General features: G+C 36.0%; 46 protein-coding genes (2 of these 46 running past the window's edge). 25 read left to right on the top strand and 21 right to left on the bottom strand.

Going from position 1 to position 57671, the window contains the following annotated elements; translation table 11 throughout:
* Both H3R28_RS04420 and H3R28_RS04415 read right to left on the bottom strand, forming a co-directional pair.
* On the bottom strand, positions 1–112 hold the 5' end (the start) of the coding sequence (locus tag H3R28_RS04420; protein ID WP_198209786.1) for an aldo/keto reductase. The gene continues 878 nt to the left of window position 1, outside the view; only the first 112 of its 990 coding nucleotides appear in the window; it begins with the start codon at positions 110–112; the stop codon falls past the left edge of the window.
* A gap of 77 nt (positions 113–189) precedes the next feature.
* On the bottom strand, positions 190–1215 hold the full coding sequence (locus tag H3R28_RS04415; protein ID WP_198209784.1) for an aldo/keto reductase: 1026 nt from the start codon (positions 1213–1215) through the stop codon (positions 190–192).
* 187 nt (positions 1216–1402) lie between these two features.
* On the opposite strand from H3R28_RS04415, the gene H3R28_RS04410 reads away from it, so the two are divergent.
* The 5 genes from H3R28_RS04410 (at position 1403) to dld (ending at position 6787) form a co-directional block, all read left to right on the top strand.
* Positions 1403–2314, top strand: coding sequence for an AraC family transcriptional regulator (locus tag H3R28_RS04410; protein ID WP_198209782.1), 912 nt, complete (start codon positions 1403–1405; stop codon positions 2312–2314).
* A 112-nt stretch (positions 2315–2426) separates the two neighbouring features.
* Positions 2427–3146 (top strand): GNAT family N-acetyltransferase, encoded by a 720-nt coding sequence (locus H3R28_RS04405; RefSeq protein WP_198193342.1) that lies wholly within the window; start codon positions 2427–2429, stop codon positions 3144–3146.
* A 134-nt stretch (positions 3147–3280) separates the two neighbouring features.
* Positions 3281–4162, top strand: coding sequence for a bestrophin family protein (locus tag H3R28_RS04400; RefSeq protein WP_198209781.1), 882 nt, complete (start codon positions 3281–3283; stop codon positions 4160–4162).
* 97 nt (positions 4163–4259) lie between these two features.
* Positions 4260–4847, top strand: a complete 588-nt coding sequence (locus H3R28_RS04395; RefSeq protein WP_122123352.1) for a CarD family transcriptional regulator — start codon at positions 4260–4262, stop codon at positions 4845–4847.
* Between the two features lie 209 nt (positions 4848–5056).
* Positions 5057–6787 (top strand): D-lactate dehydrogenase, encoded by a 1731-nt coding sequence (gene dld / locus H3R28_RS04390; RefSeq protein ID WP_198209779.1) that lies wholly within the window; start codon positions 5057–5059, stop codon positions 6785–6787.
* 145 nt (positions 6788–6932) lie between these two features.
* Here dld and H3R28_RS04385 read toward each other — a convergent pair whose 3' ends face one another.
* Together H3R28_RS04385 and H3R28_RS04380 are read right to left on the bottom strand one after the other, a co-directional pair.
* Positions 6933–11213: a translocation/assembly module TamB domain-containing protein gene (locus H3R28_RS04385; RefSeq protein WP_198209777.1), complete on the bottom strand. Its 4281-nt coding sequence runs from the start codon at positions 11211–11213 to the stop codon at positions 6933–6935.
* Complete coding sequence (locus H3R28_RS04380; protein WP_232351219.1) at positions 11213–13144, bottom strand: autotransporter assembly complex family protein; 1932 nt, start codon at positions 13142–13144, stop codon at positions 11213–11215. The genes H3R28_RS04385 and H3R28_RS04380 overlap by 1 nt, the downstream gene beginning before the upstream one ends.
* A gap of 566 nt (positions 13145–13710) precedes the next feature.
* Here H3R28_RS04380 and H3R28_RS04375 point away from each other — a divergent pair.
* The 5 genes from H3R28_RS04375 (at position 13711) to H3R28_RS04355 (ending at position 18744) form a co-directional block, all read left to right on the top strand.
* Positions 13711–14490 (top strand): 1-acyl-sn-glycerol-3-phosphate acyltransferase, encoded by a 780-nt coding sequence (locus H3R28_RS04375; protein WP_198209770.1) that lies wholly within the window; start codon positions 13711–13713, stop codon positions 14488–14490.
* A 275-nt stretch (positions 14491–14765) separates the two neighbouring features.
* Entirely contained in the window at positions 14766–16148 is a 1383-nt protein-coding gene (miaB, locus tag H3R28_RS04370; protein WP_198209768.1) for a tRNA (N6-isopentenyl adenosine(37)-C2)-methylthiotransferase MiaB, read from the top strand.
* Positions 16149–16160: 12 nt separating this feature from the next.
* Positions 16161–17246, top strand: coding sequence for a PhoH family protein (locus H3R28_RS04365; RefSeq protein ID WP_370552822.1), 1086 nt, complete (start codon positions 16161–16163; stop codon positions 17244–17246).
* A 14-nt stretch (positions 17247–17260) separates the two neighbouring features.
* Complete coding sequence (gene ybeY, locus H3R28_RS04360; protein WP_198209766.1) at positions 17261–17758, top strand: rRNA maturation RNase YbeY; 498 nt, start codon at positions 17261–17263, stop codon at positions 17756–17758.
* Between the two features lie 2 nt (positions 17759–17760).
* The gene (locus tag H3R28_RS04355; RefSeq protein ID WP_122123346.1) at positions 17761–18744 is read left to right on the top strand and encodes a hemolysin family protein; all 984 of its coding nucleotides are present in this window, start codon (positions 17761–17763) and stop codon (positions 18742–18744) included.
* A gap of 30 nt (positions 18745–18774) precedes the next feature.
* On the opposite strand, the gene H3R28_RS04350 is transcribed toward H3R28_RS04355, so the two are convergent.
* Positions 18775–19734 (bottom strand): carbohydrate kinase, encoded by a 960-nt coding sequence (locus H3R28_RS04350; protein WP_198209758.1) that lies wholly within the window; start codon positions 19732–19734, stop codon positions 18775–18777.
* Positions 19735–19994: 260 nt separating this feature from the next.
* Between H3R28_RS04350 and H3R28_RS04345 the strand changes: the two genes are divergently transcribed.
* The 3 genes from H3R28_RS04345 (at position 19995) to H3R28_RS04335 (ending at position 25721) form a co-directional block, all read left to right on the top strand.
* Entirely contained in the window at positions 19995–20339 is a 345-nt protein-coding gene (locus tag H3R28_RS04345; protein WP_155565218.1) for a DMT family protein, read from the top strand.
* Positions 20340–20492: 153 nt separating this feature from the next.
* Positions 20493–21125: a thioredoxin domain-containing protein gene (locus tag H3R28_RS04340; RefSeq protein ID WP_155569054.1), complete on the top strand. Its 633-nt coding sequence runs from the start codon at positions 20493–20495 to the stop codon at positions 21123–21125.
* Between the two features lie 21 nt (positions 21126–21146).
* Positions 21147–25721, top strand: a complete 4575-nt coding sequence (locus H3R28_RS04335) for an AAA family ATPase (RefSeq protein ID WP_198209756.1) — start codon at positions 21147–21149, stop codon at positions 25719–25721.
* 4 nt (positions 25722–25725) lie between these two features.
* Here H3R28_RS04335 and H3R28_RS04330 read toward each other — a convergent pair whose 3' ends face one another.
* The 3 genes from H3R28_RS04330 to H3R28_RS04320 form a co-directional block, all read right to left on the bottom strand.
* Positions 25726–27228 carry an OprO/OprP family phosphate-selective porin gene (locus H3R28_RS04330; RefSeq protein ID WP_198209754.1) on the bottom strand — a complete coding sequence of 501 codons (1503 nt, stop codon included), beginning with the start codon at positions 27226–27228 and terminating at the stop codon, positions 25726–25728.
* 180 nt (positions 27229–27408) lie between these two features.
* On the bottom strand, positions 27409–28803 hold the full coding sequence (locus tag H3R28_RS04325) for an OprO/OprP family phosphate-selective porin (RefSeq protein ID WP_198209752.1): 1395 nt from the start codon (positions 28801–28803) through the stop codon (positions 27409–27411).
* 209 nt (positions 28804–29012) lie between these two features.
* Positions 29013–30554, bottom strand: a complete 1542-nt coding sequence (locus H3R28_RS04320; RefSeq protein ID WP_198209750.1) for an OprO/OprP family phosphate-selective porin — start codon at positions 30552–30554, stop codon at positions 29013–29015.
* A 182-nt stretch (positions 30555–30736) separates the two neighbouring features.
* Between H3R28_RS04320 and H3R28_RS04315 the strand changes: the two genes are divergently transcribed.
* Genes H3R28_RS04315 through H3R28_RS04305 form a run of 3 tightly spaced genes read left to right on the top strand, consistent with a single transcriptional unit; the run spans position 30737 to position 34240 of the window.
* Positions 30737–32746, top strand: a complete 2010-nt coding sequence (locus tag H3R28_RS04315) for a glycosyltransferase (protein WP_198209748.1) — start codon at positions 30737–30739, stop codon at positions 32744–32746.
* Positions 32739–33479 (top strand): ABC transporter ATP-binding protein, encoded by a 741-nt coding sequence (locus H3R28_RS04310; protein ID WP_198209746.1) that lies wholly within the window; start codon positions 32739–32741, stop codon positions 33477–33479. Before H3R28_RS04315 ends, H3R28_RS04310 begins: the two co-directional genes overlap by 8 nt.
* Entirely contained in the window at positions 33476–34240 is a 765-nt protein-coding gene (locus H3R28_RS04305) for an ABC transporter permease (protein WP_198197062.1), read from the top strand. Before H3R28_RS04310 ends, H3R28_RS04305 begins: the two co-directional genes overlap by 4 nt.
* A gap of 6 nt (positions 34241–34246) precedes the next feature.
* On the opposite strand, the gene H3R28_RS04300 is transcribed toward H3R28_RS04305, so the two are convergent.
* Complete coding sequence (locus H3R28_RS04300; RefSeq protein WP_122123336.1) at positions 34247–34540, bottom strand: YciI family protein; 294 nt, start codon at positions 34538–34540, stop codon at positions 34247–34249.
* A gap of 127 nt (positions 34541–34667) precedes the next feature.
* On the opposite strand from H3R28_RS04300, the gene H3R28_RS04295 reads away from it, so the two are divergent.
* Genes H3R28_RS04295 through ccmI form a run of 7 tightly spaced genes read left to right on the top strand, consistent with a single transcriptional unit; the run spans position 34668 to position 39835 of the window.
* On the top strand, positions 34668–35447 hold the full coding sequence (locus H3R28_RS04295) for a heme ABC transporter permease (RefSeq protein ID WP_198209744.1): 780 nt from the start codon (positions 34668–34670) through the stop codon (positions 35445–35447).
* A 2-nt stretch (positions 35448–35449) separates the two neighbouring features.
* Entirely contained in the window at positions 35450–35590 is a 141-nt protein-coding gene (gene ccmD, locus H3R28_RS04290) for a heme exporter protein CcmD (protein ID WP_198209742.1), read from the top strand.
* Positions 35580–36074, top strand: coding sequence for a cytochrome c maturation protein CcmE (gene ccmE, locus H3R28_RS04285; RefSeq protein WP_155565208.1), 495 nt, complete (start codon positions 35580–35582; stop codon positions 36072–36074). Before ccmD ends, ccmE begins: the two co-directional genes overlap by 11 nt.
* A gap of 15 nt (positions 36075–36089) precedes the next feature.
* Entirely contained in the window at positions 36090–38084 is a 1995-nt protein-coding gene (locus H3R28_RS04280) for a heme lyase CcmF/NrfE family subunit (RefSeq protein ID WP_198209740.1), read from the top strand.
* On the top strand, positions 38081–38629 hold the full coding sequence (locus tag H3R28_RS04275; protein ID WP_198209738.1) for a redoxin family protein: 549 nt from the start codon (positions 38081–38083) through the stop codon (positions 38627–38629). The genes H3R28_RS04280 and H3R28_RS04275 overlap by 4 nt, the downstream gene beginning before the upstream one ends.
* 3 nt (positions 38630–38632) lie before the next feature.
* Positions 38633–39091: a cytochrome c-type biogenesis protein gene (locus H3R28_RS04270; protein ID WP_122123330.1), complete on the top strand. Its 459-nt coding sequence runs from the start codon at positions 38633–38635 to the stop codon at positions 39089–39091.
* 15 nt (positions 39092–39106) lie between these two features.
* Positions 39107–39835, top strand: coding sequence for a c-type cytochrome biogenesis protein CcmI (ccmI, locus tag H3R28_RS04265; RefSeq protein WP_198209736.1), 729 nt, complete (start codon positions 39107–39109; stop codon positions 39833–39835).
* Here the strand turns inward: ccmI and H3R28_RS04260 are convergent.
* The 3 genes from H3R28_RS04260 to H3R28_RS04250 all read right to left on the bottom strand — a co-directional run bounded on the left by H3R28_RS04260 (position 39832) and on the right by H3R28_RS04250 (position 41671).
* Entirely contained in the window at positions 39832–40773 is a 942-nt protein-coding gene (locus H3R28_RS04260) for an STM4504/CBY_0614 family protein (protein WP_198209734.1), read from the bottom strand. The two genes, ccmI and H3R28_RS04260, sit on opposite strands and share 4 nt — an antisense overlap.
* A 36-nt stretch (positions 40774–40809) precedes the next feature.
* A complete protein-coding gene (locus H3R28_RS04255) occupies positions 40810–41334 on the bottom strand; it encodes a hypothetical protein (protein WP_198209732.1) in 525 nt (174 codons plus the stop codon).
* Between the two features lie 157 nt (positions 41335–41491).
* Positions 41492–41671: a bacterioferritin-associated ferredoxin gene (locus H3R28_RS04250; protein ID WP_155565201.1), complete on the bottom strand. Its 180-nt coding sequence runs from the start codon at positions 41669–41671 to the stop codon at positions 41492–41494.
* Between the two features lie 219 nt (positions 41672–41890).
* Between H3R28_RS04250 and bfr the strand changes: the two genes are divergently transcribed.
* Both bfr and H3R28_RS04240 read left to right on the top strand, forming a co-directional pair.
* Positions 41891–42379 carry a bacterioferritin gene (bfr, locus tag H3R28_RS04245; RefSeq protein ID WP_110438757.1) on the top strand — a complete coding sequence of 163 codons (489 nt, stop codon included), beginning with the start codon at positions 41891–41893 and terminating at the stop codon, positions 42377–42379.
* A 229-nt stretch (positions 42380–42608) separates the two neighbouring features.
* Positions 42609–45323 carry a pitrilysin family protein gene (locus H3R28_RS04240; RefSeq protein WP_198209730.1) on the top strand — a complete coding sequence of 905 codons (2715 nt, stop codon included), beginning with the start codon at positions 42609–42611 and terminating at the stop codon, positions 45321–45323.
* A gap of 58 nt (positions 45324–45381) precedes the next feature.
* Here H3R28_RS04240 and H3R28_RS04235 read toward each other — a convergent pair whose 3' ends face one another.
* From H3R28_RS04235 to H3R28_RS04195, 9 genes are all read right to left on the bottom strand, one after another.
* Complete coding sequence (locus H3R28_RS04235) at positions 45382–46011, bottom strand: hypothetical protein (protein ID WP_198209728.1); 630 nt, start codon at positions 46009–46011, stop codon at positions 45382–45384.
* Positions 46012–46021: 10 nt separating this feature from the next.
* Positions 46022–46630 (bottom strand): hypothetical protein, encoded by a 609-nt coding sequence (locus tag H3R28_RS04230; protein WP_198209726.1) that lies wholly within the window; start codon positions 46628–46630, stop codon positions 46022–46024.
* Positions 46631–46921: 291 nt separating this feature from the next.
* The gene (locus H3R28_RS04225; RefSeq protein ID WP_198209724.1) at positions 46922–47170 is read right to left on the bottom strand and encodes a P-loop NTPase fold protein; all 249 of its coding nucleotides are present in this window, start codon (positions 47168–47170) and stop codon (positions 46922–46924) included.
* Complete coding sequence (locus tag H3R28_RS04220; protein ID WP_198209722.1) at positions 47167–47739, bottom strand: P-loop NTPase fold protein; 573 nt, start codon at positions 47737–47739, stop codon at positions 47167–47169. Before H3R28_RS04220 ends, H3R28_RS04225 begins: the two co-directional genes overlap by 4 nt.
* 95 nt (positions 47740–47834) lie before the next feature.
* Positions 47835–48293 (bottom strand): DUF805 domain-containing protein, encoded by a 459-nt coding sequence (locus H3R28_RS04215; protein ID WP_198209720.1) that lies wholly within the window; start codon positions 48291–48293, stop codon positions 47835–47837.
* Positions 48294–48617: 324 nt separating this feature from the next.
* Positions 48618–49304, bottom strand: coding sequence for a DUF805 domain-containing protein (locus tag H3R28_RS04210; RefSeq protein WP_198209718.1), 687 nt, complete (start codon positions 49302–49304; stop codon positions 48618–48620).
* Positions 49305–49362: 58 nt separating this feature from the next.
* The gene (locus H3R28_RS04205) at positions 49363–50367 is read right to left on the bottom strand and encodes a glycosyltransferase (protein ID WP_198209716.1); all 1005 of its coding nucleotides are present in this window, start codon (positions 50365–50367) and stop codon (positions 49363–49365) included.
* Between the two features lie 9 nt (positions 50368–50376).
* Positions 50377–55449 (bottom strand): glycosyltransferase, encoded by a 5073-nt coding sequence (locus H3R28_RS09050; RefSeq protein WP_198209714.1) that lies wholly within the window; start codon positions 55447–55449, stop codon positions 50377–50379.
* Between the two features lie 95 nt (positions 55450–55544).
* Positions 55545–57671: the 3' portion of a glycosyltransferase gene (locus tag H3R28_RS04195; protein WP_198209712.1), read on the bottom strand. 1227 nt of this gene lie beyond the right edge of the window; the window shows 2127 of its 3354 coding nt (coding positions 1228–3354); its start codon lies beyond the right edge, outside the window; the stop codon is at positions 55545–55547.

Below are 57671 nucleotides of genomic sequence, written 5' to 3'. Positions count from 1 at the left end.
TATCCATAATCATGCAGCTTTCTTTTTCATCCGTGACATCACCAAAATTCATGGTTCCAAGACATAAATCACTTATCTTCAGACCTGTTCTTCCCAAAAATCTATATCTCATGATACCTCAATCTTTTTGTTTGCAATTTTAAATATTTTTGATTTTGCAGATAATGCAATTCAAATGAATTGGAATATCTACACCCTGGGCGGTGTAACCGTCATAGGTTCATTTGACAATGGAGGAATAATTCCATTTACAGAATGCGGTACATACGGTGCTTCAAGACTGTTTATTTCATTTTCTGTTAAAGAAAAATCAAGCGCCTTTACAGCCGTTGTCAAATGTTCAGCCTTTGTGACCCCAATAATAGGCGCCGTTACGTATTTTTTTGATAATAACCAGCCCAATGCAACATATGCACGAGGGACATGATGCAAGTTGGCAATCTTTGCGACAACCTCCACGACTTTTCGATCCTCCTGTTCTGCATCCTGATACATTTTCAAAGCAAAAGCATCATTTTGAGTACGTCGTGTAACTTCATCAAAATCACGAGTCAATCGTCCCCTTGCCATTGGACTCCAAGGAATGACACCAATACCTTGATCCTCACAAAAAGGCAACATTTCCCGTTCCTCTTCCCGATAAAGCAAATTATATTGAGGCTGCATGGAAACAAAACGTGTCCATCCATTTTGCCTTGCAATATGTTGCATTTTGGCAAAACGCCATGTTTCCATAGAGGATGCTCCAATATAGCGAACCTTTCCTGATTTCACGATGTCATGCAAGGCCTCCATGGTTTCCTCGATCGGGGTTCCATGGTCAAAACGGTGAATTTGGTAAAGATCTACATAATCCATTTTTAATCGTGACAAACTGTCATCAATTGATTGAAAAAGAGCTTTACGCGATAGAAAACCTGTATTAGGCGAATTCCGCCAAGGGAAAAAAGCCTTGGTCGCCACCACAATTTCTTCTCGCCGTGCCATATCATTCAATGCTCGCCCCGTTATTTCCTCTGAACTGCCTCCAGAATAAATATTTGCCGTATCAAAAAAATTAATTCCCGCCTCAATGGCCTGTCTAAAAAAAGGGCGTGCAGCAGTTTCATCAATTGACCAGGCTTGTGGCAACCGGTTGGGTTCACCGAAACTCATGCATCCCAAACATAATCTCGATACTTTAAGACCTGTACGACCTAGATTTATATACTTCATTTTTTTATCTCAAATATGATATGAAAATTATCGAAAATCTTTTTTATTGTTTGATTTTCAAATAAATCATACGATAAAAAAAGCGTTGTATAATATCTTGATATTCCGTAATAATTACCTGATCCTGCAAATAATTTATATTTAGTTATAAAATCTGAATAATCATCAATTTGTCTAATCCATTATAATGACACTCAATCAGTCTTCAGACAGTCAAACCGAATTATTTTATCAAAAAATAATCAATATTCTTGAACGACATGTTAAAACACCGGGTGCACATACCACCCTGATTAAAGATCTCAAACTTTTTAGACAAGAGACACCTCGCCAAGCATGTGCCTGTTTTTATCAACCGAGTATCAGTTTGTTATGCCAGGGTACTAAACAGATAATCGTTGATAAAAATATCTTTCCATACGACAAACATCATTTGCTCATTACTTCTCTGGACATCCCTACGAACAGCCAAATAATGGAAGCATCCCCTATTAAACCCTGTTTTGGAATTTCCTTAAATTTGGAACGCAATATTATTGCAGAGTTAAGTACACAAATTGATTTTAGGAATTCAAACAAAACGAAATGTAGCAGTGTATCTATTTGCGGTGTTAATGTATCCTTTTTGGAACCCATGTACAGGCTTCTATCCTTAATGGATGAGCCCGAAACCATTCCAGTTCTTGCCCCGTTAGTCATCAGGGAAATTTACTATCGACTGCTAACCAGCGATGCCGCACCAATTCTTTTACAGATTATAACAACTGGTAATACAGGATCTAATATCAGAAAAGCAATCGAATGGCTTAAACAAAATTATTCTCAACCCTTGAAAATAAGCCATCTTGCCAGTGCTGTTAACATGAGTCCCTCAAGCTTGCATCATCATTTCCGCCAACTAACCGGAAAAAGCCCGTTACAATATCAAAAATGGTTACGCGTTAATGAAGCAAAACGTCTGATGATCAATAATAATCTTAACGCTGCCACTGCTTCCTATCAGGTTGGTTATGAAAGTCCCTCACATTTTAGTCATGATTACAAAGCCATATTTGGCAAGTCTCCCCAAAAAGATATAAAAAATTTTAATCAAATATAGTTTTTCATTCCAGAATGTCATTCTTTCGTATAGCTCCACTAAAAAATGCTTATTCAATTTCTAACAGTAATTTTGCCTGAATGGAATTATTCTCCTCATAGAAAGGTCCACGATGTCGATCCGTTTTAATGCTTATCAACAACCGATTGGTCAAGCTCTTCCTTCATGGAAAAAAGCAAAGCTTCCCAAAAAAGAAACAATCACGGGACAATATTGCCGGCTTGAACGCATAAATGTCAGACAACATGCTTTGCAACTTTATGATGCCTTTTTTAACGGTACTGATAAAGGGCTATGGACCTATCTTTTATCCGGTCCGTTTAATGATTTTAATGAATATCGGGAATGGCTACTTAAATTAGAAAATATCAAAGATCCATTTCATTATGCCATTCTTGACAAGAATTCCAATCAAGCAATCGGTTCAATTGCTCTCATGCGAATAGATCCAACAAATGGTGTGATAGAAATTGGTAGCGTTATTTTTTCTGGACGATTAAAAAAAACAACAATGGCCACGGAGGCAATCTATCTTTTAATGAAATATGCATTCGAGGAACTTGGTTATCGTCGTCTTGAATGGAAATGTGATACCTTAAATGCACCCTCTCGTGCTGCGGCATTACGCTATGGTTTCACATTCGAGGGAATATTCCGTCAAGCTTTGGTTATTCATGGCCGTAACAGGGATACTGCATGGTATTCAATTCTTGATCTTGAATTTCCAAAACTTTCCAAGGCATTTAATGACTGGCTTGATCCTGACAATTTTGATTCTGAAGGAATTCAGAAGAAATCCTTGCAAAAATTGATGAATTATTATGTTAAATAAAAACATGTAATTATATTTCAATAAATAATCAATTTTTTAAAGAAAAAATACAATCAACAAAAATAAACCATAGTTTTCCATTAATTTGTTTAGTAAAATCAATAACTATCCATTATAATGATGAAAATTAAACTATGATTGTAAACCCAAAACGTGGACTTCTTTTTCTTATACAGACAAGTTTTAAACCTTTACTCATTTTATTTATTTGGGACATGCTAGTCGTCATTGGATATAAAATTTTTAATCTGCACTGGTTTGATCAATCCGCATTACCAACCGCCCTGATTGGATCTGTGCTCGTCCTTTTTATGAATTTTAGAAACAATACGGCATATAATCGATGGTGGGAGGCACGTATACATTGGGGGTCAGTCACAAATAACTGTCGATCTTTTGCCAGACAATGCATGAGTATTCTTAATAGCAAACCCGAGCTTATTTATGCCATGGCCGGATATGCATACAGTCTATCTTATCATTTAAGAGGTAAAAATTCCCTGACCAGCTATAATGTTAAAAAAATATTGCCCCATTCCATTCAAACCTATATTAAAAATCAGCGCAACCAGCCTAATGGCATTCTCGTTCAGATCGGTTATATGGTAACCCAGGAAAGCCGCCAAAAAAACATTGACGGCGCCCTTCACTCTCAAATCGACAGAATTTTATCTGACTTGGCCAATGCACAAGGTGCCTTGGAAAGAATTAAAAATACACCCTTATCAATCCAGTTTTCCACCCTGCCCCGTTTACTAAGTGAAGTTATCTGCATTATTCTTCCTTTTTCAATGGTGGATACACTTGGGTGGATCACACCATTAGGATCCGCACTTGTGGGTTTCTTATTTTTGGCTCTGGACCGAATTGGAAATGATTTGCAAGATCCCTTTGATGAAAGTCCGCATTCCTTGCCCATGTTAACAATGTCACGCAGCATCGAGATCGATTTGCTTGAACAAATCAATCAGTCTTCTCAACGCCCTATTCCTTCCATTAACGGAATTCAATGGTAAATTAAAATAAAATACCTATATATACACATTATATAAAATTTTGCCTTTTCTAAAATATCAAATGACAATTTATCCTGAATATGGTATAGTATATTAAATGAGTGTATTGAAAAATTCTTCCAAAGGTGGTGTAACCGACGAAATGGCTCAAGCAGCCGTCGCAGAAACCGCCGCACAACAATCCAATAGTAAAACCTCTTTTCCTTTTCAAGAAGGCGATGCCATTGTCTATGCTGCACATGGTGTAGGCCGAATTGATCGTATTGGCGTGGAAGAGATTGCAGGCACGAAACTGGAAATGATCCAGATCTCTTTTCCAGATAATCAGATGACCCTGCGTATCCCTTTAGATAAAGCAAAAAAAGCTGGATTACGCAAAATTGCTTCCCGTGAAATTGTCGGAAAAGCCATGTCAATTATTAAAAGCAAGCCGCAAACCAGCAAAGGTATGTGGGCAAGACGGGCTTTGGTTTATCAGGAAAAAATCAATTCTGGTGATCTGATGCAGATTGCTGAAGTTTTAAGGGATCTACGCAGAAACGCTGACAGTCTTGATGGCAGTTTTAGCGAAAGAAAACTGTTTGAAGCGGCTCAAGACCGTTTTGTAACCGAGGTGGCCGTTTTGGAATCAAAAAAACCAGAAGACGTTCTCAACGAATTAACAAACGTGATGAAAACAGCTTAGAATTTATCAATTGATCATTACAGTTACAATGAAAGGAGAGTTACTCTCCTTTTTTTTCATGTCTTTATTTTTTATAATAAATGAATATATAATGACATTTTGTTATCCTTTACAAATGATATTAAACGAGTATGATAAAAGGCTTATTAACTATTTATAAAGATTATTAGAACCTGAATAATTTTTAGATTGTCAAAAGCGTATACAAAATGTTTTTTCAAAAAAAATCGATTTCTGCCTCTCATAATACGTCCAATCAAAATTTGATCGCTCAATTAACAAAAATATCTGGAAGCAGAAACGTTATAACTGACCCATCCAAAATGGGATTATATTGTAATGGTTTTCGATATGGATCTGGGAAAGCAATAGCAATTGTAACGCCAGAGCATATTCTGGATCAGTGGAATGTTGTCAAGGCCTGTATAGAATCAAATGTAATAATTATCATGCAGGCCGCCAATACTGGATTGACCGGTGGATCTACCCCCGATGGCAATGATTATGATCGTGACATTGTCATTATTAACACCATGAAAATGAAAAAAATTTATGTGATTAATAATGGTGAGCAGGTAATATGTCTTCCCGGGGCGACTTTAAATGAACTTGAACAAAAATTAAGGCCCTATCATCGTGATCCTCATTCTGTAATCGGATCATCTTGCATCGGTGCTTCAGTTCTTGGAGGAATAAGCAATAATTCTGGTGGGGCATTGGTTCAGCGAGGCCCCGCCTATACCGAGATGGCCCTTTATGCCCAATGTAACAAAGAGGGTAAATTAGAACTTGTTAATCATCTTGGCGTTGAGTTGGGAAACACACCTGAGGAAATCCTGGGACGACTTGATCACGGCAATTTCGATCATGAATTGATAAAACAATCTGATAAATGCTGTTCAGACCATCATTATAGGGATCATGTCTGCGAAGTTGATGCCCCTACACCCGCCCGTTATAATGCCGATCCCAATCATTTATATGAAGCCTCTGGATGTGCCGGTAAACTCTCAATTTTTGCTGTACGCCTTGATACATTTCCACAGGAAAAGGAAACAAGAGTTTTTTATATCGGTACAAACGATCCAAATGATCTTACCAATATTCGATATAATATGCTCAGCAAGAAAATAGTTCCCATATCCGGTGAGTATATCCATCAAGATGCTTACAATATTGCCGCTATTTACGGAAAAGATACATTCATTTTTATAAATTGTCTGGGTACTGCACATATTCCACAATTATTCTCCCTGAAAAACAAATTTGATTTTATTACAAATAAAATCCCGTTTTTCCCAAAACATTTCAGTGATAAGGCAATGCAGTTTTTTAGTAAATTATTTCCCCAGCATTTGCCGGAACGAATGAACGAATATGCAAAAAAATATGAACATCATTTGCTATTGAAAGTGGGCAAAGAAGAAATTGGACCTGTTCGTTCCCATTTAAAATCTTATTTTAAGGAAAAAACATCGGGAAGCTTTTTTGAATGCAATGCCGAAGAAGGTCGCAAAGCATTCCTGCATCGCTTTGCTGTGGCAGGCGCTGCTGTTCGTTACAGGAATGTCCATACGGATACGGTTGAAAATATTCTGGCCATTGATGTTGCCCTACGCCGTAATGATAAAGAATGGGTGGAACATTTGCCTGAAGAAATAGAAGAACCGATTCTCCATAAATTATATTACGGTCATTTCTTTTGTCACGTTTTTCATCAGGATTATATTATTCAAAAAGGATATGATGTATTTGCACTTGAAGAAAAAATGTTGAGAATTCTTGATAAAAGAGGAGCGGAATATCCCGCTGAACATAATGTCGGTCATCTTTACCCAGCCAAAGATCCTTTGAAGAATTTTTACAAAGATCTTGATCCTTGCAATGCTTTCAATCCTGGCATTGGAAAAACTAGCAAATTAAAAAACTGGAAAGAATAACAGCTTTAAGAAAAAAAGACGCTTGAATAATCATACTGTTTCAAAACATATTCAAATCGTCTTTTTTTAATGTTAAATAAGCGAATTACTGATTGGTTGTATAAATTATTGATATCAAATTAAAATTTATATTTTCTGATTCACCTTAATAATCAAACTCATAAAGCAATCCCACGTTACTACCTGGATCATTATCTGGAGTAACAAATCTTGAATTGTCTTTTCCCGTTCCAACCGCTGCAGTAGCTTTCAAGTGTTTGGTGATATCAATCTGCATCTCGGCCTGTGTACCTGCATTGCCTGTAGATTGTTTGGCACCAATATAAACACCTTTTGCCACATACTTCCCTGCAGCAACACTTGCCCCATTATTGGAGCCTCCATTTTCATTGCCACGACTCCCCCCTCCTAAAGAAAGTCGATCCAATCCAAGGCTTTTTCTCACGGTACCCAAGGGATCAATCCCTGCACTTTGTCCACCCAACGTTGCCAATGCCAATCCTATTTCTGCCATTTGGGTTGCCGAAAGACTTTGTGAATCAACACCAAATAATAGAATGGCTAGAACCCTGTCTTGTGACAATGGAGGGGAAGAGGTTAACGTGATTTTGGGTGAACTTGCAAAACCTGTAATCAATAATCTGGCCGTGTTTCCTTCAACCGTTTTTTTTACCTCAAAATCCAGAGAGGGATCAATCTTGCGATCTACATTACTTCCCTGAAACCCGATCAAACCCCTTGTGAAATCCAACGATATTCCTGAAAGATCAATATGACCGTTTTGCATCTTCATTCCTCCCGCAACTGAAGGCGCATCAGCTGTTCCCGTGATATGCAATGCGCCTGCCATATCTGTAAACAGCCCGAAACCTTGAACCAAGATTTGACCGGCAGATTTAATGGTTAAATCCAAACCGATAATGGGCCCTGAAAGATTTGGCCTGTTTTCTGTTTCAATCTTGTCACTTGGACGAATTACTTTTAATGGTACAACAGAACTTGAAATAGAATGCGGTATATTAATCTCGGCATGTTTGATCCGAATTATTCCCTTCATATCAATTTTTGATTTTACCATTCCACTAACATCGATATCGCCATCAAGAATGGCTGTTAACAAATCACTAACCAATGGACGGGCATTTTTCATATTCATATGCAAGCTTACCGGAATACCCGGTTGAAAAACTCCAATTTGTCCATTGGCATATATATCCCCATGTCCCGCCTTGGCAGTAAGTGATTCAAGGGTTATATGATCTTTTTTCCCAACAAGCTTTGCCTGTATATCCTGAATACTTGTCCCTTGTGCGTAATCTCTAAAACTTCCTTTGAAAAGCTGTACAGTTCCATTAACAATTGGTTCCATAAAACTACCCGCAATTTGCATGGCAAGATTGATATTGCCCTTGACTTGCTGACCATAGGCACCCGCAATCGCATTTCCCAATCCCAAATCAATTTTCCCTTCGAGATTCAAATCCATTTTACCATTTGAATTTAAAGGTATTAAACCATTCATACTCAAATCAAATTTCTTTCCCATCTGTAAATGCGTATACGTTTGGGCATTTTTACCCATCAAATTTGTCTGAGAAATCATTTGTGCAACAGGTAGAGAGGCGGCTTCTCCTGTAAGCATTTTAATATTCGCTGCTTTAATTTGAATTGAACCTGTGGGTTTTTCCAACGTCCCTTTTAACCTGGCCTGGGCATTCAAGGTTCCATTAGCCTGTAACTGAGGTAAAAAAGGTTTTAAAATGGCAGGAGTCACATTTTGAATACTAGCATTCAAATTTAATGTTGGCATAATTACTCCAGCCAAATCAATAATGGCCAAGGGCGCATTTGGAGGTGCCAAGGTTAAACGAAAATGATCTATGGCTATTTTCTCCCCAAAATCCACCTTGGCCGGAGCAGTCAGGTGTATATTTTCACCTTTTGCCAATGCATTTAGTTTTTGCAAGAAAACATTTTTTTTCTTCAAATCCAACACTAGTGCTGTATCAAATGCACCTTTACTTTGCATTAACGAAAGAAAATCAGCATTTGCCATTACTTTCAAGTTATCGATAAAACCATTGGCACTTAACCGGATATTACCTTTTGCCTGTGGAAGCTGAAAATCCGAAATTTGCGCCTTTAAATTGATTAAGGGTTTGTCTAATGGATGATCAATATAACCCGTTAAAAGCAAATTATTGAACCTGTAATTAGGCATATTCACTTTGCTGCTTGCATTAACGAATAATTTTTGGTTTGTATGCGGTGAGGAATGGATTTGTAAGGCAAGATTGCCTTCAATATTCTGTCGAACCAATTTTTTAAAATCGGCCAGTCGAGTTATTTTTATATCAAGATTACCATTAGGAATTATATTTTTACCGGAAATACTAAAATCAGCGAGACCATTCAAGGATCGCCAATTCAATTTTCTTAAATTAAAATAATAATTATCAGTATTTTTCTTTTGACTTGCCAACAGTTCCATTTCTATCGGTGAACGGTCAAGATTTCCATTCAAGGATACCAAAAGCGTTGGTAGCGCAAATAAATGATTCAGCTCAGCCTTCATTTTTAAATCGCTTGGCGCTATTGCATAATCTCTTTTTGATGATGTTTGAAATTTAGTGGCCATTTCAAATTTCAAACCCAGATCTTCCAGAGATCCATCTGCTTTTAAAACCGCCTTTCCCTGACCCGTCAATAACGGGGAAAGTGCCATAAGATTATCTATATTAAGATTAACAACCGCCCTGACCTGTTGATCCAATAAATGTCCATTACCTTGAATTGATAAATTTTGACCTGATATTGTCAAATTATCCAAATAGATATCAGGTTTTTCTTTATGGAAAATACGTGCATGAATACCAAGATGTCCCTTGGATCCAACCATATTTACTATTTCAGGTAATCCTTGATTAACCTGTATGGGACCATCCAAATCAAATAAAATTGGATTATCTGCATGCTCTGGCATTGTAAAAGCAAGATTGAATACTGATTGACCTCCCAACCTAACACCTGTCAATTCGGCTATATCACCTAAATGTGGTAGAGCCAGATCAATTGATCCTTTTAAGACAGGGTGAAAAAAGATATGTCCCACAGCTTTCACAAGGTCATGTTGAACTCGAAAATCAATTGATTGTTCAGGTTCATTTATTCCATATACAGCATCAGCTATAATTGGGACTTTGGCAAACATCATTGGATGTTTTCCGGGAACACGCAACCCCTCTGCAATTAAATGTATATGAGCTCTATCGATTTGCCTTGAATTTATGGCTTGCAAATCATCATTTTGCTCTCCCGAAAAAGAAACAATAAGATTATTCAAAAACGTTTTACCAGCTGCTAGATTAACCAGTTTGAACTTTCCCTGACCGATTGGTTTTGTCAATAATCCAGTCAATCTGGCATCTAGATCCCATCCATCCCAATGAATTTGTGGATTCAAGGTCACTGCTGGAGAATGACCGGATAAATCAACATTCATTTTTGAATGATTAAGGTCAATATATCCATTTTCCCTTAAATACGTCTGATTTGATTTCAGTTCCATTTTTGTATTCAATGAATCAAACGGTCCATCAAGCGACAAATTAAATGATAAGGGAGTTAATTGATCGGATTTTAATAAACGTTCAAGAATTCCATCTGGATTGGATTTTGCCAAAAAAGTTAACTGTCCTTTTGAAACCTGATGATTTTTAACTGTTAACTTCAAGGAAAGATTTGTTGATTTATTAAGTTCTTCACCATCAAGCTCCAGATTTGTGTCAGGCAATGCATTCAGTTTAAATTCATCTAGAAAGAATAATAGATTAGAAGTCGACAGTTTTCCGTTAACTTTTAAATCAAACGTTTTTGAAAAAACTGTCTGAGCAAGATGCAATTTATTAATTTGTAAATGGTTAATCGAGGCAGATAACCATAAAAATGACAAATCGGATGATGTGGAATATGATGCGTCTGGTGATTGTGTGGATTTTGGTAAATCCTCAATATCTATTTCTTCAGCCAAAAGACTTTGAATAAATAATTTTTTATACAGTAATTCAAAAAAAGACCAATCAAGTTTGACTTTTTTTAATATTAACCACGGTTTATCCGTTGATGGCAATTTTTTCAACGTGATTTCTTCTACAATCAGATGATTAGGAAAATTCCCGTGAATTCCCTTAACATTTATGGAATGATCGGTCCAAACATCAATTTTATCTGAAAGAAATTCTTTTCCACTCTGCGTATTAAGATAAATGAATAATGCAAAAACCATAGCTACAAGCAATATGAGTATGCTTGCCAGAAACCATAATATACACTTGATTATAGAATATTTGACTTTTCTAACCTTTATATTCCTTGGCACTTTGTCAATGGATTGCTTCTTTTCAGGTTCCTTACTAGATTGAGACATTAAAAGGTTTCCCCCAAACCTATATAAACTTCGAACCGATCTCCTCGATATGGTCGCTTAACGGGTACTGCGATATCTAAACGTATAGGCCCCATGGGCGTATAATATCGAAATCCACCACCAACACCTACCTGAACCTTCCCCTCAAAAGGCATACTGTCACTGCTGACCTGACCGGCATCAATAAAGGCTTGGGCACCAAATTGTCCAAGTATTCTTTGCCGGAATTCAGCCGTTCCCGTATCCATTGCCTTTCCCCCTTTTGCATATTTACTCCCCTTAAATTGAGGACCGACACCCTGGAAACGAAATCCTCTTACAGTTGAAGTACCTCCTGCGTATAAACGTTGGTCAGGGGGAAGATTCATTCGTGAGGCTCCTTGAATACTGCCAATGTTTCCACGAAATGCAAAAATTGAACGACCAGGTTTCGTTAATCCCAGATGCGTTAAATCAAAATAGGTAGAGGCTGTTCCTTGCATGATTGCAAAAAATATAGTCTTGTCTCCAAAAGATTCTGTTGGCGTTATAGAGACAGACGCTTTCATTCCGTGATCTGGAGACATCATTGGATTGGCCAAGTCCGTTCCATCATATGCCGCACCCAGTGGAAGGTTGATCATGGTATAATTGTTTCTTTCACCTCGCTGAATAATATGTTCTTGTATTCCACCCAAATAAGCTGACATGCTCCAGCGTTTACCAAATTTTCTTGTCATTCCAACCTTTGCAAGAAACGCTGTTTGATTATACGAGTACAGCTTCTGTTTTACAGCTTCAATACGTGCATTAAAATCCTGGTTACGATGTCCAAAATCAGGTTTGGTAAAATCCGCATACACATCATATCCCAGTCCCCGTTGGGCTGTTCCTGCTATACCCGTCGCTATGGCTGCCAATTTTAACTGTTCGGCATTACCAAATATGTTATGATGTGTCCATTTTGCACCTAACCTTCCCCCAAGATCCGTCGAATATCCCGCTTCAACACTTACGGTTCTTCGTTTAGCCTCTTTAAAGGTTATGGTTAATGGTATTCGACCCGATTGATCAACATGATCTGCAACGTGCATATCAATACTCGAAAAAACACCAGTTGAAGAAAGATTCATGCGTGCGTTTTCAATAGTTGAGGGTTGATATAACTGTCCAGCATGCAATAACAATCGGCGACGAATATATTTCGCGTTGACCTTTTTCAAACCCTTGAAATTGATATCACCTATGTCCACTACAGGACCCATATTCATATCAAAAACAACATTCAAGGTTTTATTGTCTGGATGCAGATAGGCAACGGGCTCTCCCATTTTAGCCAAGGCATGTCCTTCTTCCTGCAACTCCTTGATCAGTTTGTCCCGAGCGGCAACGATATCAGCGGAAACGGCAGGATCACCAATTTTCAATCCGAATTCCCTTTGCTGCCTAGCTGATAACTGGATGATTTCATTTTTTTGTAAGTTCTTGAACTCTAACTGACCTATGCGATATTGGGATCCCTTTTGGATATGAACAATAATGATAACATCCTGCTGAACAGGCACTTTATCAATAAAATTTGGTAAATCCGTACTTGCACCATCAATTATTCCATTGGCAATGATATCTTTTTCATGTTTGAATATATCATCGGATTGCTCTCTTTTATTCAATTTTACATTTTTTTGATTATGTAACGCAGCCGCAGTTCCAACCTTGATACTGATTTTCGCATCATAATATCCGAAACTGTCCATAGCATTTTTAAAACGGGCATAATCACTTTTAATTCGACCAGCCAACGCAAACGCATTTACAGCATTTGTTTTTTGTAAAGTAACCAAATTGGATGTGTTTGACAAAACTTTATCAATTGTCTCATTTCCTATTGAATATATTTTCACTCTATAATATTGAGGATCTGCAGCTACTCCCTGCTTAAAACAGCTCAAAATAAATAACACCATGAATATGAAATAATCACGAATGCCTAATTTTCTATTATCACCTTTATATTGTATGGATTTTTCGTTTTCAAACCAAAACCACAAAGATGACAAAACGCATATTCCCTATAGTATACTGAATAAAAATTGGATTTTATAAAAAGTATTTTCTTTTATAAAAATTAAAGGAACTCTTCAAAAGAAAAATACATTAAAATAAAAAAACGCCAAAAATTTGGTAAATTATTTTAAATTTTTCTTTATGAATAAATCTTGTCGTTACACATATTTTCAGATAACAATTATAAAGCCCGTGATTATTACTTTTATATTACAATACTGAGAAAACTGTATTTTATTTTTTGTTAAAATTATGAATTTTGTTATTTATGTTATCCAAAATTAAGAATATTATTTTTCAGTCAAATAATAAAAAAATTAAAGATAGGTCACGTATAGATTTCAATTCATTATTTGACAATAATGAAAATGCAGTTAATACCTATAATCCTAAATTTTTGAAAAAAATTAGGGCAATACTCAGAATCTTCACCATTTTGGGATGGACTGGAATGGCTATTCCAGTACAATCAATCTTTATCAAACTCCCTGGAAAATTAAAAACCAATTTTGCAAGGTATTATTGGTATATTGTGGGAAAATTACTGGGGCTACGCCTTCATACCTTCGGCAAGATTATTGCCCTGGACTCAAAAAAAGGACAGGATCGTCCAATCTTATACATTGCCAATCATTGTTCATGGCTGGATATCGTCACTATAGGCGGATTATTGCCTGGATGTTTTGTTGCAAAAAAGGAGGTCGGAACCTGGCCTCTTATCAGTATTTTATGTAAACTTGGCCGCGTTTCCTTTGTCAGCAGACAACGACACTCAACAGCTAAAGAACAAATTGAACTACAATCAAGATTAAGAAACAATGATAGCCTAATCTTATTTCCAGAAGGCACCTCTTCTGATGGATCGCATTTATACCCTTTTATGTCCTCTTTTTTTGCATTGGCAAAACCCCATGGTAAGAACACCATAACTTATAAAATACCCATTATTCAACCAATTTCAATTACATATGATCGTTTGGACATGTTACCTGTCAACAGGTTCACCCGACCCATTTACTGCTGGTATGGTGATATGGAATTGGCACCACATTTATGGAATCTCAGTCAATATTCCGATATGCATGCATCCGTTATTTTTCATGATCCTTTATATCCAGAAAATTTCAAGACCCGTAAACATCTTGCGCAGGAAACCTGGGATATTATTGCCAAGGGTACTGTTGCATTAAGATCAAACCATTCTAAAGATGAAATAAAGAAAATAATTTAATATTTTCTATCCGATAAAATATGAATTACGATTTATCATACCTATATTAAATTATATAAATGTTAATGAACTAATTCAATTTTTTCTTGCAACATTTCTGGATATACAAAATATTAATTCATATTTAAATAATAAAAACCTTTTACTTATCTTCAATTTGAATATTAATTTTCATATATTAATGGATAAATAGCTTGTATCTATTCCTGTCTTTTTATAAAAAGTGTATTTTATTGTAATTCAAAAATATCCTAATACCAAGGCCAAATCCTGATATGGTTCAACGAGACTTTACTTTGACAAATGCAAATTTAGATAATGAAACATCACGGCGATATCTGCATATAATCACATGGGGATGTCAAATGAATGTTTATGACAGCAACCGAATGGTCGATTTGCTGCGTCCATTAGGATACAAAGTAACGGATAAAGCTGAACAGGCGGATGTTCTCATTCTTAACACTTGCCATATACGCGATAAAGCCACTGAAAAGGTTTTTTCAGAACTAGGACGTTTGAAACAGATAAAGGAATATCGCAATCAGCTGGGGAACCCCACCCTTATAGCAGTGGCTGGATGTGTAGCGCAGGCTGAGGGAAAAATCATTCTTCAGAGGGCTCCCTATGTTGATATCGTGTTAGGTCCTCAAACTTATCACCGTCTTCCAAAAATGATTTTGGAAGTGGCCCGGCAATCGGGGAATATAATCGAAACCGATTTTCCTGTTGAAAGTAAATTTGATTTTTTGCCCACACCTCAGGAAAATACAGGTTACAGTGCTTTCTTAACAATTCAAGAGGGATGTGACAAATTTTGTTCATTCTGTGTTGTTCCCTATACACGTGGTTCCGAAGTCAGTCGTCCAGTTCAGGCAATTCTTGATGAAGCTACTCATCTTTGCAGTATTGGCGTAAAGGAAATCACTTTACTGGGTCAAAACGTCAATGCCTATCATGGAGAGGGTCCTGACGGAAACATTTGGAATCTGGCTCGTCTCGCAGAAAAACTTTCAACATTACCAGAATTAAGCCGTATTCGTTACACCACTTCCCATCCAAGGGATATGGATGACAGCCTTATCAACGCACATCGTGATTTACCTGCATTAATGCCATTTCTGCATTTGCCGGTTCAGTCCGGATCAGACCGTATTCTCAAGGCCATGAACCGTGGGCATACAGCTGATGAATACCGTAAGATTATTGATAAATTACGCAAGGCACGTCCTGATATTGCTTTATCTTCAGACTTTATTGTCGGTCATCCTGGTGAAAACCCGAAAGATTTTGAAGATACCATGCAGCTTGTCCGTGACGTTCAGTTTTCACAAACTTTTTCCTTTAAATATTCTCCCCGACCCGGAACGGCTGCCGCTATTTCCATGCATCAGGTTAGGGAAGAAGAAAAAGATGCTCGTCTTCAGGCCTTACAGGCTTTGTTAAGAGAACAGCAAGATCAATTTAACCAGAATACGGTCGGACGTACCATTCCCATCCTTTTTGTTGGTAAAGGTCGAAAACAAGGTCAGATAACGGGAAAATCCCCCTATTTGCAAGCGGTTCACATTCAGGGTGACACATCGCTAATCGGTCGGGAATGTCAAGTTAGAATTGATAAATCTTTGACAAATTCGCTTTCAGGAACATTAGTTTAAAAAGGAACCATTTTGAATAATAAAGTTTCCCTACAGATTTATCCCATTCTTTTATCAGAAGAAGTAAAAAACGAATCTTTTTTAAAAACAACCCTGCAATTTCCTGACAATTTATTACTGGCTCAAATGTTGGGAGATCATGACCGCTATTTGGTTCAAATTGAAAACGAACTTCAGGTCAACATGGGTTGTCGGGGAAACTATCTGGTCATTGAAGGGGATATCCAACAGGTTGAACTTACCAAAACAGTAGTAAGCAATCTGTATCAACATATATATACTCATAATGAAATTAACTCTACCATCGTTAATAATTTCATACGCATGGCCTATAACGGACTCTTATCCATTCTTTATCCATCAAAACAAAATGAACCTCCTGAATCCATGGAACTCAAACAACCAGAATCAATTCCAACAATTTCTGTACGTAAAGGTACCATTTCACCTCGCACAACGGGACAGGCAAACTATTTGAAAATGCTGGCAAGAAATGAAATGGTTTTCGGAATTGGTCCTGCTGGAACAGGAAAAACATTTCTTGCTGTAGCCCAGGCAGTTTCCATGCTTTTATCTGGTCAGATTGATCGTATTATTCTATCTCGTCCCGCTGTAGAGGCTGGCGAGCGATTGGGGTTTCTTCCTGGAGATATGAAAGACAAAATTGACCCATATCTTCGTCCCCTTTACGATGCCCTATACGCCATGATGCCAGGAGATCAAGTTGTCAAAAGACTGACCAGCGGGGAAATTGAAGTGGCTCCTCTTGCCTTTATGCGAGGTAGAACACTTGAACATGCCTATGTCATACTTGATGAAGCCCAAAATACCACTCCTGCTCAGATGAAAATGTTTTTGACACGGTTAGGGGCTGGTTCACGAATGGTCATAACCGGCGATCTTAGCCAAATTGATCTGCCACCCATGATCAAATCAGGATTAAAGGATGCAGTTGATACATTACAGGGTGTTTCCGGTATTGAGATTCTTCGTTTCAAGGCAGAAGATGTTGTCAGACATCCTCTTGTTAATCGTATTGTAAGGGCTTATGACAAACAGTCAGCAAAATTAAAAATATCTTCCGAGAATAAATCCTAGAAAGAAATTTCCTGATGACGTTCCTCTTCCGGCAATATCGATATCAAATTCTTGATTTTCTTTTTAGTGAAGTAGTAATTATACAAGACAAGAGGTGGTATAAACTGATTCCTGATCTCAAGGAATTGATATACCGTATTTATACCCTGCATCCTTTTGCTGAACAAACCACGCTTTGTTTTGCCAATGACCAGAAAATACAAAAATTGAATTGCCAATTCAGGAATAAAAATAAACCTACAAATGTTCTTACTTTTGAGCATCCAGATCCCCAATCCTATGGAGGGGACATTATTCTTGCCTTGGAAACCATTCAAAAAGAATCCCGTCGAGCTCGAAAACCAATGCGCCATCATTTGACACACCTTATTTTTCACGGCTTATTGCATTTAGAGGGATATGACCACCTTAAATGTAATGAAACAAAAATCATGGAAATGAAGGAATCCTATTTTTTAGGTAAAATCGGGATCCCGAATCCCTGGAAAAATTCGTCTTTTGGGAGTATATAGCCATGTTTCGTGCGCCAGGTAATAATGCGCCGAATAATACCGCATCAGAACAGTCACAATCAAATACAAAGCCAAACCGTTACAAATCTTTTTTTAAACGTTGGTTCCATCAAAGACATCAGCACAATTTGCGACAATCAATTGTCAACCTTGTAGATGACAGAAACAATCATTTACCTACAATTCCCGATGACAACAAGGAGGAATTCAATCCGCATGAGCGATTACTGATCTCCAATATATTGAGATTGAAAGATAAAACGGCTGATGATGTAATGATACCAAGGGCTGATATATTTGCCATTGATGATTCAATCAGTTTCAAGCAGGCACTGGAAATTATGCAGCATGAAAATCATTCCCGAGTTCCTGTCTATCATCAGGAATTAGACAATATCCAGGGGATGTTGCACGTTAAGGATCTTATTTCCTATATTGGACACAGTGAAGATTTCGATTTTGGTACAGTCATTCGACAGCCCCTTTTTATCGCACCTCAAATACCAGTTCTTGATCTCCTGCTACAAATGCGTGTACACCGGATTCATTTGGGGCTGGTAATTGATGAGCATGGCAGCATTGATGGATTGATAACGATTGAAGATCTGGTGGAAACAATCGTGGGCGATATTGCTGACGAACATGATGAACCTGAGGCCAACATGATTATCGAACGGGGGAATAATACGCTGGATGTGGATGCAAGAGCACATCTTGAAGATCTGGAGGAAAAAATTGGATCATTCTTGACCGAAGAAGAAAAAAATTCAGATATGGATACGTTGGGTGGACTTGTTTTCCATCTGGCTGAACATATTCCGACCAAGGGAGAGGTATTAACTCACCCATCTGGATTGATATTCAGGGTTCTGGAGGCTGACCCGCGACATATACGTCGTCTGCGAATGCATATCCCTCAGAACTGGTCTTTACCCGCATCCAACGATTCAGACACCCTATCAGAAACCAATTCAAACAATATATAACCCTGATTATCAAACAGGGTTCATATCACTCTATAATTTTATAGCTTTCCTTTTAATCCGTTCATCAACTTCTTGTTCCCAAGGAGGATTGGCTCCACGCCGTTCACAAATCATTGCCGCAGCAACCGATGCATATTTTAAGGCTTTGGTAATTTCAGCAGGCGTGATAGTCTTAATTTTGTCAAGTGTCAAAAATCCATTTTTTTGTAAATAGGTCAGGGTTGCCGCCATAAAAGTATCCCCTGCCCCGATTGAATCCACTACATTATCAATATAATCAGGTTGAACCTCAATGACTTCATGACCTGGCAAATAACAAAGAACACCCTGGCTTCCACGTGTAATGATAACAATGGAGGTACCCTGATTGATCCAATGTTTGGCAGCATCATCAACTCTGGTGTCAGGCAATAAGAATTCCAGATCAGATTTGGATAATTTAATAATATCCGCCATGGCTGTCAGACGTGCCATACGTGCTCTATAAACAGCTGGATGATGTGTATTGCTGGGTCGACAATTTGGATCAATTGATAAAATTCTTTTTCCTTTTTCCATTCTGAACATCTGCTCACAGGATTCAGAAATAGGAGGTTCAATCAGAGAAGTAGAACCAATGTGGATCAAATTGACATCGTCGGAAAATCCGGGTGATTGTGAACGGACCCATAATCTCGATACAGTATTTTCATCATAAAAGGCATAGGCGGGTTCTTCATTGCCCAATTCAACAAAGGCAAGGGTTGTTTGTTGGTTTCCCCTGGCAACATATCTTACATCAACGTTGGATGTTTCGAGAAATTCCATCAATTTCTCACCCCAAAAATCAGTGGAAATTCCTCCCATAAATCCGACAGCACCACCAAGACGACCTATTGCAACAGATATATTTGCACAAGATCCGCCCGGGGCTGGACAATAGCAATCTGCACCATCTTTTGTTTTATCGGGAATGAAGTCAATTAAAACATCACCACAAACAATAATCATCCAAATCTCCTTTTTGAAAATACTGCATATTTTGATGAATCACCAAGATGTTACCAACATTATATTAGGGAATACAAATTAAAAAACCAGTATTAATATTTTAAAAAATAGAAATCGAGACACAAATAACAATCCCAATTTATTTAAAAATTCATTTTTAAATAAATTATATTGGAAATAATATTACTCTTTACACCTTATTCATTTCAATCATTCCAAGATTGATATCACCAACAACCCTACGAACATAAGGAAAATATATGCCTGTTTGGCTTATTACAGCATTGATGCTTGTCTGCTCAAATTTATTCATGACCTATGCATGGTATGGTCATTTAAAAACATTATCCGGCAAACCTTGGTATATAGCTGCATTAATCAGCTGGGGCATCGCTCTTGGAGAATATCTTATCCAGGTTCCTGCCAACAGGATTGGGTTTACAAAACTATCCCTTGGTGAGTTAAAGATCATGCAGGAAGCAATAACTCTTTCCGTATTTATCCCTTTCAGCATATTTTTCATGCATCAGTCTTTTAAGCTTGATTATTTATGGGCCGGTTTATGCGTTATGGGAGCTGTATACTTTATATTTCGTGGTGGTTGAGAATTTTTTTAACTTGCTTTCCCGAACTGTATGGTTTTTCTTTGTTATAAAAATTATAAATGAGAAATAATTAATAATTTTACTAATCCTTTGGGATATTATCTAAATTGTAATTTCTCTCATACTTGAACTTATTTTACTGGAAACAATATCATGTCCATAACACGACGCTCCTTACTAGCCTCAGTTTTGCCTGTTTTGACTATTATGGCGACCAAAATTCCCACTCATGCGGAAATACCTAAAAATTTTTCAACTCCTCGTACACTCGGTAACTCCAATGCAAAAGTTCATGTTGAAGAATGGTTTTCGCTAACCTGTGTGCATTGTGGGCGTTTTGCACATGATATACTTCCCCAAATACAAAAAAAATACATTGATACTGGAAAAGTTTTCTACATTTTTAAAGATTTTCCCCTGGATAAAATAGCTCTAAAAGCCGCGATTGTGGCACGCTCCCTACCAGTAGATCAATATAAACCGTTTATTACAGCCCTCCTGAGTAATCTTGATCAATGGGCTTTCAATGAAAATGCTGATCCCTTGCAAGAATTGCAAAAATATTCAATTTTGGCTGGTATGTCCAAAGAGCGTTTTCAGCAGGTAACTCATGATGACGCAATTCAAAAAATAATATTGGAAGAAAGTAATTACGCTGAAAAACATTTCAAAATAGACAGTACACCAACCTTTATCTTCAACGGTAAAAAGGTTGTCGGTGAATTAACGCTTGATAAATTTGATCAGGAAGTTAATGATGCGTTGACAAGAACTGTACCTTCATAATTTCATTACCAACAAACTTATATGCCAATATATTTTACCCATTTAAAAATTTCTGGTTTTAAAAGTTTCGCAAATACGACTTCACTTGATATTTTACCTGGATTAACTGGTATAGTTGGTCCCAATGGATGTGGTAAATCAAATATTGTAGAGGCTATTCGCTGGGTTATGGGGGAAAGTTCCGCCCGTTCCCTGCGGGGTACAGGAATGGATGATGTCATATTTGCAGGAACTGCACGACGTGCAGCCTTTAACATTGGCGAAGTTGCAATAACTCTTGAAAATATTAAAAACCAAACCGAAAACGGGTTTGATGAGGTTATTCCAAACTGTTTTCATAACCAAAATCAAATTGAGATTTCCCGCCAAATTGAACGGGAAGGAGGCAGTCAATATCGCCTTAATGGAAAAATACAACGCGCCAGGGACATTCAAACCCTATTTGCTGATCTTGGATCAGGTCCACGTTCAACAGCAATTATAAGTCAAAATCGCATAGCACAACTTATTTCCGCCTCACCAGAGGAAAGAAGACAGGTTTTAGAAGAGGCTGCAGGGATATCTGGGTTATATAACCGTCGACGAGAGGCAGAGCTGAAATTAAAAGCAACTGAAGAAAATCTAGACAGATTAAATGACCTGAAAGAGCAGCTGACAAATCAAACCCAAACACTTAAAGAACAATCTGTACAAACCACTAGATACCGTGAGATATCTACAGCTGTACGCGATAAAGAAACCAATTTGCAGATACTTTATTACCAACGGGCGCAAAAACAGCTTCTTGATCTTAAAATGCAAATTTCAATTATTCTAAGTAGAATTAGGGAAAAAGAAAATTGTATTCTGGATTTGCACAACAATCTGGAAGCTATGGAAAAAGAATCCTCTGTCCTGCATCAACAGGAAATTCAGGCACGCGTTCATTATGATCATCAGCGTCAGCAGATTTCTAGACTTGAAAATGAATTAAATCAGAAAATACAAGAAATAAAACAATTGAATGACCGGCTGAGAGAAAACAAAACCCAACTGATAGACATACAGTCTCATCTTGAAAATAATCAATCCGATCAGGAAAATATTCTAATCAAAATCAACACAATTAATGAGAAACTTGACCATCATCCAACAAAAATTCTCCAGATTGAACAGGAGGTTAAAACCCTAGAAGAAAAAAGTGCTATCCTGCTTGATTTAATCCATGAAGATGAAAAAAAACTGTCTGCATCTATAAATAAAAATCATGAGATAACGCAATATTTTAATCAGGTGAATGATGAAAAAACCAAATTTCAATCCGAATATGAACAGCTTTTATCCGAACAAAAAAGTTGTCTTGAAAAACTTCCTTCAGCTGAAAAACTGCAAAAAAAACGAGAGCAACTAAATATTCTCGAAAAAAAACTAGAGAAGATTGAAGCAAACCGACAAATTCTTCAGAAAACCATTCAGTCCAAGGAATTTGAAAAGGAAAAACAAACTTATCATGCCCAACAAGTAGAAAAAAATTATAATGATCTCAATCAGACAATAAGACAAATCAAATCACAAGAAAAGCGATTAAATGATGATTATCAAAATACTATAAATGAAATCACTCAACTGCAAAGTCAGTCTTTAGCAACAGAAGAACAACAGCAATTTCAGGAAAAGTTGTTCAACACACAAATTACTCTTGAAAAAAGTAAAAAAGAAATTGATTTGGCACTCGAGGATCACCAAGCAGCCATAAAAAAACGCCTTGAACAGGAAAATTCTTATAATCAAGCAGTACAGATCCATGATCAAAACAAAAAGAATCTTGACATAATCCATACCAACTTGCAACAGGCACAGAAATCATTCGAGAATTTAATCAAACAACAGGAATATCTGGCCAAACAGCTAATTGCTCCTGAACATCTTCAGGAACAACAAACACAATATGAAAATATTAATTTACAATTAAAAAAACAGCATCAATTAATTGAACAAATTGAAAATGACCTAAAGAAAAATACAGAAGCTTTGGAAAAACAATCTTCCATTGTCCAACAACATGAAAGTGAAATTCATAATTTAGAAGCAAGACAGCAAGGATTGGCACAAATCCTTAAACAAACATCAGAAGAAAACATCAATACTGAATTACCAGCCGTTCTTGATCCTTTATCAATACCTCAGAAATGGATAAAAACTATAGCTGCAATTTTTGATGACACTATTGATGCACCAACTGGTCTTGATGCATCCCGGGGCTGGGTTACCCTAAGTAATATCAAGACAACATTAACAGGTGCATTGCCAACCCTGTTTGATGTTATTTCACCGCCTCCGCCCTTACAAAGAGCATTTCAGCAAATTGGAATTGTAAATTCAGTTGAAGAAGGGAATAAACTTTTTCCCTATCTTTTACCAGGACAAATGCTGGCTACTCAACAAGGAGATATCTGGCGCTGGGATGGTTATTACCAAACACATGCCATTCAAAACAAATCTGCTCAAAGATTGATTCAAAAACACCTTCTGCAAAATATCGAAGAGGATTTAAAACGTCATTTACAAAAATCACCACAGATAGAAAAGTTGTATGAACAATTAAAAAATACACAAATACAATTTAAAAATAAATTATTGCAAAACAAAAGCAAATATAGGGATATTGAAAAACGGGCACAAATAATTACTCAGGATTTTTACGCTTTGCAAAATGAAGCCAGAATGGCCGAGACCCAATTTAACGCCATTGAACCTGCTGTCCAACAGGCTCAAAACGAACTTAAAACAAAAAAATTATATTTTGAACAAGCACATAAAAAGACTCAGATACCCTTGCCAGATAAAGAGAAAATTTATCAATATTTACGTATAGAACAAGAAAAAGAACGGATTGTTCAGCAAAAAAAAGAGGATATCAATAGATATGAACATCAATATTCTTTAGTCAAGGAACAATATCAACAACGCTTGAACCAAAATGCACAAAACAAAATCCAGATTGAATCTCTACAGGAAAAACTTGCACATCTTGAAATAGAGATTGATAGAAATAGGGAAAATTTAAATAATTTGGAAAGGCAACTGAATCAAGCAGAAAATCCTAAAGAAATATTTCAATCTGTTCATGTTATTGAAGATACGATCAATACGCTTAGCAAAAAGTTAGATAATGAAAATGAATTTTTTCTAAAAACGGAAACTGAATTAAATCAGGCTCAGCTTTCTTATCAATCTCTTAAGGAAATTACTATTCAGCAGCAAAGCCGACTGGATGCCCTGACTCCACGATGTCAGAAACTTGAAAACGATCTAAAAGAAATTTCTGTTCTTTTTCATCAAGCGGAATATAATCTTAATCATCGCATTAATTGTGAAGAAATGGAAAATAAATTAAAAAAACTGAAAGAGGACTATGGAATTAATGAAACAGAAAAAGAAAAAAAGCGACTTGACTATCATTTAATTCTTCAAGAAAAAGATAATCTGGACATTCAAAAAAAATCCCTTGCTCAGCAATTGGACAAATGGCAAGAACATTTCAGGGAAAGACAAAACGAAAAAGAGCAAATTCTAAAAAAAATACTGAATCTTGAAAATCAACTTAAAGATATAGATAAACTACCTGAAATCTTAAAATCCAAACTTAATGAATTTAAAAATGCAGAACGGCAATCTGTTGCAAATTATCAAGAATTGCAAAAAAGAAATATAGAATGTGATCAAGCAAAAAAAAATGCCGAACAGAATTTACAAAATATAAAGCTGGAAAAAAATAAAATTCAAGAACAACTTATAAAAGCCGAAACCAAAAAAGAACAAGCCGAGATTGTATTTGCTCAACTTGATAGCGACATCACCGACGAAATCAAAAACCTGTCAAACGAGAGAAATGATCATGATCTGGATGATCAGGCAGAAAAAAAATTAAAAAATTCAATTGCATCATTAAAGGCACAGCGGGAAGCACTTGGAGCTGTCAATTTGCGGGCAGACCTCGAATATCAGGAAAAACTGACAGAACTTAACCATCTTGAAAACGAATTCAATGAATTAACCACAGCAATCCAACAGTTACGTGAGTCTATCTGTAAACTTAATAAACAGGGAAGAAGCAAATTAAACGCTATTTTTAAGGAAGTGGATCATCATTTTCAGGAATTATTTACCCGTATGTTTAATGGCGGACAAGCTTATCTTAAGCTTTTACCTCATGAAGATCCATTACAATCCGGTTTGGAAATTTATGCTCAACCTCCAGGAAAAAATCTTTCAACGCTCTCTTTACTTTCTGGTGGTGAGCAAGCGTTGACAACCTTATCACTTGTATTTGCTGTCAGCCGATGTAATCCTGTTCCAATTTGTATTCTTGATGAAGTTGATGCCCCTCTAGATGATCCCAATGTTGAACGTTTCTGTAAATTGTTGTCTGACATGTCACAGGCAGGGACACGTTTTTTAGTTGTAACCCATCATCAACTTACCATGAGTCACATGCAACGCCTCTATGGTGTCACGATGCAGGAACGCGGCATAAGCCAACTGATTTCAATTGATCTTGAAGATGCTGTTAAAATTCAACAAAATAAACAACATGAACAACTGGAACTTTATTAGTTTGTCAAAATGTAAATTGTACCCTGGACATAATCAGATTACTTGTGCGTCCAGTTGAATTATAGTAATTATTTCTAGACCGTGTCGCCATTACATGATTATAATCAAGTGATATCCGCATATGTGACGAGGGATACCAATTCAACCCTGTTGCAAATATATTTTGTTTTCCTCCTTGAACCCCAAGATAATGACCGTTTTCATTCATACGATATTTATAATGATTAAGGTTCATGTTACTCCATCGGATTGACCATTCCAAAGCTCCCCATTCTCCCGCGACAGGATTGAAAAAGCTCCCGACAGGGGGAGTGAAAACAGCTTTACTTTCATCATAGGATCTTGGTTGTCCAAACAGGACATAATTGACGCTAATATACCAGCCAGAAAAATGCAAATTGGGCCTATTGCCTGACTTTTCCGCAACCCGTTGCAAAAACATGGAGTAATATTCGGACTGTATCAGAAAACGATTCAATCTTACCGCAAATTCAGGTCCTATTGCCCATATATTATTTACACCCTGAATAGTTCCTGTTCGCAAATAAGGACGGCCCAACCAAACTTGCCCCTCCTGTCCCGTACTTAATGAATATTTTCGGCTATCACCATGTGTCACAAAAGTTGTTGATAAACCCAAATGCATATCATAATGATTGATAGCTAAAGGTCTTACCGCCGCTCTTACAATACCGCCAAGTTCATTTCTTTGAAAATCCTGATAGGTTCCTCCCAACCTTTGTCCGGTAACTGAAGCGCTAAGATAATACCGTTTATTCCAGTGAGTCATCATCAAGGCAAGACGGGCATCTGATCCTGTTAAATTTCTAACCAGATCAACAATCATTGGACGTTCAACCAGAATAAATCCATTTGAGCTTTCAGTATCCAGCATAGTTATGGGAGGTTGTAACAGACCGATAGCGATAATGGTGTTTTCAAATCCGACATATTTTAAATAGGCCTCATAAATGGAATTATTAACCAATGCTGGACGCCCTGCATCCGGTGTTATATTAATGATGAAATCATCATAGCGGATAGCAACATTAAATCGCCCCCTACGCAAAAATGCCTGTGAACCATCCATTCTGGATCCATTGCGTTTATTATCCGGACCTATAATTCCACCAATATCAAACTGTAAACTTGCCCCAAGAGAGATACTAAATCGACGATCACTGGATACCAGAGTTGGACGTCCCTTGGGAAAATTCAAATTGAAATGACCTATTTGATAAGAAATATCCCTATAAATATCAATGTTTCGAATTTTGTCAGCATTCCACATTGTACAATCCTGTTTATGATCCAAACATAGGTAAATGGATTGTTTGTTTCTGGAATTAGGAAATGCAGAAATCAATGAATTAGAAACACGTTCTGTTTGAGCATAGGCAAAAGAAATAGTAGCTTTTAAAACAATAATATTAAATGAACATGACAAAATAGGTCTTATATTCCTATATAAGGCCTCTACACTATTTATTCGATTTTTTTGAACCATGAAGGATCCTACTGTATTAACAGCCTTAAACTGAAGAAAGATTAAACAGAGCAGTTCTGTCTATAAATTTTGTCTCATTTCAGTAATGAATAATCATTCAAATCCTTTTAAATTTGTATATTCTCAAAAACAGCTTAAAGCCTTACCTCTAAAAATCAAGCCCTTGGGAGAATTAAATTTCTAAAAATTAAATTCGATACGAGAAATGAGAATATTACTTTTACGACCAGCACTATTGTAATAATTATTTCTTGAACGAGTGGCAAAAACATAATTATATTCAAGCGAAAATCGCATCTGATCAGCTGGATACCAATTGAAACCTGTTGCGATAACGTGCTGTTTTCCACCATGTATATTTTTTGGTTTGCCGTTATCCCAATCGTATCGATGGCTGTTTAAATTCATGGTGCTCCAGCGTGCTGTCCATTCCAGTGCTCCCCAATCCCCTACCGCTGGATTAAAAAGCGCATTTTTTGGTGCGGAAAAATAGGCACGTTCGGAAAAATATTGTCTTGGTTGACCGAACAAGACATAATTTGTACTGACATACCATCCAGCAAACTTTAAATTTGATCGGCGTGAATTATTTTCCGAATTTCTTTGCAAATCAATTGAGTAATATTCTGACTGAATAATACAACGGTTGAATCGGAAAGCGAATTCAGGACCTATTGCCCAAATATTGTTTACCCCGTTAATTTTTCCGGTACGAATATAGGGACGCCCCGGCCAGATAAAGGCCTCTGGCAGTGCATTCATGGAATATTTCCGATTATCTCCATGAAATGCGACCGTTCCACTCACTCCCATATGCAAATCATAATTTTGAGATCCTATTGGATGGATGACAGCACGAATAATCCCCCCTTTTTGATTCTTTTGAAAATCCTGATAAAATTTACCAAAACGCTGTCCGGTAACTGAAGCGCCAATATAATAATTTTTTCCCCAATGAGAGGCTGTAAATCCTATTCTGGCATTCGCACCAGCTATATTTCTTACAAGATCAATGATCATGGGGCGTTCTACCAAGGTAAATCCTGCAGATGTTTCAGATCCCAGCAAAGTGACTGATGGTTGTATCAAACCAATGGATAAATCTGTATGATGAAACCCGGTATAATTAAGATTAATCTCATGAAATGAATCATTAACCAATGCACCACGTCCAACATCAGGAGCAACCATAATTTTAAAGTTATCATAGGCAATTGTTATGATAAATCTTGCACGCCTCAATACAGCCTGTGACCCACCCATATCGGGTTGATTATGTTTTTTATCGGATCCTATGAAACCACCAATATCATATTGAATGGACGTTCCAATTGATAGACTGAAATGATTATTCATTGATTTTAATAAAAATCTACCTTTGGGAAAGCTGATTTTAAAATCAGCCATATCATAAATTATATTTTTATATGGATCCAAATATGTAACCTGATTTGTTTGGAATAAAGATTCATCACTGGCTTTAGCGGCTGAAACCCAATTCAATAAAAAATATAATGATATTGAATAAATCCCGAATTTTGAAAAAGCCATAGAAGTTTCATAAGATTTTCGCATTTTACAATTTCCATGGATTTTCTTTAATAAAGACCTGTTTGATCTTTGAAGAAATTTTCAATTATTTTTTTCAAATATTAATGTATCCAGTATTGATTATATATACAATATGTTTGTAATATATTTTTATTTACTTTAAAATATAGTATTATATTTAGAAAAAATAATTTTTCATGTTAAATAAATTTTAAAAATAGCACTTCAAAACCTTAAAAAGTTAGTTGTAAACGTGAAATTATTAGATTGCTATCCTTTTTTCTTAAATGCCATAAATTGTTTCTAGAACGTGATGAAATTATATGATTATAATCAATCATCACCCTGAAATGTGGTGACGGATACCAGTTAAACCCCGTTGCTATGACTTTCTGTTTTCCACCTTGCACTCCTGCTGCATATTTGTTATTTTCATAATCCCCAGCATGACTATTGAGGTTCAGATAACTCCAACGGACTGACCATTCCAAAGCTCCCCAATCCCCAGCGGCAGGATTAAACAATGAACCTTCTGGTGCTGCAAAAATAGCGCGAGAGGGTAAATAATGACGATGAGCCCCGAAAATCGCGTAATTTAAACTTCCATACCATCCCCAAAAATGAAGATTATCATTATGTCCATATCCCTCATTCTTTCTTGGCATAAAAAATGAATAATATTCCCCTTGAAAAATCAGCCTTTTCCATCGTAAGGCAAATTCAGGACCTACAGCCCATATACTGTTGACACCATTGATGGTTCCTGTCTTAAAATCTGCCGCGGAAGGGAAAAGACGGGATTCATTATAACTTACAATAGAATATTTTCTATTTTCACCATGAACGGCAAATGTTCCTGTTACGCCCAAATGAAGATCAATATTTCTTGAAGCTATTGGACGACCTGCCAATCTTAAAACGCCTCCCTTCTGCCCCTGTTGAAAATTGGTAAATTTTTTACCAACGCGTTGCCCTGTATAGCCAACACTGATAAGGTATCGCTGCCCCCAATGAATAACATTGAAACCAGCACGAGGTTCCCCTCCGGCAACATTTCTTAACATATCGATAACCATGGGTCGTTCTGCAAGAAAAAATCCCCTGGAAGTTTCAGAATCCAACATTGATAAAGTGGGTTGGAGTAAACCCCCTCCAATTACCAGATTCTTAATACCTGTATATTTCAAATCCGCTCCGAACAGATCATGATGTTCAAGTCCAAAACGTCCAATATCTGGTGTAACCGTTAAGGCGAAATCAGTATATTTTACAACAATAATCGGACGTCCACGACGTAAAGTTCCTTGATAACTTGAAACTTTTGGTCCATTTGCTCGTTTATTTGGACCTAATAAAGCCCCAATGTCGTAATTAATATAAAGACCAAAAGCGATACTAAGTTTTTTACTCGCTGAATAAAATGTCGGTCTTCCCTTTGGAAAGGCAAGCGTTGAATAACCTACTTGATAATGAAGGTCTTTATATGGATCAACATTTACGACCCTATCCGCATTCCACATTGTGCAACGGATGGATTTTTCATAACAAATATATTCAGCCTGTTGATCATTTTCATCTTTGTCTTTTTTTTCTTCTTTTTCTTTATTTAAAAAAGGAATTATATTTGATCTCCATCGGTTAGTCTGATAGACATTCGCATAAGAAAATGAAATCGAGATCTTCAAAAAAAGAATACCCATTGTACATGATCGTAAAAACCCTTTTTTACGTACATATGAGAGGTTACTTTGTACGGCTTCAATATTGTTTACCATTATCAATGACCCCTATATAATTTTATTAGACGAAAATAAGCTCAGTACCCATTTATAAGCCACTTAATATTGAAATATAATTTCACAAATATTTCAATTTTTATTCAAAAATGTTAAAATAAACCAAATTAAGTTTTTAATTATAATTTAAAATAATTGTCGAATAACAAACGTGAGATGAGATGTCACTTTTCCGAGATTTTTTCTATTTTGAAAGGTTATTACCCTCTAAATATCAAAAAAAATGGTGCCTGATTTCCGTAAAATTACATAAAAAATTACCCAAAACGATCCCATTGTATCTATATATAAACCATAAGGATGACCCAACATTTGAACCTTTAACTTATCTTGTCTCCGGTAGGTTTCTTCCCAACTTTTGGCGTGTATCTCTTGTTTATCTTCCTGAGAAAACGAACTGTTTACGAATCTATCCAATCGCCAAAATTTTTAATTCCACTTTACAATCAGTTTCATCAGTAAAAATTCGGGCTCTGAGCCGCTTAACGACGGCTTTAATATTAATTATTATAAATCCTTTTACTTTTATAAAAATTTTTTGTTATCCCTTCATTCATCTAAATAAACGTATTCGAATGGGATTATTACAAAATCAACAAATATTTTTTCCTAATTTACCATATAAATATTGGTACAATTTATATGAAAACTGGAATGGTAACGAGATAAAGAAACTATATGAAAGTAATTATATTCATCTATGGCCTGTTTTTTCATTATTTACATATTATGGTAAAACCATGGAAATTGACTGGAACAATTTTTACCAACATCCGAATACTAGAGGAAGAACCACTCCCCAAGCTTTTCAAACACATTATATCATTCTTAAAAATTCAAACGAAATTTTAGAAGAACACAGTTTGGCTGTTTTTGCCGATCAGGCTACTCGTCAACATTATCCGGCCGCACTTTACGCTGATTCAGATGAAATCAATAATCTGAATGAACACAGCAACCCTGTATTCAAGCAAAATTTTAACTTGTCGATTCTACTGACAGGTTTTCTTACCCAAGATATATGGATTATCAGAAAAGATATATTTGATGATTTCATAAAAGAATTTGATTCTCCAATTCGTTCCATTTATGCCATTAGAATGGCTTTGGCCCTTTATTTATGGAAAAAAAATCATTTTATTTATCATGTCCCTCTGATCTTAAGTCATAGGACTGCAAAAGTATCATTACATGATAAAAATGAAATAATTGAAATCATCAAAATTTTCAAAACTGAACTGAATTGGCAATTTAACGTTAATACCCATACATTTCCCTTTGATATAAATTATATAAATTATCAAGATCCCGTAAGTCTCATCATCCCGACAACCCTCGGTTCCGAAACCATACATCAATGTATTACAAAACTAATAAAAAAAACCTCTTACCCAAGATTAGAAATTATTCTTGTCATCTCGCAAAATAAACCTTTGACAAAACAACAGGAAAAGTTTCTCAGTTCATTCCAGTATCATAAACATTTAAAAGTTCTATTTGTTAAAACAGATCAATTCAATTTTTCGAAAAGTTGCAACGTTGCCATCAGGCATTCTAAATACCCTTTTATAGCCCTAATAAACGATGATATTGAACCTCTGGATCAAAACTGGTTATCCTTAATGATGGGTCATATGCAAAATGAAAAAGTAGGCGCTGTTGGTGCAAAACTATTTTATCCTGATAAAAATATTCAGCATGCGGGCGTTATAATGGGTGCCGCTAATTTATGTGAACATGCCGGTCGTTTTCACAAGTCAGATAATTTTTACCTGACGCATGATCATGAGATCAGTGCCGTGACGGGTGCCTGTATGGTTATTCGCCGTCTGGCTTTTAACGACGTAAATGGATTTGATGAGACATTTGAAATAGCATATAACGATATTGATTTCTGTTTACGTTTAAGAGAGAAAAAATATCATATCATCCAGTGTCAGAATGCACAATTGATCCATTACGAATCTCTTTCACTCGGAAATCATTACAAGGGTGAACGTGCCGGAAAAGAACGACAGGAAATTCTTTCTCTGAAAAAAAAACATTTTAAAATCATAAATTATGATCCATTTTATAATCCCAATTATTCCCTGCAACGTGGAAGAGATTACCAGCTTGCCTTTCCCCCTCGCATTTCAATTCCATTTGGATTAACTGAAAATAATGTCTGATTCCAATCCCCCAAGCATTTTGATAGAGAATGTTTCATTATCCTTCAATAATTGTCAATTGTTCAAAAATCTAAACACTGTTTTTCCAGCCGGAAAATTCAGTATTATTCTTGGTGCAAGTGGTGTGGGTAAAAGTAGTCTTTTAAAGATTATTGCAGGATTGCAACATTGTAAGCTGGGAAGCGTAAAAGCGGATGATAACAAATCTTTATCAAAACGGATCAGTTATATGGGACAACAGGATTTATTAATGCCTTGGGCAAAAATACTATATAATGTCACCCTAGGCAGTAAACTCCGTGGTGAAAAACCAAATCGGTATAAAGCTTTAGATATCCTTGAACAAGTAGGCTTATCCCATGTTGCAAATGCATATCCATCCGAACTGTCTGGCGGAATGCGTCAACGTATCGCTCTTGCAAGAACACTGTATGAAAATCGCCCCATCGTTTTAATGGATGAACCTTTTTCAGCATTGGATAGTGTAACACGAACCAACATGCAAACCTATACGGCAAAATTGTTGAAAGGTAAAACAGTTATTCTTATCACACATGATCCTTTCGAAGCTTGTCGATTGGGAGAACAAATTCAGATTATGGCAGGAACTCCTGCAAAACTATACGATTCTTTGGTAGTTCCTGGATCTATACCTCATCCGCTGGAAAATCTCGACTTACAAAAGGCCCAAGCCCATTTATTATCTCTTTTGATAGAAAAAACACAATCATGAAAACTCATTTACATGAATCTTTTTTAATAAGTATCCGCATTGTTTCATTAATCGGAAGCTTGATTTTTATCTGGTGGTTGATCAGTTTTTTCAATTACATCCCCGCTTATCTTTTACCCTCACCTTCAGCGGTCATTCAGGCTCTAAACATTAATCATCAGCTTTTATGGCAAGCCACGCTTACAACAACACAAGAAACCATAATAGGGTTGGTAATTGGATGTTTTTTTGGAATGTTTCTTGCTCTTTTTATGATACTTGTTCCTTTTCTCCGTCACTGGTTAATGCCCATCATCATTATCAGTCAATCAATTCCCACCTTTGCTCTAGCCCCTTTACTCGTATTATGGTTTGGTTTCGGAATAAGTTCAAAAGTTGTAATGACCGTTATAATGATTTTTTTTCCCGTAACTTCATCCTTTTTTGACGGCCTAAACAGAACACCTCAAGGATATCTTGATTTAAGCAAAACCATGAATACATCTGCCTTACGACAACTTTTATTTATACGTATTCCTGCTGCTTTACCCGCTTTTTCGTCAGGTTTGAAAATCGCGGCAGCTATCGCTCCCATTGGTGCGGTCATTGGAGAATGGGTCGGCGCGTCTTCCGGTTTGGGATATTTAATGCAAAACGCCAACAACCGTTTTCAAACAGATTTGATGTTTGCCGCCCTTTTGATATTATCATTCATGACAATGAGTTTGTGGGGAATCGTTACATTAACAACAAAAACCTTAATTTCCTGGTCAAATGAATAAAATTAATTATATTAGCATCTGACCTTCGGAACAAACTTCCTTAAAGGAACGAATTATGACACTTTCAAATAAACCTGCTTTTGCATAAGGATCACTGATGGCAAATCCCTCGGCAGCTGCACGATCTTCTACATTCAGAATAATGAGTGAGCCACAACTTTTTCCCTCATTATCCAATAAGGGGCCAGCAATTTTTATTTGTTTTTCATAAGTCTTAAGATACGCCAGATGTTGAGAGCGAACAGCCATTCTCATTTCTAGAGACGAAGGTTTGTCATTACACATTATTACAAATAACATTTGTTTTCCCACCACTACTTTACAAATCTTGAATAAAAAAACATATTATGACCAAGAATGGATAAGCTTGCCAGTTTTTTAAATATAAAATATCCTCTTATTTTCCATAAACCCTGATTATTTTTCAATGACTGATTCAAGAACTCTATCAAAACCAAGAAATAATCGATTTTTTTCAATCAATCGATTAGCAAATCCGAAATTTTTTTTTCAGTTTACGACAAAACTTCAGCCCTGGATCAACGGGTTTGCTTTGTTTTTCATCGTCATTGGAATAATATGGGGCCTTTTTATCTCCCCAGCAGATTGGCAGCAAGGGGATAGCGTAAGAATTATGTATATTCATGTTCCCATGGCCATGCTTGCCAGTGCCGGTTATATTTTACTTGCTTTTTGCGGTTTTTCATCCCTAGTCTGGAAACATCCCTTAGCCGATCTGGCAGCCAAAGAAATTGGACCTGTTGGAGCTGTTGTAACTGCCCTATGTTTAATAACGGGGTCCATTTGGGGAAAACCCATGTGGGGCACTTGGTGGGTTTGGGATGCACGATTAACATCAGTTCTGATATTGTTTTTTCTCTATTTAGGACATATCACTTTATGTCATGCCTTTGATGAACCTCAAAAGGGTTATAAGGCAGCTTCCATTCTTGCCCTTGCAGGCGTTTTTGATCTCCCTATAATCAAATTCAGTGTTCAATGGTGGAACACATTACATCAGCCAAATACATTCAGTTTAACCCATGCCTCCTCAATCACTCTTTCCATTGCTACCCCATTGATTTTCTGTTCGCTGGGTTTTTCCCTTGGATTTATAGGTATACTATTTACACGAATTCGAACCGCCATTCTTGAAAACCAGATCCATCGCCTACTTATCAATTCACAATCTTTGTCAATGCAATGATCATGTCGCATCTCCCCTACTTGATTTCCGCTTATGGAATTACCCTGTTAACTGTTTTGGCTTTATTGCTTACCACTTATAGACGATTTCACCAGGCAAAAAATAAACTGGACATTATGAAAAAACTTAGTCATGAAACGTAAAACTCAACGTCTATGGATAATCCTAACTTGCATGATAGGCTTCGCGATTGCAATCGCATTGATTTTATCAGCTTTTTCAAGTAATTTAGTCTATTTCAAAGTTCCTTCCCAACTCATAAACCAATCCATATCTAATTCTACCACAATACGATTGGGAGGAATGGTTGTAGCCAACTCCCTTCATCATCAGAATGACCATCACACACCAATCGCTATATTTGATATTACAGATGGAAAAGCTGCCATTCATGTAAAATATAGAGGCATTTTACCTGATCTATTTCGAGAGGGACAAAGCGTTATTGCCATTGGTTACTTAAATCCTCAAGGAATATTCATCGCCACTGAAGTATTGGCCAAACATGATGAAACTTACATGCCTAAAGAAATCGCCGACGCTTTGCGCAAAAATGGCAAGTGGGATCCGCGTTTTGGTCCACCACCCGATCCAGACAGCTGGAACCACATGATAAAACCCCAATAAGCAATGGAATGACAAATGTTTTCAATTCTTCTAAGTCCCGAACTTGGTCATTTTGCATTGGCACTTGCCTGCTGTTTGGCGGGGGCTCAATTTGTTCTGCCATTACTAGGAAACAAAAAATATAATTTTCATTTAATGAATCTAGCGTCCCCCCTGGCATGGGGACAGTTTTTCACTCTGTTGATAACATTTATTTGTTTGGTTACAGCAGCATTGAATAATGACTTTTCTGTGCAAAATATCTTACAGAATAGTGCAAGTGACAAACCCATTCTTTATAAAGTAACAGGCATATGGGGAAATCACGAAGGTTCAATTCTCTTGTGGGCATTTATACTTTCCTTTTTCGGGGTTCTTTTTTCAAGTTTCAGTCATCATCTTCCATTTTCATTGAGAATAAAAATCATAGCCATTCTTGGCGGATGCGCAGCTGGTTTTGAACTTTTTTGCCTGATTACATCAAATCCTTTCCTGCGAATCTGGCCTGCCCCGATGGAAGGTCAAGGAATGAACCCGCTACTTCAGGACCCGGGATTGGCGTTTCATCCCCCAATTCTTTATACTGGCTATGTAGCTTTTTCAATTCCATTCGCCTTTGCTGTTGCCGCATTGATGGAAAAACGAGTTGATGCAGCCTGGGGACGATGGATTAGACCCTGGGTTATTACTGCATGGATTTTTCTTACCGCTGGTATAGCAATTGGATCATGGTGGTCCTACTATGTTCTTGGATGGGGAGGCTACTGGTTTTGGGATCCTGTCGAAAATGCCGCATTAATTCCATGGTTGACGGGAACCGCCTTATTACACTCAGCCTTGATCGTTGAAAAACGTGAAGCCCTGAAAGCATGGACGATTTTTCTTTCCATTATAACTTTTTCTCTTGCATTATGTGGAACTTTTCTGGTTCGTTCTGGCATATTAAATTCCGTACACGCATTTGCATCAGATCCAACCCGTGGAATTTTCATTCTTGTATTACTAACAATTATTTGTGGAGGTGCTTTGGTTCTGTTTGCGTGGCAGGCTCCACTTCTTTTATTCACGGCATTATTTGCGCCCCTATCTCGAGAAGGCTCAATCATTCTCAATAATATATTATTCTGCTCCCTGGCTGCCATTATTTTGGTAGGCACCCTCTACCCTCCTGTTTTACAAATGATTGATGGAGAAACTATTTCCGTTGGAAAACCATTTTTTGACAAAACCTTTATCCCTCCGGCCCTCATTGCAATTTTTTTTATGGCATTTGCACCTTGGTTGGCATTTAAAAAAGCAAAAATAAAAAATTTGCTTCGTCCTTTATCCATTATGGGAATTATTACGATCATTATCGTCATCGCAAGTTTTATTTATTTACATCGTTTCTTGCCAGCCATTGCGACAGGGGTTTCATTTTGGGTAATCATGGGTGCCCTCACAGATTTCAGCGGTAAATTATCTTTATTTCATACCTCGTTCAAAAATAATATCAGCCGGATGAAAAATTTACCTAGATCCTTTTATGCTGCCTATATTGCTCATATTGGCGTTGCTGTTACCTTATTGGGGATTGTGGGAATGGCCTATAGTCAACAAAAAATTGTTGAGGTACCTATTGGGACAACTCTGCATCTGGCGGGTTATGAATGGACCCTGGAATCTGTACAAAAAAGAAATGGACCCAACTATCAATCCGAGGAAGCGGTTCTTAAAATCAGTAGACATAATAAAACAATATGCTGGATGTTTCCTGCCCGACATTTTTTTCCTCGCCAGCAACAGGTCATAACAGATGTAGCCATTCATACCAATTTTATCGCTGATTTGTACGCTGTTCTTGGAGATAACAGGAACAATCATGACAAAGCTAGCGTCTATGTCCTGAGATTACACTTCAACCCCTTGGCACCCTGGATCTGGATCGGTGGTTTCATTATGATATTAGGCGGTATCATCACCCTTATTGATCTTTGCGCCAATAAGAACAATAAAAAATTTTCCATGCAAAAAATGGAACAATCATCATGAAATCCATTACCAGACGACGATTGATATGGGGATTACCACTGGGTGCAACCGTTCTTGCAGGTGGAGGGTTTGCCACGATGCTATCCAGTTTAAAAAAAGGAAAATTCGATCCGCATAAAATAGAACTTCCCAATTTGAACAAACCTATTCCGGATTTCAAACTCAAGCCAATATTATCCTACAAAAATTTTGACAGCCTATTGTTAAAACAACAGCACAAACCTGTATTAATCAATTTTTTTGCTTCATGGTGTCTACCCTGTATCAGTGAGATGCCAATTTTGAATCAGCTTTCCACCAGGCTTTCCATATGGGGCATAGCTTATAAAGACAAAAATAATACGATAGACCAGTTTCTAAACCGTCATGAAAATCCATATCAATATCTAGGACAGGATGATGAGGGGATGATTGGAATCAATTGGGGAATCTCTGGCGTGCCTGAAAGTTTTCTTATTATCACGGGGGGAATTATACGTTGGCATTATGCCAAACCTTTGGATAAAACTGCCGTTTCATCCCTGCTTTCACTTGTAGGGACCTGATCAATGCGATTAGTTATCATTCTTGTCCTGATAATCATTAACTTTTTTTCTATTCCCACCTATGGTCTCGACAGCCCTGATGAAATATTGCCAAACCAACGGCAGGAAAAAAAAGCCGAAGAGATTGGCTCGCAATTACGCTGTCTTGTTTGCCAGAATGAATCCATAGAAGACAGTAATGCCGAACTGGCAAGGGATCTAAGAAAAGTCGTTCGCCAACATGTTCAGGCTGGTGAAACCGATGATCAAATCATCCAATGGATGGTTGACCGTTACGGCAATTTCGTGCGGTTAAGTCCCCCCCTTAATCTTGCAACCGCGTTATTGTGGTTTATGCCTTTACTTGCCCTTTTGACAGGGTGTCTAATAGCTCTCATAAATTTCAGGAAAAAAGGGTTGAAGCCATCTCCCTTAAATAAAGATGAAGAAAAACGTCTCGAAAAATTGATGAAAGAACCTTGATCCATGTTATGGATAATGATGATCTTAATCAGTCTTATCAGTTTGATACCCTGTTTTATAAGTCTGTACCGGAAAAAATATCCTTCAATAGCGAATAATCCTTCAATAGCTTTTTACCAGTTACAACTTAAAGAACTGGAAAGTGAATTGCGACAGGAATTGATTTTACCAGAAGAATATCATCAGGCAAAACTTGAAATTCAACGCCGGCTTTTAAATTCGGATGATCAAAGTGAAAAAAATAATTCCATATCTTGTGATCCGGCAACCAATGGTCATTTTTTTATTCTGTGCGGCTTGATTTGCATTCCCCTGACCGCCATAGGTCTCTATTTGCTTAATGGTGTACCTGCCTTGCCTTCTCAACCCTTACGAACAAGAATAGCTGAACAGCAAAAACAGAATAAAGATCTCGCACCTTATGTAAAACAATTGAAAGAAAAAATTGTCACGCTTGCTTATAATGATCCGAAACGGATAGAAGGTTACCTCTTACTGGGCCGGATTGAAGCTGAACAAGGTCAGTTAGACAATGCTATTCAAGCCTGGAAAACAGCTCTTGACCAACGTTTTGACCCTTACCTGGCCGCGCAAATTGCCGAACTGATAATTCAAAAAAATGGTCATATGACCGAAGAATCATTCACTCTTTTTCAACAGGCCCTACAACGCGCATCTTCAGATGCACCGTGGCGAAATATGGCTGAACAGAAAGTCATGGAATATCATAAAAACAATCCTTAATTCTGTTTGGATTGATAATCCCTGAAAGCATTATATAAAAAAACAATATTTGTCGCGGTAAGATGTAAAACATATTCCGCCATATAAATTGATGGCGATGGAGATTGAGACGAACTGCCGTGACCACCAAAATGATTTCGCAATTCTGGCACCCCTGTTTTGAGAGTCATGATATAACTGTCGATTGTCTTTTCCATCCCAACAGGAAACAATCCATTTTTGTGTATAATTTTTATGAGATCACTGGCCCGGTTGTTTGGATCATATTCCCATTCACATTCATTGCAAATCGATTTCAACAATGATTCAAAAGCACGATTACATCCGACAATACAATCCTTGATATATTGATTCCGGTAATGTTTATGTGCATTACTATATTCTTCATTAACCTTTTCAAAAGCCTTATTATGAATAATCTCCAATGCAGGTTTAACGATTTCCTTATGAACATATTGATGATCAATACGGATTATTTCACCATTTTCATACTGATACCCTACGCCTGCATAAAGAAAACGTTTATTCAATTCCTCAATCAACCCAATTAAGATTTCATCATTATTGAACTTATAATTAGGATCAACTTTTGAGAGAATTGATATCCTTATTCCAATTACACATTCAATAAGATCTAAAACATGTTCATAATTATCATTACTGACAATATAAGATTCGAATCGATCAATAAAATTCAATGAATTAGAATCTAAAAATTTGTTACCCCATTCCCTTGATACAGCTTCATAAGTCAAAACCCACAACTGTTTACTATCCATGTTTATTGGATAATAATTAAATTCTATTTCTAATAAATTCTTTAAAATGAAAAAAATCTGTGTTTTTAATTCTTCAGAAAAACAGTCATAAACATAGACATCATTTTTGATAGCTTTTTCAGCTTTTATACGGTTTGAATATAGATTTATGATTACCATTTTTAAAAACTTCTTTTTATGGAATTAAAATATTTATTACATTGTATTCAATGAAAAAGCCGTTTGATGTTTCTTTTCTGGCGGAGGGTTGGGCTGACAGGAGATAAGATAGATACCAAATACAAAAATTGTATTACTGATGCTGTTCAATAATAATGTTTCCTGAAAACGCTGATCCGCGACGATTCCTAGATAGATTGAATAGATTGCAAATGGAATCGAGATAATTCTTATGCCTGCCAGCATCATACGAAACGGATTGAGAAATCCTACCCGAATAATGGATTGCATACGATAAATGGATAAATAAAATAACACGCCAAGACACCATGCCATTACATTAAAAAGCACAGAAAAAACACTCATTTCAAAATAAAGAACAAGTAGAATCAGGGAACCGGCTGAAAAAACCAGCGATCCGAGCTGTAAACTCATTCCAATTTTCAATGCTGACCATTTTTCTGGCAGACGGTCAGCAATTGGTTGGAAAAAACGATCCAGTAACCATAGATCAAGAGCGAGAATTCGATCAGAAATGGGGGGTTTATTATTTGAAAACATGAAACTTTTATCCAGCAACTTTTAAAAAAAGTTATAGCATTATATCAAGCTTAATCAAACAATATACATTTCCAAAAATTATATTTTAACCTTCGCAAAAAGAACCCGCTTTAATTAAAAAGCGGGTTAAAGGATATCAAGAAACAAACATACAAAATTAGGGTTGGATCGCATTTTGCCTATGTTCTTTCAACATACTCAAAATCCGTTGAATACATCGACCACAGTCGGGTTTTGAACCACAAGATTTATAGACTTTGCTTGGACAGTCTGCACCATCCTTAATAGCATTTCCTATATCCTTGTCGGTTAATGCACGACATGAACAAATATACATTGCCAAGGCCCCATCACAACTAGGTTGTTAATAATGATTATAATAACCATTCTTAATAACTATGTCTACAATTTTTTTATTACGTATCTAAACTTTTTTTGATCATGGATTTATTTCTTTTTTTATTTACAAAAAAAACATATAATTAACTAAATAATCACAAAGATTATTTTAATAATATCAAGTAATTTAAACATACAACAATTAAGGATTTCATTAATGATCAAAGATAAAAAAGTAATTGAATATTTGAATATTCAACTTACAAATGAATTAACAGCCATCAATCAATATTATCTTCACTACAAAACCCTGTGTCATTGGGGAGTCACCATTCTTGGCAAAAAAGAATACCAGGAATCCATTGAGGAAATGAAACATGCAGATTCGCTGATTGAACGTATTCTCATGCTTGACGGATTGCCCAATATGCAAAGATTAAACACCGTACAGATTGGTCAGTCAGTTGAAGAGATCCTCCATGCTGATCGCCAGATGGAGATGAAGGCTTGCAAAGATTTACGCGAGGCAGTTTCCTATTGTGAACAGATACAGGATTACGTGACTCGTCATATTTTTGTTTCAATTTTGGATTCTGAAGAAAAACATATTGACTTTATTGACAAACAATTTGATCTGATCAAACAAATTTCTATAGGTCGTTACATTACTTTAAATTCTGATCACGCAACGGAACAAGAATCGTAATTCAAATTTTATTCAATATGGATATCTTATTAAAGTAAGATGTTACTATCTTACTTTTTAAGAAAATTACGAATTATCCTTTTTCATACAAATCAAGTTAATATATCCAATCTTACAAAAGATTGTCTTTGACAGATCCTCTGTAATTAAGCAAGATTAGCTTTTACAAATTCAACAACCCTGTTTTAAATATTTTATATAGACAAAACCCGAACAGGAAATCAAAGACATGAGATCAATCATACCCCCTTTGACACTAAGCTTGACTTTGCTTGCAACCACCCCTTTTAGCGGGTTTCTTCATCCTGCCTATTCTGTTCCCACCATTCATATTTCATCAAAAAATATATCTTCTTCAAAACAGCAGGTAATTCGCGCCACTTTGAAAAATGGATTACGGGTGATTATCATTAAAAATAATTTGGCCCCTGTTGTTACGGCGCAAGTCAACTATCTTGCCGGTTCCAACCAAACGCCAAAGGGATTCCCGGGAACTGCACACGCATTGGAACATATGATGTTTCGTGGAAGCAAAGGTCTAGACAAGGATCAGCTGGCAATTATCGGGGCACAATTGGGCGGAAGCTATAATGCCTTTACCACAGAACACGTCACACAGTACTATTACACAGCTCCTGCCGAAGATTTAGATGTTATCCTGAAAATTGAAGCTTTACGAATGAATGGATTAAGCTTAAATGCCGCGGATTGGGACAAGGAACGTGGAGCGATTGAACAAGAAGTTTCAAGGGATTTGTCCAATCCAATTTATAAATATGTTTCTGAATTACAAAAGATTTTATTCAAGGACACCCCATATGAACATGATGCTTTGGGAACCCGTCCATCTTTTGATAAAACAACCGTTCAGGATTTACGTGAATTCTATGAAACTTACTACACACCCAATAATGCAATCCTTGTTATCTCAGGCGATATTGATCCCCAAAAAACCCTGGCAACTGTCAAACAAAATTTTTCTTCCCTACCTCGCAAAAATCTACCCAAACAAACCTCTTTCAAATTAAAGCCAATAAAAGCCAAAACATTACATTTTCCAACGGATCTCCCAGCTGGACTTATAACAATGGCATGGCGTATGCCTGGGGAAAAATCCAGTGATTATGCCGCCGCGACCATTCTGAGTGACGTTATTTCAAGCCAGCGGGAAAAGTTATATGATTTAGTGCCACAGGGAAAGGCCCTGTCAGCTGATTTTGAATATATTCCCAAAGGCAATACGGGCTTTGGCGTGGCTATTGCAGCATTTCCAAAAAACAGGAATCATCAATCCCTTTTGAACGAGGTTCAGACAATCCTTAGATATTTTCATGAAAATGGTGTTCCGGCCGAACTTGTCGAAGCGGCAAAACGCAAGGAGATTGCATCCCTCAAATTCTCTGCCAACAGTATCACGGGATTGGCCAGCAGCTGGTCAAATGCCTTGGCTTTTCAGGAATTAAATAGTCCTGATGATATGATTGCCGCTCTTAAAGCAGTCACTCCAGAAAAAGTTAACCAATTGGCAAAAAGGATTTTAAAACCGGAAGAAGCGATCACGGCGATTCTCACACCTGAGGATTCCGGAAATCCTCTATCGAAAAAAGGTTATGGAGGTGCTGAATCTTTTACCTCAATTCCTGATAGACCTGTCCCCTTGCCTGAATGGGCTGATAAGGCACTGAAAAAACTTAATATACCCAAGGCATCCCCTTTACCTACAGATATAACCCTGAAAAATGGTATTCGTTTGATTGTTCAGCCAATCAATGTCAGTGATACCATAAGCGTATTCGGTGCCATTCGACAGAACTCAAGTCTGCAAGAGGAAAAAGATAAGGAAGGTATTTCAGACATTACAGATGAGATGTTCAAGTATGGGACCAAGACTTATGATCGTCTGACTTTTCGCAAACAGATTGATGACATCGCTGCCGATATCAATACAGGAAGCGAATTTTCATTATCCGTTCTTACACCCTATTTTGACCGTGGTATGCAGTTATTGGCTGATAGCGAGTTAAATCCGTCTTTCAAACAAGAAAACCTAGATATCGTCAAATCACAAACAGCGCAGTCCCTAAAAGGATTATACCAGTCCCCAGGTTATCATTTTGACAGATCCGTTGCAAAAGCGGTCAATCCCATTAATGACCCAAGTTTACGTCAGCCAGTCCCTGAAAAAGTTATGAAATTAACCTTAAATGATTTGGAAAATTTCTATCAGCAATCCTTTCGTCCAGACCTTGCAACAATTGTTGTGGCAGGCAACATAACGCCTGAAAAAGCGAAGGCAACCGTTGAAAAATATTTCGGGTCATGGAAGGCGAAAGGTGTCAGGCCCAATCTTGATTTGCCTCAACGTCCAAATAGCAAGACCTCCTACATTCATGTTCCCGATAAAAGCGCAGTGCAAAGCAGCGTCGCATTGGTTGAATCCATCCCGCTGAACGTTTACCATCCGGATCATTATGCCCTGAACCTTGGCAATGAAATATTAAGTGGCGGATTTGCAGGGCGGTTTTACAAGGACTTGCGGGTTAAGACAGGATATGTCTATAACGTAAACAGCTCTTTTGACTGGTCCCGCACACGTGCGGGATATAACATCAGTTTTGGTGCGGATCCTGACAAGGTTGATCTCGCCCGCAAGGCAGCCCTGAAAGACTTGCAGGCCATGCAGACGCAACCCGTCAGCGAACATGAACTGCAACTGGCCAAGGCGTCATTGCTGAGGAGTATCCCATTGCAACGTTCCAGCATTGACAAACTCGCGTCACAATATTTGACCTTCAGCGAATTGGGATTGCCCCTGGACACACCGCAAAGATCAGCCCAAATCTATTATCGGATGAGTGCCGGCGATATAAGGAAAGCCTTTAAAACATGGATCAGAATTGATGACCTCGCCCAGATTACCAAAGGGCCAATTAACCAGAAATAAAATTATATATTATTGTTATTTATTATATAGGCAGATTTTAAATTTTTGTCTTTTTAGTTTATTGTTCCTGAGATTTTTGAGGTTTATTTATAAATTCCTGAATTTCTTTTATCAGCAATTCCAAATTTACAATTTTAACGGTTCTAAGAGAATTATTACTATCGTAATCTTTTATATATTCTGTAAGTTTTTCAACAACTGTTTGCCAAAAAGGTTCTTCTTTAATAAGAATCTCTTTATTATAAGAATGGTTACTATTATATCGTAAATGTAATGCATGATGAAAATCGTGTATCAATGAATTTTTACAATTTACTATTGCCTGAACAAATTCAGCAATATAATCATTGTTGATAAAAATTTCTTTTTGCCGATTTTCATCATTAAAGTAAATTACATTATCAAAATCGTTATTATCTTCTCCCCTTAACATCTGAATTATTTTTTTTAATTTTTCACTTACTTCTTCTCTAGACAATTCAGAAATACATTCTTCTTTGGACTCTTTAAAATCATCCAATATTTCAGAAAAAACAGGATTATCATACGATGCAAAATCATAATTTTTTGAATTATAACGTAAATCACAATCTACATTATTTCCATATTTTATTATCCATGTCTTGCAACATTTCATGATATAATCAACTGCAAGCCTCTTAATTGAATTTATATCTTCCTTAATCAATTTATTTTCATTAAAATGAATAATTAATCCTAAATAGTGAAAAAAATATAGGGAAATCCAAATATTCTAACGAAAAATAATTAACCCTAAATTCACTAAGTAAATTTTGAAAATCTTTTTCATCTAATGCTCTATAAAAAAATAATTTATCCAATAAATCCTTACGATTCTTATCAAAAAAACTTTTAATGTTTTTATCTATATTAGTAAAATCTGATCTAAATAGAATATTAACCCATACATGCATTTCAAATATAGTAGCTTGTATTGAATTAAATGAAAGAAAAAATCTTTCTAAATAATTATTATAAAAAAATTTTCTTTTATTTATAATTTCCAGAAGTTTATAATTTTTAGCATAAATTTCTTCTAATTCTGGTGGATAACTATCAAAAGAATAGCGAGAATTAACTAATATTTTATTTATATCCCTCATGATTTTTTCAGATAAATCATTGCCCGTTATTTTCCATTCAATAATTACTAATTTTAAAATGAAAAAATTTTCAATTAACATATTAATAAAATTTCTTTTTATTTCATTCTCTACTCTTTCTTCACCCGTTAATTCATTATCCTTTTCCAGGGGATAATAATCGTCTTTGATATTTTGTAACAAATCTCCACAATCATCTATGGCCTGTTTAAGCCCTCTTAAATTTGGTATGGCAATCTAACCATCTTTATAAATCCGTTTAATAAATTTATGATGTAGTGCGATAAGCTTTTTATATTTGTTGGGTTCCGTGCCATTCTCGCCAGTAAATAAAAAATAATTCACTACAGCTTCAAAATTGGAATAAATTTTGAAAGTTTTCCCAATGACTTTCTCTTTAAATTCTTTATATAAATAGGATTTTTTCAGAATTTCAGGATCTACAGCCTGTTTATTGCGATCAATTACATTACCCTAGTTTACATTATCAGGTTGCCTGTTTCTGTCTTTGTTGTTTTTTTCGTTATCTTCAATCTCAGAAATTTCAGATTGTTCAATCAAAAGCTTTTCCTCATTCGCTATAAGGATAACTTTCATTTTTTCAACTTCTACAACTTGATTGATCCAGCCCAGCAACTCTTTTAAGGGAATATCTGATCTTTCCAAATCATCAAGAATATAAACCAGATTATGTTTTTTCACTGATGAAATAATAGATTTCAATCTTTTTTAAAATCTGGAAAAGTTGTTAATGGAATAAATGCCTTGAGTAAGGAAAAATAAGGATTGGCAAAATTAGAAATATTTGCATTTTTAATCAATAAGGAAGCAATATCTGATAGAATATTAAAATTACCAAAAAGTGATTTAGTCAATCTACTTTCCAGTTCTTCTACAGTTTTGATACCGAATACGCTGATCTTGATAAATCGTATATTATATTTTTTTAATTTTTCATTTCTTGATAATGCTTTACTTAATCGATCAGGTTCGAATGCAAGATAATGATCAAATTTTATACCAACAGATACCAACTTTTGATAGATAAATACCAATATATTATAAACAAATTCAATTATAAATTTAAATAATCCACCCTCGCTTAAAATAACTTTGCTATTTTGTAATTTATCAGCCCCTGAATATGCATCGATATAATATGTTTTACCGATGCCCCATTTACCAGTTAGCAATACAGCAAATTCTGGCTCTTTTTTATCAAGAACATAATAATCCAAATACTCCGTGATATCTTGATTATCACCACCTAAAATGTCAGAAAATTTATCCACAGTATATCTCATTCATAATATTACTTATTTTGATTTTGTAATATTTTAACCTGAAATTTGAATGAATGAGATATTATTTCATAATCAAGTAATCACTATTGATTTATATTATGGGCAGGCTTTCCCCATCTGTTTTCCGTTGGTTTGCTATCAATACAAAACATGATAATAAGGGCTAATGACCCTATGACGGTAAAATATAGCAATAACCACCACCCCGATAGATTAATATCATGCAAACGCCTGATTGAAACCGAAATCAGGGGAATGAACGTAAATAAAAGCCAACAGAAAATAAAAAGATAAATAACCCATACAATAATTGACAAGACTGGATGGGATGATGATCCTATATTATACACAACATAAAAAAGAACGACCGTGCTTATAACTAGAACGGTAAGAAAGATAAACAGAAAATACCAGAATTCCTTTCTTCCAGCCCTTCCCTCTATTGTCAAATAATTTTTTATACATCTATTAAACCAATCAATGATTGTATTATTTTCTTCATTATCATATTGGTTAGATACATCAATGTTATTCTCTGACATGTTCATCTGTTTGCACCCTTTTCAGTAAAGATAAATGGTGGACTTTTTGCATTCACCGAATTATCAGAAACACCTGATTATTGAATATTCTGGTCAATATTCCGGAATATCCCAATATTTGTATTTATATTGTAATAATAAATAATTATACAAACAACAAAAATAATTCCATAATAATAGAATTAATATTTTTATAGAATTACAAACAATACTGTTAAAATTATTAACATAGATTATTTTATATTTTTTTTATTTTATATTATCCAGACTGATAACAAAAATCCCTTTTCTGTAAAACTGTTAAAGAAAAGGGATGAAAATCAGTTATCTATATTTTAATTTTGCTGGAGGCCCCCATTGATTATCCTCATATTTAGTATCAATGCAAAACATGATCCAAACAGCAATTGAACCAACGGGTATGAAATGAAGCAACAACCAAAAACCTGACAAATTAATATCATGAAGACGTCTGACCGCAACGGAAATCATGGGAATAAACATTACAATGCTAAATACACTCCACAAGAATATTGATAGATATAGACAGGCCTCAAACATTAGTATTCCATCGAATGAAGTATCCGTTTGAACAACAGTAGCAGAAAATAACAGGCCAATTATGAGTAGTCCAATAAAAAAAACGGCCCAGTAACAAATTTGAAACGACCAAAATTCTGTTCTTCTGGCCCTTCCTTCAAAATTAACATAATTTCTGATGCATTTATTAAACCATCCTATGATCGTATAGTTTTTTTCGTTTTCAAGTTTTTGTTCATATTGGGTCCGTGATTGAATTTTATTCATAAAATGAACATTTTTATCATCAATTAATATAAAAACTGCAACAGCCCTACCGAGTTGATTGACTTGAAAATCAACACAGGTCCCTTTTTGAGGGGCGATATTTTCCTTCCATTCATCGCCACTAAATTCGTAACGCTGCCCATCATCGCCTGAGATATACCCTGTATTAGTCTGTATGATAAAATTGAGTATATATCCCCGCATATTTAATTTTTTTCCTGTCTTAAATCAATGATATCAAATAATTTTTCTAAAATATAATCTAGTCTAGAAATCCATCATTTTTCAAAATTTCCATAACGGTCTGAATACGGTTATTATAAAGATGATCCCGCAGAGTGCGTGCCTGTGCTTTTTTAGCCGTTTCCAATAATAAATCTGGATCATTCAAATATTTATCAAGTTGTTGTTGAAAATCATAACGTGTTGAAAAAACCGGGACCTCATCCCGTTCATAAAAATCATGAATTGCATAATTATCTTCATGAAAAAGCTGCATAGCACCTGCAGCAGATGCCTCGAACGTTCTTGGTCCAGGGTTTGAAGGCATAATCATATACCGTTTATTTTCAAAATGAAGGCTACGACCCAAATTAAGAACAATTTTCGAGCGCTGATATAACTCAATTAACTGATCTTTCTCTATCCTGGCATCTGAAAAGCCAATCCCGAATTCACCCCATCCTGGGCCGATAATTTTTACTTTTAGATTTGTCAGGGCTGGTTTTATGCTGCGCATGACATCCTTGCGGCTACCAAATGCAACACCACAAAACATGACATCAACCGTTTTTTCAATGGTTTCGTCAATGGGACGGTAATGCAACTTTTCACAAGCTGCCAAAGGTAAAAAATGGGTATGTGGATGATTATAAAAATTCGTTCCCCAACGATCACAGGAAAATATTACATCGAAATCGTCAATAATTCTGTAATTGGCATCTTGTTCATATGGATCTTCTGTCGCCCAAAAAATGGTGATCGCACCGAATTTTTTTGCCCTGTGACATACTTCTCCAAAATAGGTGCTTTCCGGCAAATATGATCCAATTGAAAAAACAATCTTAGGTTTTATATACTCAATTGCAGCCGCGGCTCCTGCAATATTCGTGGAAATTACATTACCTTCACCAAAAACACTTTCCCAACCTGATATAATGGCTTCACGGATCTGCGCATTGGCCTGCGATTCATAACGTCCACCACTGCATACCATTACTTTTTCATTTTTAGTTTTTTGCAATTTATTTTTTGATTTTATAGCCATATGAACCTTTTAACACCTGTGTAAAATAACTTTTGATAAAATTGACTGCAACTTCTCCTTAAACCGTTCACGATTGCATTCGCGAGCAATACGATCAAGGGCATTTTGACGCAGTTGATTCCATAATTCCTCCGTCTGGTACAACCTAATAATTTGCGAGGCAAAAAATTCCGGATTATCCGTGGAGGCTGCAAGAATATCCCTTTCATCTTGCCATCCCAGTTGTTCCACCAATAAATTTGACGCCACGATAGGAATTCCATAGGATGCAGCTTCATGTAACTTATAGGGAATGCCACCCGCAAATCTCGTTGGTGCGATATAGACACGATGATCATCATATAAACTGGACAAATCTGGCACCATTCCCAAAAAATCTATATCAGGATAATTAATCAAGGCGGATATATCAACAGAGGGATTTACATAGCCTGCAATTGAAAAAGTAAGATCCGATCCCATTTTATCAATCAAAATCGGCATCACAGAAGTTATAAACCATTTCAAACTGTCATAATTAGGTGCCTGATCATCATGCAAAGCGCCAACAAAAAGAATATTTTTGCGCTCTTTCCATTCCTTTTGTGATTTGCGTATGTTGATACTATGTCCGAGGATATCGACATTGTTAAATCCTGCCTGTCTAATATAATTTGCATCAATTTCATTAACGGCTACAATTTCTTGACAATGTTTTGCACAGGATAACTCCTCCTCCAGAGCCTGTTGAAAATTTTCGTCTATTTCCTTTTCCAATAGCTTTGCCTGCAATCGTGTCCGGGGTGTCGCAACAACCTCTGTATCAAGGATTATTTCCTGGGGTAAATAACGGCTAGCTTCACCCATCATGGGCAATATTCTATTTAAATTATGGGTTCTTCCTATCCAGACCAAATCATAATATCCCGCTCTTTCCTTAAAGAAATCACGAAGATGTTCAACTGTATGATTGAACAACACCTCAACCGTATCAGGCATGCTTGAATAAATCTGATAAACATGGGGATAAAAGTAATTTATAGGATAAACCGTCACTTCATACCCTAATTCAGACATTTGGAAGATAATGTCATTTGAACGAATATACCCAGACCCCAGATGTTTTAAAGGAACCCTATCCTCAATGAATAAAATTCTTTTATTTATATTTCGTCTCTGTCGCGCAATTAAAATATTATCACTATGTCGGGGAGATTGAAACCTTAAAAAATCCGCATGTTCTCTGGCAAATAATCGATGGTTTCGCTTTATCAAACCACTTGAAATAATCGGATTGCTTGAACAATACTCCATATGTTCCACAACTGCATTGGGATCATATACAATACGATATCCCGCCTTTATCATCCGAACACAAAAGTCCGTATCCTCAAAGTAGGCTGGATAATAAATAGGGGAAAATCCATTCAATTCCTTCAGCACTTTTGATTTTACAGCCAACATCGCCGCTGAACAGTAATCAACATCCCGAACAAAATTCGCCTCGGGAATCAATGGGTCTTTTCCCCTCAAATACCCTGTCGTTGTTCCATCCCGCCAAATAATCTGGCCTGCCTCTTGAAGCAATCCATCTGGATGAATTATTTTACCTCCGACTGCACCAATATTATCTGCTGAAGTCAACCGTTTACAAAGTGCATCAATTGCTCCCGGCAATAAATTAATGTCATTATTCAAAAAGATAACAATCGGGGCATCAACGTCTTCCATCAATATGTTGCATGCCTTACCAAAGCCAAAATTATAGGGAAAACGGTTTACGGAAGCACCGATCAAACAACCTTGGATAAATTGACTGTCATCTATCGAGTGATTATCACCCAAGAGTAATTGTATATTTCCATTAAAATTAGAACGAAGGGATGCCAACGCGGTCAATGTTACCGTCAGATTATTGTGCATCAACATAATTACACAGATATCCGCCTGACCATTATAGGAGAAATCAAGCTTTTCATGAACAACCGATGGTAAAACAAGTCTTGATTTTTTTTTAAAATATGTTCTGCTTTCCTTTGTTTCATTAGTTAAGCGATAATGAGAATCATCAGGTTGCTTATTTATCCACTGATCAAGTTTTTGTTCAAATACATAAGCTGCAAAAGCATCCCTGAATATACCCGTTTCAACCTTATCACGAATATCCCCTGATAGATAATATTCGCGCAGATTAATATCGGTCCTTGGAGAACGAAGTTCTAACGCACCATAATGTATAAAATGATCATAGCCGTTTCTAAAATTTGCTGTTGATTCAATGGCTTGATTTATATCCTTATAATGATCTAGGTAAAATTCTTCTTCAAACCATGGAGATGGATTAAATAGTTTTGGAGTTTCATTCAAACAATAATGATGTAAAGCACAAAGATATTCACCATCAGCAATTTTTTGTTTTACATCAGGATATTTTTCTAAATACCATGATGTGTCAAAATAAAGAGAGACATTTGTATTTTTTTCAACATCACTAAGATAATAAAGAAAATTTCTATAAGGATTTTGACTGCGCTTTACATCTTCACGTTCATAACATGCCTGTTGATAGATTGAAGGATCGAATAACAAGGATCCTGTACGACGTAATCCATCCCCTTTTTTCAAATAATGATCATAGGCATTAATATATTGGCAATCATTAATAACTTCATGAATAAAATCAGCGTTATTTTTTAAATAATAATGTGTTGAAAAAAGCCAGTGAGGATCATGTGTCAAATAACCCTGATTACAATAATGCTCAAAACCTGATTTAAACGCTCCACGATCAATATTTTTTCTTAATTCAGGATATCGTTGTAAATACCATTCCTCATCAAAGTAGGGATTGGGAGAATGACCTAAAATTGAACCTACCTGATTATAATAAATTTCCACATCATCCAAACCACAATTTTTCATTCTTTCACTTAGGTCAGGATAGGTTTTTATATACCATTCCCCATCAAATTTAGCCCATAATGCTTGATCAACTGCATCCTTGTCATTTTCTATATTTTTTTGAATTGGCAAACTATCAGATTGTGACGAAACAGGTAAATCCTTATTCCGTCCCCCATAATTTGTTCCGCTAGCTAGCAATCGAATATAGGCATTTGGATAAAGTCCCTTTTGAATATCCTGTTTTACAGCTTTATCCGCAGCATATTGCTGTAAATTTATTTCTTCACAGGGATCCCATAAAAGCTGTATTCCCTCGTAAATAAAATGAGCATATCCATTTCTATATTTTTTGAACGCTTGAACATTCTCAAGCTGGCTTTTATATTTTTGATCATAAAAGGATTCATCAAACCAGGCATTTGGATTGAAATTGAAAGCTTGACTGTTTACTAGATAATGATGAATATAATTGTTGAATGTTCCTTCTGAAATTGCCTTTGTTATTTCTGGATAATTCTGCGCATACCATTCTGGATCAAAATACCAGGATACCTGTATTTTACCATCAATTTCATCCAAATATTTTAGATAATGTTGATAAGGCGATAACCCTTCCTTAATGGCCTGTTGATATTTTCCAATGAAAAAATTACTGTTAAAAAAAAGACTGCCACTATTTCCCTCAATATCTCCCACTTTCAGAAAATGGTCATATCCATTAACAAATCCATTCCTTTCCAAATTCTCATTTGTCAAATGTGGATTTACTTTTTTGTAATATTTTTCAGAAAATAACCAATGCGGATCATGGGTATGATATCCCTCCTTGCAATAATGTTGAAAACCACTAGTAAATTGATGGCAATCAACCATTAGTTTTACATCAGGATATTTCTGTAAATACCATTCCTCATCAAAATAAGGATTGGGGGAATGACCTTCAAAACAACCAAATGTTTTATAATATTCTTCAACACTATCAACTTCCAGTGCCTTCATTTTTGAAGTTACATGATCATATTTGTGAACATACCATTTTTCATCAAAAGCCTGCCATATTGGCATATAATCTGAAGAGGCTATTTCCTTTTCAATATTAGAAATGCTATCCTCGATAACTGAAAACCCTTTTTCATTTTTTCGCGTAGATATGGAGTCTGAAACATCCCCAGATTCAACGGTCTCTTGATTCTTTACTGATTTTTGTATATTAAAACTATTTTCGATTTTGTCTTTATCGTTTGAATATTTTTTTTGGATTTCCATGAATTTATTTAAAAGATGCAAATCCTGTTGAGCCACCCAATATTCAAATATATTCAGATATAGATTGTCTTTTGCAATTTTTTCAAATATCTCATCAGAAAATTGATTATAATCAAAATCCTTCAATGGTTTTCGTTTTTCCTTGCATCCACATACAATAAAATGTTCATAACCATTTCGAAAAAGTCCATGACCATCCATCAAAATCGAAGGAGATAAATCCTGATAGTTTTCAAGATAAAATTGTTCGGAAAATTGTTCCAAAGGCGAGAATAATGTTGGTGTTGGATTGGATAGATAATGATGGAGAAGATTCAAGTATTGATAATTGGTGGTTTTTAATGTTTCCTTTGAATATGTATTTCCATACCATTTTGGATCAAAAAACCATGAAAGTCTGAATTTATCGAAATCATCCGTATCATTTGTTAAAACATATTGATATGGACCATATTCTGTGATTTCGTCTAAATTCTCTTTTTGGGATAAATACAAACAGGGATTGAAAAAAAAACTTCCTTTAAGACAGGATCTATCTCCAACCCGTAAATAATGATCATAACCATTAATATAAGGTTTTCCCTCGCCAATCAGGTCATTTATTTCTGGATTATGCTTTTTATAAAATGTTTCTGAAAATAACCAATGTGGTGAATGATCTTTAAAGCCAATTTTACAGTAATGATCAAATCCAGAAGTGTATTTCCCTTTTTTTATAAGCTCCTTTACATCATAATATTTTGTCAAATACCATTTTTCATCAAAATACGGATTGGGCGAATTTCCAACCTTATACCCATTAGTTGAATGATAAGCAAAAACATCGCCTTGATATATATCCTGTATCAGTAACGAAAAACTTTTATACCGATTACGATACCATTCCAAGTCGAAAACCATCCATTTGGGTTGTTTTTCTTCACTATCATACACAATTTACCACCTTATATTTTAATTAAAATAGCTACTTAAATAATTATACTTATCGCTAGTTAAAATTTATTTGAAATTATTTTTATTAATTAAAATCACTCCCTAAATAATTTTCTTTTCAAAAAATCCGTATATTGATCAATTGTATCTTCATTTATTATATCATCCATAATATTACTGACCTGGTTATTTTTAAAATTCACAGAAATATTCACTGGAACAACCAAAAATTCATTATGAATGAGATTAATCAGAAAAATTTGAAATTTTCCTTCTAATTTTAGAGAATATCCTTTCTGTAAATCCAATTGTATGTAAAAGCCATTGTTTAATGGAACATTTTGAAAAACTGAAATTGTTTCATGACGAATAAATCTTGATGTAGCAACAAAAAAACAGTTTTTAAAAGATTCATTAACAAAGGCAAGATATATCTGCCCTGCCTTACTTGTTGTGCGATCAAAGGCCCATCCAGAAATTTTAAGCAAATTCCCTGCTTTTTCATTTTCCGGATTAATATCCGTAGATAAATTTTGAATATAATATTCTAGTTTACCTAAATTTTTATGAAACAATCTATTTTCTGAAATATCACTTAATTTTATTCCACGCATAATACCATCTTTTTCAGTAATACGCAGAAAATCATCTAATATAACCTGATTATCATGAAATTCATTATAGATTTTAACAACTTTTCCGGCGTTAACCTTTATTTCGTAACCAGCCAGTTGAAATGCCGCTATTCCATTGACAACATTAATCAAGCCAATTCTAAAACGACCCTCACACCATTTTCCTCTCAATGCTGATTTACACGAAAATCCATTTCGTACAGGAGCATTAACAAAATTAGATGCCACATCCTCCCGACTTTCTCGATCGCATTTTAAGAAAATTGTCAAATCACTATCCTGATGAATCAAAACCGTATACAAATTTCCTGCATTGGACATATCAGGATAAATAAACCATCCACGAATATGGAATTCATCTGCCTCTTTAAATTTGCTGTCATCATCGACATTAAGAATATGATAACAGATATCATCAATATAAAAATGTGCTCCCTGTACAACTGCCCAATCTTCAATTTCCTGTGGAAGCTCGATATAAAGACTGCTACTTGTGGGCGCATCAAAAATATGACGAGGTGGTGCCTGCTCTTTCCAAGATGCATGTGGAATATAATGAAGCCGCCCTATATCCCATCGCAACCCGCTGTTACCCAACATATTTATAGGAACGACTTCATCGTAAACTTGCAATAATTTTTCAGCATAATCTTTTGAATTGACCCATAAATCAGGTGAAATGTTATTGATAAGCTTCTGACGCAATATTTCATCCGAACGTATCAGTTCCAATCGATCAATAACCAGATTCACATCCCCGATGGGGACCGTAAATCCATTAATTCCATCCTGCACACGATCTTTTAACGCACCAACATCTGTCACAATGGGAATTAACCCATTCTGCCAAACTTCAGAAAGCGATATACAATATGTTTCGGGCCATATTGACAATATCAGGGCTACATCTGCTACCTGCAATGCCGAAACTTCACCCAATCCATATGAACCATGCAATATAATATTATCAAGTTTCAAATCTTTTAGGACAGATTCATAGTCAGGCTGCATATATCCAAAAATATGAAATTCATACAAATTTGGATTGGCAGTCTGTAATATGGATAAAATCGTATCTGCACCCTTTGAACGGATAAAATTACCAACAGTCGCAACTTTCAGTTTTCTGCCTTCCAGGGGTTTGAACTCTTTTTTTATCAAAGGTATTGTTGTGTCTGGCGAAGGGATCCCAAGAATATAATTTTTTTTACTTTCCACAACAGGATAAATATATTTTGCCACATCAAACGAATGTTGTGTTCCATATAAAAACGCATCAATGGATTTCATGACTTTTCCAACAAATGCACGCCGTGTCTGTTGCACACCAAAATCCAGCTTTTCAGAAATTTTAAGGCAAACATCACAAGTTCCAACATCTTTATTTTCTTCAATACGACAGTAACGTTGTTCGTAATTCAAAAGATTATAATGAGAACAAACCGCAAGAAAATCATGAAAAGAAAAAACCGTTCCAACACCGCAAGCCTTGGCTATAATCGGTAAGGAAAGAGTGTGATGGCCTAAATGCTGAATGTGGACCACATCAAATCCATATTGATTAATTATATTCGAAAAGGCAGTTTC

It is taken from the genome of Commensalibacter sp. M0268, from assembly GCF_016101925.1.
Classification (GTDB): domain Bacteria; phylum Pseudomonadota; class Alphaproteobacteria; order Acetobacterales; family Acetobacteraceae; genus Commensalibacter; species Commensalibacter melissae.
This window is presented reverse-complemented; position numbering and strand designations above follow the sequence as displayed.

What these genes read in the sequence shown, in the direction of transcription:
- H3R28_RS04205 (WP_198209716.1), bottom strand. Translation starts at nt 50,367, where the DNA reads ATGGCTATAAAATCAAAAAATAAATTGCAAAAAACTAAAAATGAAAAA.
- H3R28_RS04260 (WP_198209734.1), bottom strand. Translation starts at nt 40,773, where the DNA reads ATGGTAATCATAAATCTATATTCAAACCGTATAAAAGCTGAAAAAGCT.
- H3R28_RS04345 (WP_155565218.1), top strand. Translation starts at nt 19,995, where the DNA reads ATGCCTGTTTGGCTTATTACAGCATTGATGCTTGTCTGCTCAAATTTA.
- H3R28_RS04355 (WP_122123346.1), top strand. Translation starts at nt 17,761, where the DNA reads ATGTTTCGTGCGCCAGGTAATAATGCGCCGAATAATACCGCATCAGAA.
- H3R28_RS04280 (WP_198209740.1), top strand. Translation starts at nt 36,090, where the DNA reads ATGTTTTCAATTCTTCTAAGTCCCGAACTTGGTCATTTTGCATTGGCA.
- H3R28_RS04335 (WP_198209756.1), top strand. Translation starts at nt 21,147, where the DNA reads ATGCCAATATATTTTACCCATTTAAAAATTTCTGGTTTTAAAAGTTTC.
- H3R28_RS04215 (WP_198209720.1), bottom strand. Translation starts at nt 48,293, where the DNA reads ATGTCAGAGAATAACATTGATGTATCTAACCAATATGATAATGAAGAA.
- H3R28_RS04315 (WP_198209748.1), top strand. Translation starts at nt 30,737, where the DNA reads ATGTCACTTTTCCGAGATTTTTTCTATTTTGAAAGGTTATTACCCTCT.
- ybeY (WP_198209766.1), top strand. Translation starts at nt 17,261, where the DNA reads ATGACGTTCCTCTTCCGGCAATATCGATATCAAATTCTTGATTTTCTT.
- H3R28_RS04410 (WP_198209782.1), top strand. Translation starts at nt 1,403, where the DNA reads ATGACACTCAATCAGTCTTCAGACAGTCAAACCGAATTATTTTATCAA.
- H3R28_RS04340 (WP_155569054.1), top strand. Translation starts at nt 20,493, where the DNA reads ATGTCCATAACACGACGCTCCTTACTAGCCTCAGTTTTGCCTGTTTTG.
- H3R28_RS04385 (WP_198209777.1), bottom strand. Translation starts at nt 11,213, where the DNA reads ATGTCTCAATCTAGTAAGGAACCTGAAAAGAAGCAATCCATTGACAAA.
- bfr (WP_110438757.1), top strand. Translation starts at nt 41,891, where the DNA reads ATGATCAAAGATAAAAAAGTAATTGAATATTTGAATATTCAACTTACA.
- H3R28_RS04415 (WP_198209784.1), bottom strand. Translation starts at nt 1,215, where the DNA reads ATGAAGTATATAAATCTAGGTCGTACAGGTCTTAAAGTATCGAGATTA.
- dld (WP_198209779.1), top strand. Translation starts at nt 5,057, where the DNA reads ATGTTTTTTCAAAAAAAATCGATTTCTGCCTCTCATAATACGTCCAAT.
- H3R28_RS04240 (WP_198209730.1), top strand. Translation starts at nt 42,609, where the DNA reads ATGAGATCAATCATACCCCCTTTGACACTAAGCTTGACTTTGCTTGCA.
- H3R28_RS04375 (WP_198209770.1), top strand. Translation starts at nt 13,711, where the DNA reads ATGGCTATTCCAGTACAATCAATCTTTATCAAACTCCCTGGAAAATTA.
- H3R28_RS04350 (WP_198209758.1), bottom strand. Translation starts at nt 19,734, where the DNA reads ATGATTATTGTTTGTGGTGATGTTTTAATTGACTTCATTCCCGATAAA.
- H3R28_RS04210 (WP_198209718.1), bottom strand. Translation starts at nt 49,304, where the DNA reads ATGCGGGGATATATACTCAATTTTATCATACAGACTAATACAGGGTAT.
- H3R28_RS04330 (WP_198209754.1), bottom strand. Translation starts at nt 27,228, where the DNA reads ATGGTTCAAAAAAATCGAATAAATAGTGTAGAGGCCTTATATAGGAAT.
- H3R28_RS04270 (WP_122123330.1), top strand. Translation starts at nt 38,633, where the DNA reads ATGCGATTAGTTATCATTCTTGTCCTGATAATCATTAACTTTTTTTCT.
- H3R28_RS04300 (WP_122123336.1), bottom strand. Translation starts at nt 34,540, where the DNA reads ATGTTATTTGTAATAATGTGTAATGACAAACCTTCGTCTCTAGAAATG.
- H3R28_RS04400 (WP_198209781.1), top strand. Translation starts at nt 3,281, where the DNA reads ATGATTGTAAACCCAAAACGTGGACTTCTTTTTCTTATACAGACAAGT.
- ccmD (WP_198209742.1), top strand. Translation starts at nt 35,450, where the DNA reads ATGTCGCATCTCCCCTACTTGATTTCCGCTTATGGAATTACCCTGTTA.
- H3R28_RS04325 (WP_198209752.1), bottom strand. Translation starts at nt 28,803, where the DNA reads ATGCGAAAATCTTATGAAACTTCTATGGCTTTTTCAAAATTCGGGATT.
- H3R28_RS04310 (WP_198209746.1), top strand. Translation starts at nt 32,739, where the DNA reads ATGTCTGATTCCAATCCCCCAAGCATTTTGATAGAGAATGTTTCATTA.
- H3R28_RS04250 (WP_155565201.1), bottom strand. Translation starts at nt 41,671, where the DNA reads ATGTATATTTGTTCATGTCGTGCATTAACCGACAAGGATATAGGAAAT.
- ccmE (WP_155565208.1), top strand. Translation starts at nt 35,580, where the DNA reads ATGAAACGTAAAACTCAACGTCTATGGATAATCCTAACTTGCATGATA.
- H3R28_RS04405 (WP_198193342.1), top strand. Translation starts at nt 2,427, where the DNA reads ATGTCGATCCGTTTTAATGCTTATCAACAACCGATTGGTCAAGCTCTT.
- H3R28_RS04320 (WP_198209750.1), bottom strand. Translation starts at nt 30,554, where the DNA reads ATGGTAAACAATATTGAAGCCGTACAAAGTAACCTCTCATATGTACGT.
- miaB (WP_198209768.1), top strand. Translation starts at nt 14,766, where the DNA reads ATGGTTCAACGAGACTTTACTTTGACAAATGCAAATTTAGATAATGAA.
- H3R28_RS04295 (WP_198209744.1), top strand. Translation starts at nt 34,668, where the DNA reads ATGACTGATTCAAGAACTCTATCAAAACCAAGAAATAATCGATTTTTT.
- H3R28_RS04255 (WP_198209732.1), bottom strand. Translation starts at nt 41,334, where the DNA reads ATGTTTTCAAATAATAAACCCCCCATTTCTGATCGAATTCTCGCTCTT.
- H3R28_RS04275 (WP_198209738.1), top strand. Translation starts at nt 38,081, where the DNA reads ATGAAATCCATTACCAGACGACGATTGATATGGGGATTACCACTGGGT.
- H3R28_RS04305 (WP_198197062.1), top strand. Translation starts at nt 33,476, where the DNA reads ATGAAAACTCATTTACATGAATCTTTTTTAATAAGTATCCGCATTGTT.
- ccmI (WP_198209736.1), top strand. Translation starts at nt 39,107, where the DNA reads ATGATGATCTTAATCAGTCTTATCAGTTTGATACCCTGTTTTATAAGT.
- H3R28_RS04395 (WP_122123352.1), top strand. Translation starts at nt 4,260, where the DNA reads ATGAGTGTATTGAAAAATTCTTCCAAAGGTGGTGTAACCGACGAAATG.